This is a genomic window from Pseudomonas sp. Root562 (assembly GCF_001427125.1).
GTDB lineage: Bacteria > Pseudomonadota > Gammaproteobacteria > Pseudomonadales > Pseudomonadaceae > Aquipseudomonas.
This window is the reverse complement of the sequence record NZ_LMGK01000025.1, coordinates 404,834-462,504: the sequence shown is the minus strand read 5'-3', so window position 1 is coordinate 462,504 and position 57,671 is coordinate 404,834. Positions and strand designations below refer to the sequence as shown.

Here is a 57,671-nt window from a genome sequence, read left to right as displayed (position 1 = left end):
CCATCAAGGTTGTCGCCGTCGATCAGCATCACCACGTTCAGGCGCAGGCTGGTGATTTCGTTTTCCAGGTCGCCTTCGTTGAGGTCCGGCAGGGTGTCGAACTGCTTGCGAAAGCGTCGTCCGGTCTTTTGTTCCTGGCCGTCTTCAACGTAATTCAGGCCGAAGGGCTCTGGCAGTTTCAGCGCGGCGTAGACCTTCAGGTCGTTTCCCTTGAGCAGGTCTTTCAAGTCACGGGCCGCGGGCAGCGGATCATGCTGCGGCGCGTCGAACAGGCTGCCGTCGGGAAACACCAGCTTCAGCCGTTTGAGCTGCAAGGAACCGGTGGCGAGGGCTTCCTCGTCCACTTCCAGCAACTGCACGCCCCAGTGAAAGGGCGTATTGCGCAGCGTCGCCTGCGCCAGCTGATGCTGGTGGAACTCATCCTGATACTGGAAATGTTGTGGCAAAAGGAACATGCCTTCGGACCACATCACCCGGCTTTGCTTACTCATTGAGCGCCTTCCAAAAATGAATTCAATTTCGAGTCCAGCGCTTTTTGCGCGGAACTGGCCGCTTTGTCCTGGGCCTTTTCGATCACGACGTCCTGAACCCGTTCGGCCAGCGTCGGCTGGACCTGCTGGTCGGGCAGGGTGTAGGCCTTGGCGAGCTGCTCTTCGGTCTTGGGTTTGTTCAGCACGTCGACGCCGCTGACGGCGGACACCGTGTTGTTGTCCACCAGCACCCGCAGGCCATCGGAAGAGAACCAGATGCCGTCCTTGCGCAACGAATTGGCGTCAAACGCGACCTTCCAGCGGCTGTTTTCCTCCGAGCGGAAAAAAGCCGCGACGCCGACATAACCTGCGGCTTTGTTCAGTGGCCACTTGTCGACCTGACCCATACCCGGCAGCAAAGTGATTTCACGGTTCTCGATCAGGGTATTGCCGAGGGCTTTTTGCGGGTCGTCCCACAACGAATCCGCGTCAACCGATGAAAAGCGCTCCAGAGAAGTCAGCTGGTAGACCCGCAGCACCACCGAAAGCGGTTTGCCGGAGGCGTCGGGGTTGAGCTGGTTGCCGCCGTCGGACGTCAGGATGACTTTTTCGCTGTCATCGAACAGCATGTCGCCGGCCCACGTGTCGTCGACCCGCTTGCTGACCCGGTCGGTGACGCCACACGCCGTCAGCGCCAGCATCACCGCCACCGCCGTCAGGCATTTAGCCAATGCCGTTTTCGCGGGCTGCTTCCCTGTTTGTCTGTTATCCATGACCGCTACCTGTAAATGCTCGATCAGCACAGGCGATAGGCGAAGTCGCCGTCGCTGCCCAACTCGATGTTCAAACTCTGGATCGGTTTGTCCTGCGCCATGCGCTCCAGTACCCGCTGCGCGAGTTCCGGCATCAGGGTCTTGGACAAAATGTTGTCGATGTTGCGGGCGCCGCTGTCCACTTCCGTGCAGCGCGAGGCAATGGCTTTGACCAGCGCCTCGTCATAGCTCAGGACGGCCTGATGATTGCGCTCGAAGCGCTGGCGAATGCGCTCCAGCTTGAGCGCGACGATGCGCTCCAGAATCGCGTCCTTGACCGGGTAGTACGGGACGATGGTCAGGCGGCCGAGGAAGGCTGGCTTGAATACCTGATTCAGCTCGTCACGCAGCCCTTCGACGATGGCTTCGGGCGTCGGTTGCGGCTGGGCATTGAGGCACCACTGCATGATGCGGTCGGTGCCGGTGTTGGACGTGAGGATGATCACGGTATTGCGGAAGTTGATCTCGCGACCCTCACCGTCATCCAGCACGCCTTTGTCGAACACCTGGAAAAACAGTTCGAGCACGTCCGGGTGGGCCTTTTCCACTTCATCGAGCAGCACCACGCTGTACGGCTTGCGCCGCACGGCTTCGGTCAACACACCACCCTCGCCATAACCGACATAACCCGGCGGCGAGCCCTTGAGGCTGGAAACCGTGTGGGCTTCCTGGTACTCGGACATATTGATAGTGATGACGTTACGCTCACCGCCGTACAAGGTATCCGCCAGCGCCATTGCGGTTTCGGTCTTGCCGACGCCGCTCGGGCCGAGCAACAGGAACACGCCGATCGGTTTGTTCGGGTCTTCCATGCGGGCGCGGGAAATCTTGATGCGCTTGCCGATTTCATGCAGCGCGTGGTCTTGTCCGAGTACCCGCTCAGCCAGCAGTGCAGGCAGGCGCTGCACGGTTTCGATTTCGTCGCGCAGCATCTTGCCCAGGGGAATGCCGGTCCAGCCGGAAATCACTTCACCGATCGTGCCGCCATCCACCAGGGCATGCACCAGCGGTTGCTCGCCCTGGACGCTGGCCAGTTCGGCGCGTACGGCGGCAATCTCAATGGCATCGGGTGATTGATTCTCGGGGTGGCTGAGGGCACCGAGTTGCTCCACCAGTTGCAGCTCGCGTTGCCATTGTTGTTCGAGGGCGTCGCGGGTCTGCTGCTCACTCTGCAACTCGGCATTGAGGGCGGTCAGGCGTCGGGCGTGGTCGCTGCCTTTGGCGGCTTCCTGCTCCAGGACCGAAATTTCCGCCTGCAAGTTGTCGATCTGACGCTTGCAGTCTTCCAGCGGTCCCGGCTGCGCCGATTGCCCCAAGGCAACCCGTGCGCAAGCGGTGTCCAGCACACTGACGGCTTTGTCCGGCAACTGGCGCCCGGTGATGTAGCGATTGGACAGGCGCACGGCCTGCACCAGTGCTTCGTCCATCACCGTGACGTTGTGGTGCTCCTGCATCTTCGCCAGCAAGCCGCGCAGCATGTGGATCGCCTTGTCTTCGTCCGGCTCTTCGACCTTCACCACCTGGAAACGGCGGGCGAGGGCGGCATCCTTCTCGAAGTACTTCTTGTACTCGGCCCAGGTGGTCGCCGCGATGGTGCGCAGTTCGCCGCGAGCCAGGGCTGGCTTGAGCAGGTTGGCGGCATCGTTCTGCCCGGCCTGACCGCCCGAACCGATCAGGGTGTGGGCTTCGTCGATGAACAGAATGATCGGATGCAGGCTGCGCTTGGTTTCTTCGATGACCGACTTGAGGCGGTTTTCGAACTCGCCTTTCACGCCGGCTCCGGCCTGCAACAAGCCCAGGTCGAGGGTGTGGATGGCAACGCCTTTGAGTACCGACGGCACGTCACCTTGAATGATGCGCAGCGCCAGGCCTTCGACCACGGCGGTTTTGCCGACGCCGGCTTCACCGGTCAGGATCGGATTGTTCTGGCGGCGGCGGGTCAGGATGTCGACCATCTGCCGCACTTCGAACTCCCGGCCCAGCACCGGGTCGATCCGGCCTTCGCGAGCGCTTTGCGTGAGATTGATGGTGTACTGATCGAGGGCCGGCGTCTTGCCGTTGCCTTTAACCGGGCTGCTGCTCACACCGCCAGTGGTGTCCAGTGGTTTGGCCTGTTGCGACTCGGCGCTGCCTTCTACCAACGCGTTGAGATTCACGCGCAGATCGTCGGCGTTGATCTTCTCCAGCTCGGCCGCACCCGCGATCACCACCCGGCGCAGCTCGTCGTCATCGAGCAAGGCCTGCAGCAGATGACCGGTGCGGATCTGTGCCTGGCCGAACTCGATGGACGCCAGGACCCACGCCTGCTCGATCATGCGAGTCAGGTGCGGGGACAGTGCCGGGGTGCGAGAATTGCCTTTTTTGAAAGTCCCCAGTGCCGTCACCAATTGCGCCTGCAAGCGCTCGGGCACCACATCGTAATGACGCAGGATCGCCGGCAGGTCGTTATCGCTGCTGTCGAGCAACTGCAACAACAGATGCTCGACTTCAACGTCGTAGTGGTGTTCCGACAGACAAAGCGCTGCGGCGCTTTCGGTGGCGGTGCGGCTGGTGTCGTTCAGCTTGGCGAACAGGGACTTCAGGTTCACAGGGAGACCCCATCAAAAGGAATGTGGAAGAGCGCGCAACGGGAGGGTTCCACGTCGACGCCTGGTCGTTTGAGCCAGCCGAGCCGGCCCAGCGAGACGTTGCCCTGGCGACCGAGGCGGGCGACGGGTACGGCTTGGGTCTTGAGCTTGGGCGCCAGTTGGAAGTCGAGTTCCGCACCGACATAGAAACGCACCAGTTCGAGCAATTTCTGGTAGTCGACGGCGCCTGGCTGCAAGCGTTGATAGTCGGCCAGTTCCAGTGGTGCGGTTTCGATGCGCACGCACGACTGGTAATCCCAGACCCGGTTACCGGCGACCGCGCTTTGCCCTAGCACGGCGTTCTTGCGGCCCAGTTGCGTGCATTGGCTGGCATCGAGCTTCAGCCAGCGACCGGCGAACGGCTTGACCTTGAACGGCAGCGAAAAATAGAAGCTGAGCATCACTTCCAGGTTCAACGCATTGCGTGGTTTCTGGGCGAACAGGCCGGAGAAATAGCTGAACAGTTCGCGGCGCAGGGGCGAGCCTTGTTTGTCGAATTTCTGTTTCTGCGCCTCCGGGCCGAAGCCCACCAGGTTGAGCAGATAGCGGTCGAAATCCGAGCTGCCGTTGCGTTCGTACTCGATGTAAAACTTGTACTTTTGCCAGGCCTCGTAAAACAGCGTGGTCATGCGGTGCGAAAAGATGTCGAGGAAGGCGTGCGCTGCATCATCCCGATACTGGATGTGTCGCTCGATCAACAGCTCGGTGTATGGGCGCGGCAACACACCCGACGGCCCCACCAGTCCCATGAAGGTGACTTGCACCTCGGACAGCGGCAGGCCAGCCACGGACACCTTGCCTTCGCGCTCAAACTGCAAGTCGCTGACTTCACTGGCCGGGAAGTTGAGCGACAGCTGCGAGCGAAAACGCAAAGGGTCTTCGTGCGGACGGGTTTGCAGGTCCATGCGCCCGGTTCTGCTGTAATGCAGGCGAAGCAAGCGCACCAATTGGAAAAACTCGAATCGGTGCGGCTCAGCCCGTGCCTGGTCAATCAGACCAGAGGTTGATCGCCGGTTCGCGGTGGCCATTGGACGACTCTCTTTTCGCGCTGCAAGGTGCGAAGGGTTAATTGGGTAAAACTGTTCATGGAGCAGTACTGACCAAAGAAGTGGTCGAGCACCATGCCGAACAAAAACACACCGCTGCCGGTGTATTGGCTTTCATCGAAATTGAGGGTGATACCGACACCGCGCACGAAGTTCGGCCGTGGGTGACCGATGCGTGCAACGACCGGTTCGCTGCTCACCGAGACGATGCCGTTGATCTGTTTGCGGATCGCCGACACGTTGCGGTAGTTGTAGAGCGACAGCAGCTCCAGCAGCACTTCGCGGCCACGGGACACCAGTGACATGTGGTTCAGCGACAGGTGCGAAATCAGTCGCCAGATCACCCCGTTGCCCAGCGGTACACGGGCAGTGGCGGTGGGTTTGCGCAGGCAGCGGATGTCCTTGATCACCGAGTTGCCGGGGATATTGAAATCGCCGCGCTCGCCACCGAAAGGCAGCATCAGGGGCAAGTCGCGGTTGCTGCAGGTCAGGCGGATGCTCAACGTATCGTTATTGGCCTCCAGCAAACCCAATTCGCGATCCACCACCCGGATAAACACGTTCGAGCCATCGCGCTGGCCGGACTGCACCGCGCGGCGCCGGGCAATCCAGAAACTTTGGCCGGGACCTTGATCGCCACGGGGTTCGAAAAACGGATGGCAAGTGCCAACCTGATCGATACCGCCGACCTTGCGCACGCGCCGTACGCGATCAATCGACACCACTTCGGCCGAGCTTTGCAGGCGCACATCCGGCGTCACCGCGTACTCGTGCTGAGCGTGGGTCAACTTGATTGGCTCGGCCTGCTGGCGAAACAGGTTGATGATCGGCGTGCAGTTGAGCTTGAAGTTATTGCGCCCGATATTTTGCGTCAGACGCGCCAGGCGATCGCTGAGGTCGTAGTCGGAAAAGTAGAAGTTGACCTCGACTTTCTCGATCTCCTTGCCCGCCAGAATGCGCGCGAACCCAGACAGGTCGAAGAACATGAACTTGTCGGGGAAGGTGAAGTATTCGTGCAGCAAGCGATAACCGAGGAACGAGCGCTCCGAGTAATCCACCAACCCTTCGTCCAGACCGTAACCGACAGCTTTCAGCGCGTTGGCCGGCAAGACCACCTCGCGGCTGCGCCCCTGATCCTCGAAGCTCAACGTGGCCTTGGCCAGGTTGTTGAACAGCAGCTCGTACAGTTGCAGCATCAACGTGCTTTCGCCGTCGAGGAAAAACCGCAGGCTGTCGAGTTCCATCTTGCCGAACATCACATCGGAGGTCGCTGTCAGGCCGATGCGCAAGCGGGCGACCAGGTCGGCGCTGTGGCCGTTGAATGCCGAGCGCTCCATCTCGATGAACGACGCCTGCTGCACGGCTATTGGCCACAGCTCGACCGGGTAGCAGGTGCGGAATTTACACACCACGCCATCGATCGGGTTGGCACTGAGCTCGGTATGCCGGGGCACACGGAACGCTTCGGTGACCTTTTCCTGTTTGCCCAGGTTGAACTCGACGATCGACATCGACGGGGTAGGGCGCAGGTAATGCGGGTACAGCACTTCGAGAAACGATTCGACGATTTCCGGCAGCTCATCGTCGAGTTTTTTGTGCACCCGCGCAGAGAGAAACGAGAACGCTTCGATCAAGCGCTCGGTGTGCGGGTCTTCGCAGTTATCGCCCTCGATGAGCAACCGCGAAGCGATTTTCGGATACTGGCTCGCAAACTCCTGGCCCAAAAAGCGCAGGTGCGACAGTTCCTTTTCGTAATAGGGCAGCAGATCGTCGAGCATCAGTTGAGGTTCTGCACTTTGTATTCCTGGGTGTTGACCTGCAGCACCGCGTCGAAGGACACCTGACGGGTGATGTCTTGCAGGCGCAGGACCGCGTCCACGCGAAAGGTCAGCATGCGTTGGCCGGTCTGTTGTGCGAGCAACTGGACTTTTACGCTGCGAAAGCGCCGGTCGCCGACCGTGATCGCCTTCTCCAGCTGCCGCTGGATCAACAGGCGATCTTTCGGATCAAGCACGCTGCGACTGGTGAAGTCCGGCATGCCGTAGTCGAGGATGGTGCCGCCCAGATTGACGAAACCGTCCAGCTCGCTGGCGACCAGGGACTGGCGAGTGTTGACCAGAATCTCCAGGTCGCGAACGATGCTGGCCTTGTAATCGGCCAGCGAACACAAGCGTTGCGATGACGCTTCGATGGACTGATGCGGACGATCGTCCAGCAATCGGTCCAGCAGTGATGGCAACAGCTTGTGTTGACTCGTCATATCGCCTTCCTGGCAAAGTGTTCGATCAGCCGCGGGTCGATTGCGGCAATTCAGCAACCAGACGCAACGATGCAGTCAGTTCGTCCAGTTGATAGTGCGGGCGCAGGTACGTCACAGCCTTGTAGACGCCCGGCTTGCCCGGCACCTCGAACACTTCGGCACGCGCTTCGCGCAACGGGAACTTGGCCTTGGCTTCCTGGCTCGCGGTGTCGTCCAGCAACACGTAGCTGGAAAGCCACTTGTTGAGGAACAGTTCGACGTCCTTGCGCGAGGCGAAGCTGCCGATCTTGTCGCGCATGATCGCCTTCATGTAATGCGCGATGCGCGAAGTGGCGAAGATGTACTGCAATTGCGCGGAAAGCCGGGCGTTGGCGTTGGCGATATCGGTGTTGTACTGCTTCTGTTTCTGCGCCGACTGGGTGCCGAAGAACGCGGCGTAGTCGGTGCCTTTGCAGTGCACCAGCGGAATGAAACCGAGGTCCGACAGCTCTTTCTCGCGGCGGTCGGTGATGGCGATCTCGGTGGGGCACTTGAGGGCGATTTCACCGTCATCGGTCTTGAATGTGTGGGTCGGCAAACCTTCAACCAGACCACCACCCTCGACACCACGAATTGCCACGCACCAGCCGTAACGGGAGAACGCATCGGTGACCCGAGTGCCCAGTGCGTAGGCGGCGTTCATCCACAGGTACTTGTTGTGGTCGCGTCCGTCGACGCTTTCGACGAAGTTGAATTCCTCGACCGGAGTGGTATCCGGGCCATACGGCAGGCGACCGAGCACGTGGGGCAGGGTCAGGCCGACATAGCGCGAGTCTTCGGAGGCGCGGAACGACTTCCACTTGGCGTATTCGACGGTGTCGAAAATCTTCGCCAGATCCCGTGGGCCGGACATGTCGGTAAACGAATCCCAGCCGAACAGCTCAGGCGAGGCTGCCGAGATGAAAGGCGCGTGGGCGGCTGCGGCGACGTGGGAAATCTCTTCGAGCAGGTACATGTCTTCCGGGCTGCGGTTGAACTCGTAGTCACCCAGCAGCATGCCGAACGGTGCACCACCGAAGGTGCCGTACTCTTCTTCGTAGATCTTCTTGAACAGCGCGCTCTGGTCGAATTCGGAAGCGGCCTTGAGATCGCGCACCAGGTCTTTCTTCGACGCGTTGAGCAAGTGAATCTTCAGCGTGGTGCTGGTTTCGGTCTGGTCGACCTGATACTTCAGGCCGCGCCAGGACGCTTCCAGCTGCTGGAATTCACTCGCGTGCATGATCTCGTTCATCTGCTCGGAAAGCATCGCGTCGATCTCGGCGATACGCGCATCGAGCACGGCGATCAGGTCCTTGCTCGGCGTCATTTCGCCTTCAAGGATCTGGTTGACCAACTCGCCAATCAGGTCGCGGGTTCGGGTGCGCTCGGTCTCGGAGCGGGCCACGCGGCTTTGCGAAATGATGCTGTCGAGCAGCGAGGATTGCGCGGTGAAGTTTTCCACTTCAACCAGTTCGCTGTCCTGTTGAGTCACGGTTTGCTTGTCGTTCATCGTCAGGCTCCTACGCTTTGCCGTCGGTGGCTGGAACGGCGGCTTCGCGACCGAATTCCTTGCCCAGGGTTTTCAACTTCTCGGTGTTCTGCAGCACGTCCATCAACAGCTCTTCGAGCTTGTCGTTACCGCCCATCTTGTTGCGCAGGTCCGCCAGCTTGTTGCGCACGTCCAGCAGCTTGCGCAGCGGCTCGACCTGCTTGACCACGTTCTGCGGTTCGAAATCTTCAAGGGCGTTGAAGTTGAGCTCGACGCCCAGTTGTGTACCGTTTTTCGCCAGCGTGTTGTCGACGCGGTAGGTCAGGCGCGGCTTGATGCCCTTGAGCACACCGTTGAAATTGTCGCGGTCGATGAAAATGAACTTGCGGTCCTTGAGTTTCGGCAGCGGCTCCAGCGGGTTGCCGGAGAAATCGCCCAGCACACCGACGACAAAGGGCAGCTCTTTCTTTTCCTGAGCGTCACCGATATCCACGTCATAGGTGATATGGACCCGAGGCGCGCGGACGCGGTCGAGTTTGTGCTGGGTACTTTCCTTCTTCGCCATCGTGATCTCCTGTGCGAACAATTCGCTGCAAGTCGTGTGCGTGTCGGTTCAATGGGTGGCCGAGCGCGTTACATTCCTTCGATCGTCAGCAGCAGGCGCTGACGGATTTCATCGTTCATGTCCATGATGTTTTCAAAGCCCACCAACTCTTCGAAGCTGGTGTTGCCGGCGATCTGGGTGCTGCTGCGGATCACGGCCTCGTCGGGCAACTGCGAGCGAACCGGCGAGCTGATCACGCAGAAGGGCAGGTCGCCGAATTCCTTCAAGCGTTCGAACGTGACGGGAAAGCGCAAGCCTTCGAGCAGGCGGCTGATGCCGGGCGACTTGCTCAGGCAGTAGAACAGCACCAGGTAATGCACCACGAAGCGGTACAACTCGGCGCTGCTGCGATTGGGGTCTTTGATGATGGCGCGGAAACGGGCCAGGTCGAACGAACTGAAGCCGACCACCCAGCGCACGGGGCTGGTGATGCGAATGCTTTGACCGTTTGCGCTCAGCACCTTGTCGTACTCCAGCGCAAACAATTGCGGGGTGGTACTGAGCAGGTTGAGGGGGACTTCGAGCTCATTGACCAGATGGAACGGAGCGGCCGAGCCGATGCGGTCGTAGAGCTCCTTGAGCTCCTTGAAATGGTGCTGGGTCTCGCGCCCGCTGCTGCGTTGCGCACCCTGCAGGTACTCACCGAAAAACGTCTGCGGACGAATCAGCAAAGCCAGGGTCGCCAGATAATCCGCGGCCTGCGCCTTCAGCGCATCGGAAATGGCCCGGGTCTGGCTTCGCAGCTTGATCAATGCTTCAACATCAAAAAACGCTTGAGTCATCGGTACATCGTCCTTGAACACTCCACGCCTCCCTGGCTTAAAAAAACCGGTGCATGTCGAGTGGTTTGATTTCCCATGGACATCCGTCCACGAGAGGTAATTGCTGATGTCGGTCATCAAAAAAACACACTGCCGGAACCAACCGGGAGTGTGATGCTGGCATATGGATATTGAGTTGCCAGTAACGCCGTGTATGGCAACACGTCGTATCGAAAAGTTCATTCGGCGGCGGATTTTTTCTCGTTTTTGTTACACACCGCAATGATGCCTTCTTGCCACTATTTGCTGGATGTGTCTGTCAGACAGTTCCGAAAGCCAGTCAATTCAATGGTTTCAGAGGGGTTGTGGATCCAATTTTTAATCGAAAATATTTTAAAAAAGGTGAAGCGGTTCAGCTGATGTGATTAGTTTGACGCTTTGCCGTGTCCAATGAATAAGCGATTCTGAAGCGAGATTGTCGTGCCAGCATTTCGGCGAGTAGTCCCTTGGCAAAAAATACCGGCTTGACACTGTGTATTACATGGGTGTTTCCTTTCGCACGTGCTCGGATCGCTCCTGAAAAGTGTGACGTAGTTCAATTTTCTTAGATTCTTACGGCACTTTCCGACAGGGCGTTAGTCGCAGCGTAATTCAGGAAGTCGGGCGCAACTGCAGTTTTTTATTGAGCGTTAGTACGAATGAGCATGGCTCATGAAGTGTTAGTCAGTTGTTGTAGCGCGTAGCTGGTTCTGCCGAAAGTCTTTTTCGGGAAGGCGGTAACAGGAGAAGGAACATGGATGAAAGATTTTTACCTTGCACAGTGGCTAATCCTCGTGGAACGCGCTCACAAGCTGGATTGATTGGCGGCGGTAGTCTTCCGTTTCCCAGCGAGCTTGCCTCGCGGGCTATTCCTGCACCACCAAATTTTGCCGGTTACTACGCGACCAGTGATTACAACGCGGCGATGTTTCTTGCCCATGAACTGGCTTCGCCCGAATTGGAAATGTCGCCGAGTGAGGCGCAAGAGTCCTTGCAGTTACTGCGCTCGTTAATCAGGAATTTGTCTTCGGCGAAGGACGTTTCCGTCGAAGCGCTGCAAGAATTACAGAAAACCGCAGCGGCCATCCCGGAGATAGGCTCTTTGTTGTTTTCTCCAGCCAACTTGCCTGGCACGTTGGTCAGTGCAGGCACCAGCGTAGCTGCATTTTCCAAGTCGAAGTCGGTTGTAGACTTGCTGGATCTCTCCGCGGCCGACAAGAAAAAACTGATCAAGTGGGCCAATAGTCGGGGCACAGCGAACTCGATCTCGGCTAAGAAAGCCTTCAAAGGCAGGATAAAACTGATTCGGGTTGCAGGGCAGTTGCACTTCGAGGTGCCGATTACTGCTCAGGCACAAAGTTACAAGGTGCTCGGTCGGGTTGGAGGGCAAGTTGCTAATCTTCCGGCTTATGGAACAAAAACTGCACTGAGTAAGCGTGCAATGTTGCATGCCGGAGGAGCGGCAGGCGGACTAAAATTCATGACGGGTAATACGGTGGGTGTGGCGCTAGCCATTGGGCCGCAGGCTTATCTGGATTATACAAGTTCGACTTCAATGGAAGAGTTTTATAGGGAGTCTGCATATAGCCAGCCTACTAACGTAGCGGCGTTCGCCAGTGGTGTATTAGTGAGTTTTTTTATGGGGTCTTCGCTGGTTGCAGCTCCATTGGTAATAGTGTTGTTGGTTGGTTGGGGTGCTGGTCTGGCAGTTCAATATTATATGGGTAAGTCCGGCGCTGATAAAAAGATTGGTGGTTCAATAAATAAGTTGATTGATCATGCTTTTTGATCCTGCTGTAGATACGGTGAAAACTGGTCCGTGGGTTGTTTTTCTTATGGTTGTGTTTTTTGGTATGTTTGGTCCGCCAGGAGTGCCATATTATTGGTCTATATATTGTGTTGTAGTGGTTTTTTTCTTGCTCATAACTCTTTTTTTGGTTGGGGCTTGTGAGCGATATGTGTTTTTTGTTGTGATGATATTTTTCACTGGTGTCGGCATAATGGGTTTTTTGTTTTCTAGTGTTTTGTATTTGGTTGTCTCGGATTTTTTTGGAGAGGGGAGTTTTAAATCGATCGCTATTGGACTGTCGCCCTTGATTTTGATTTCTTTGGCGGTAGCGATTGCTGCTTATGGTAGAAGTCATTTATCAAGCTTTAGACTTGAAGGCAATAAAGTGGCTTTTAAGGTCGAGAGCCGAGAGAAGTATAGTGCAGGTTTTCTGGCAGGGCTTCTTACTCTAACAGGGGGGGGAGTGTTGAAATTAATAGGTTCATTAAATGGTGGTGCGCTTGGGGTTTTAGTCGGTACATCTGGTTGTATAGCTTTAATACTTTACTGTCGGCATACAATCCAAGGTCTTCGCGCGCTGCGACTCCGGGAGCATACAATGCCTACTCCGTACACCTTCATGAGAATCGATGAAATACGCGAAGCCCGCAGTCGTTGGTGGTTGGGGAGATTATTTAAATGGTTGCTTTCTTCGCGTCAGTCTCATGATTGATTCGCAAAATTTAAAGAAGGGTGGGTGGATTGTCTTTTTTTCTGCTGCTCTATTTGGTGCCTTTGGTCCCTCAAATTTGAGCTATTTCTGGTGGGTATATCTATTTTTTATAGTTGCACTGCTAGGTTTTGTTTTGTACGTAATTTATAGCTGTGAACGATTTGTGTTGTATCTGTCGTCACTGTTTTTGCTGGTGGTCGGTATCTTTACTTACCTAGCCTGTACGGTGGCATATCTATCTGCTTCGAGAGTCTTAGGTGGGAACAGTTTGCTTGCTGCACTGGTGGGCTTGTCACCAGCGCTAACAGTGTTTTTAACGGTTGCCACAATACTCTATGGGAAGACGGTTTTTTTTCCTTTCGAGTGCAAAGGGAATAGAGTTGCCGCGCGGGGTAAGGGGCAGAGCAATAAAAGTCATAGTGTTGGATTGGTAGTGGGTGCGGCTGTGCTCACAAGCGGAATATTTTTCAAGTCAGTTGATGCGCAGACAAGCAATGTACTAGCAGTCGTAATCTGCACTGGATGTTCAATAGCTATTTCGATTTTGTCACGTCACAGTATTCGAGGTCTGCGCACGCTTCACATCCAAGAACGAAATATGCCTGCACCCTATACCTTCATGGAAATTGACGAAATACGTGAAGCTCGCAGGCGCTGGTGGTTGAGTAGGTTGTTTAAGTGGTTAACTTCCCTGCGTTCTTCGACGTGATGTGGCGCGGAGTCGAGTGAAATGGTCATGATTGATGCAAAGAATATAAAAAAACAAATTTTTCTAATGTTTATTGGAGTGGCCTTTTTTGGTGCTTTTGGACCCTCAAACTTGAAGTATTTTTGGTGGTGGTATTTTTTTATTGTTGTGGTTGGTTTTGGTTTTAGCCTATATCTAATTTATTGCTGTGAGAGATATATTTTGTTATTGGCGACGGTGTTGTCAGTTGCGATATGTATTTTTCCTTATATTGCTGGTAGTCTGGCGTACTTGATTGTCTCAGATTATTTTGACAAGGGAGATCCTAGATCTGTAGCTATTGGGATAGCACCGATCACTATAGTGCTTATGATGTTTTTGGTGATTCTTTATAGTAAGGCATCGTTCTTTCCTTTCGAATGCGTAGGCAATAGAGTCGCGCCTCGACCTAAAAGAATTGTGAATTCCAGGAATTATAACCTTGGATTAATTTCCGGTGTATCGACGCTCACAGGCAGTATGTTTCTAAAGTCGGTGGGTGCAGAAACGGGCGGCATGTTTGTGGTGGTAGCCTGCACGGTGCTTTCTGTAATTCTTCTTTTCTACGTACGTCATGGCATCCGCGGTCTCCGCACCCTCCGTATCCGTGAGCGCAAAATGCCCACCCCCTACACCTTCATGCAAATCGACGAAATACGCGAAGCCCGCAGCCGCTGGTGGCTGGGTAGGTTATTCAAATGGTTGGGTTCCCTGCGCCAGTCGACAGGTTCCTGACGATCAGAACGTTAATGCGGTGGTTGCCCGAATATTGATTCCAGGAGTTGCACATGACAATGGACCTTTCATCCCTGTTTACCGCACAGAACCGGCGCCTGTTCAAACTGACCATGCCGCTCAAAAGTGGTCAGGAGCTCTTGCTTGAGTCTTTCACCGGACACGAAGGCCTGTCGATGGAGTTTGGTTTCCATTTGGACCTTCTGTCCGATGATGCCAGCGTAAAACTCAAATCCGCCATGGGGCAGTCGGCGACGATAGAGATCGAACTGGCGACTGGCGCAAGTCGTTACATCAACGGGCATGTACTGCGTTTTGGCAGTAATGGCAGCGACGGTGGGATGTGTCGGTATTTCGCGCTGATTGGCTCCTGGCTCAGTTTGCTTGAACAGCGGTTCGACTCGCAGATATTCCAGGACCAAACCGTCGAACAAGTGATCACCCAAGTGTTCAGTCGTTATGAAGGGCTGGCCAAGTTCGAATTTCGTATCAACCGTACGCTCAAACCCCATAGCTATATCACTCAGTATCGGGAAAGTGATCGGCATTTCGTCATGCGCCTGCTGGAGCACGAAGGGCTGTTCTATTACTACGAACATGCTGCCGACAGTCACACGCTGATCATCATGGATGATTCAACCCAGTTGCCTGCGCTGCCAGAGCAGCCACAAGTGCGATTTCACACGGCGTCCATCACAGAGTCGGCGGATTCAATCACTCACTGGAATGCGGTAAGGGAATTGCAGTCGAGCAAGATAGCGGTCCAGACGTTCGATTACCGTCAGCCTCGAAACCGCCTGCCGGTCAGCATGAACAGTCTCAATCAGCAGGGCGATGTACCGGCCTACGAGATTTACGATTTCATGGGCCAGTACACCCATGCAAACTATGACGATGGCGAAGTGTTGGTGCGCAATCGTATCGAGGCTTTGGAGCTCAGGGGCAAGGGATTTTCGGGAAGGAGCAATTGCCGTGCGATGCGCCCGGGCTATACGTTCGAACTCACGCAGCATTACGAACACGATAATGGCTCAGTCGAGGATCGACAATTCTTGCTGACGTGCATCGAGCACTGGGGCAGTAATAATTACCTGTCCGGCGGGCAGGCGGGTTATGCCAACAAGTTTGATTGCGTACGCAAGAAAATCAAGTTCCGACCGCAGCTCGACACGCTGACGCCAACGATTTCCGGCCCGCAAACCGCCATTGTTGTCGGCCCACCTGGCGAGGAAATCTATACCGATGAACTGGGCCGGGTGAAAGTACAGTTTCACTGGGACCGCTACGGCGAGTTCAACGACAAGAGTTCCTGCTGGGTCCGTGTCGCACAGTCCGGCGCCAGTGGCGGTTTCGGCAGTGTCTTGATCCCTCGGGTCGGCGACGAGGTAGTCGTGTCTTTCCTTGATGGAGACCCCGACCGCCCGCTGGTCATGGGCAGTCTCTACAACAGCCAGAACACACCGCCTTGGTCGCTGCCGGCGAACAAGACCCAGAGTGGTTTTTTGACCCGGTCAATGAAAGGTGACGGCGGTACGGCGAACTTCTTCCGCTTCGAAGACAAGGCCGGTGCCGAGCAGATCATCATGCATGCCGAGCGCAACATGGACACCGAGATCGAGGTCGACGAGACCCACAGTGTCGGCAGCAACCGCACGATCACGGTCGGTGGCACGCACACTGAAACGATCAAGAAAGACACGGTGATGAATGTCCAGGAAGGCTCGCTGACGATTCAGGTCGATAACCAGTTCATCCAGGTCAACGCCAAGCAACACATCATTCTTCAGGTGGGGGAGAGCAGCATCATTCTCACGCCGGACGGCATCGAGATCAAAGGCAAGACGATCAACACGGTCAGTACCGGCACGACCCAGATCACCGGTTCCGAGGTCAGGGTCAATGACTGAGGTAGCGGCGCGATGATCAGAACCAGCCTCTACGATCGCATTTCCGAAAAGCGTATTGCGCAAGAGGAAGCTGAACGGCTCGCCCAGCAGAACGCGGTCCCCGTCCAGCCTGAGCCCGAGCCGGAACCCGCGCCTGTGGTGGCGCTGAAAGACACGCCCAGCAGCTTCAGTTTCGCGGGATTCAATCTGGCATTTCCGACGGGTTTTCAATTCCGCGAGATCCAGACCACTGTCGAGCACGAAGGCGAACCGGTCAGCCTGACGATCAAGCGACGTGATGTGCAACAGGGGCAGACCCTGGAGCAACTGTTCGATGCCTCGGTGCAGGCGTTTCGCAAGGAACACCCGGACGTGCGCATCATTCGCCAGCGCGATGTCATCGTGGCCGGTAGTACGGCGAAGTCGGCGGATCTGCATTTCAAGAGCGGCCATGCCGATCGACACGCGCGCCTGGTGGGTGCGCTTGTGCCGGTCGTTGGACGTGAAGATATGCAATGGCTGAGTATCGGTTGCGAGATTGATCCGGCAAGACCCGCGCTCAGTCTCTGGCTGGTTGATTTTGACGGCATGCTCGATGACCTCGCGGCCAGCTGAAATACCCTTTTTTTGAATTCAGGAATTTACATCACATGGATTATGAGTTGCAGGAAGGCAGCATTGCGTTGCCACAGGGTTTCCAGGATCGAACCGTAAACATGTTTGTGCTGGGGGCAAGCATTCCCGCACCATTGAGCATCACCATTTCCCGCGATACTTTGCTGCCCGGCGAGGCGCTCAAAGCCTACGTCGAACGTCAGATCAAGATGCTCGCGTCCAAGCTGCGCGGCTATACGCTACTGGGCAAAAAAGCCGTAGCGCTGTCGACTTCGGCGCCGATCGACGGCGTGCAGATCGATGCGTATTACATGACCGATGGCCGACCGTTCTACCAGCGTCAGGCAGCGTTTCTGATTTCACCGGGACGCGCGATAATCTTTTCCACTACCGCCCAGGCTGATTTCAGCAGTGAGCAGAACCAGAACTGGGTGGACCTGCTGGCGAGCTTTCAGCCTCGCCTGCCGGGCGACTCCGTGACCGACTCCAGCGCTCAGGAGTAACGGTCATGTTCGAAGCCGCAAGGTTTGGTGATGAACTGTCGCACACCAGTGCATTGGGCGGGTTTCTCATCGGCGCAGCACTTGGCATAGCGTTGATCGCTACGGTGGCGATCGCGACGTTTACCTGTGGGTTTGGCGTGGCATTGTTGGCAGGTTTACTGGCAGGCGTCGGAGGTAGCCTGCTCACCGCGGCCGGAGAAAAGATAGGCAGTATGTTTTCTTCACCCGCGGGGACCATTGTCACCGCGTCGCCCAACGTCTTCATCAACAGCCGCAAGGCAGCCCATGTGGAGAAAAGCACCGGCGCCTGCGATAAGCATCCAGGCCCGGTGAAGGTCGCCGAAGGTTCAACCAACGTCTTCATCAACGGTACGGCGGCTGCTCGCAAGGGCGACAAGTTGACCTGCGGTGCTACCCTCTCCAGCGGTTCGGACAATGTTTTCATCGGTGGCGGAACCTACCGCTACCTGCCGGTGGACGATGAAATTCCCGGGTGGCTGCGGACCACGGTCGACATTCTGATGGCGGTTGCCGGCGCGGCGGGCGGTATCGCCCAATTGATCAAGGCCGGGACCCAGGCTGGCATGAAAGCCGTCATGCCCTGCGTCCTGAAATTCACCGCCGGATTTGTCGCCGGTGAGGTGGCGTCGCGTTACGTCGTGGGCCCTGCCATCGAGCGCGCGGTGGGTGGCTTGATCGGCAACCCGGTCGACGCGACTACCGGCCGCAAGGTCATCACCGACGAAACCGACTTCAGCCTGCCGGGCCTGATGCCTATTCAATGGTCGCGGTTCTATGCAAGCGACCTGGGTGTCGACAGCGTACTTGGCAAAGGATGGGTCCTGCCCTGGGAGCAGAGCCTGCGTCGCAGTGGCGCTTTTGTCTATCTCACCGACAATCAGGGGCGCAGCGTTCCGTTCGTGGACGTGCAGCCAGGGGAGCGCATCTACAACCCCCATGAGCAGGTGCATCTGGTCCGCACCGAAGGTGGGCACTACCTACTGCAAACCCTCGACAACACCTTTTTTTACTTCGGCGAAGTCGAAGACGACAACATCCCCGTGGCGCTGCAACGCATTGAAAATGCCCTGGGCCATTTCCTGCATTTCACTCGCACCGCTGAAGGTACGCTCACCGACATCAGCGCCACTGGTGGCGTGCGGGTGCACCTGCATTACGACAACCCGCTGGGTCGCCTCACCGATGTCAGGCGTGTAGTCGCCAACGAGGCCGTTGAAACGCTGGTGCAGTACCGTTACGACAAGCACGGCCAGCTCAATGAAGTGATCAATCGCAACGGTGATTCAGTACGCCGTTTCAGCTATGCCGACGGTGTGATGGTCAGTCACAGCAATGCCCTCGGCCTGACCTGCAACTACCGCTGGGAACACATCGATGGCCAGCGGCGCGTGGTGGAGCACTGGACCAGCGATGGCGAACGTTACCTGTTCCGTTACGACAGACAGGCCCGTATTACGTGGGTCACCGATGTGCTCGGGCGCGAAGCCGAGCTTCATTACAACGCCGATCATCGCGTCACCGCCAGCCGCGACTTCGGCGGCGAACACTACGCCATCGATATCGATGACAGCGGCAACATGACTGGCCTGACACTGCCGGATGGCAACAGACTCACGCTCAAGTACGACGAATACTCACGCCTGCTTGAAGAGAGCGACCCGCTCGGGCGCACGATCAAATACCGCTATCACCACCTGACCCCGCTGATCACCCAGGTGGACTACCCCGACGGCAGCACATGGCAGGCCCGCTACGACGACAAAGGCAACCTCATCGCCGAAGTCGACGCCCTCGGCCACACCACCGAATACCTGAACGGCGACGATGGCCTGCCACACACCATCATCGACGCGACCCACAAGTCCAAATACCTGTGGTGGAACACCCTGGCCCAGGTCGAGCGCTTCCAGGATTGCTCGGGTAAAACCACCACATACCGCTTCGACGAGCGCCAGCACCTGGTCGCCGTNCCTGTGGTGGAACACCCTGGCCCAGGTCGAGCGCTTCCAGGATTGCTCGGGTAAAACCACCACATACCGCTTCGACGAGCGCCAGCACCTGGTCGCCGTCACCGACGCGCTGGGTCAGACCACCACGCTGGAACGCAAACCCGACGGCGAAGTGCTGCGCATCCATCACCCGGACGGCAGCGGCGAATCGTTCACCTACAACGCCCTCGGCCAGGTGCTGACGCACACCGACGGCAAAGGCCAGACCACGCGTCTGCTACGCACCGCCCGGGGACTGCCGAGCAGCCGCCAGGACGCCAAGGGCCAGCGCATCCGCTACGAATACGACGCGGCGATTCGCCTGACCGCGTTGATCAACGAAAACAACGCGGCGTACCAGTTCGCCTACGATGCGTCCGACCGGCTGATCGAAGAAAAACGSATCGACAACCTGACCCGGCGCTTCAGCTACAACCTGGGCGGGCATCTGACCCAGGTCGACGAAACCGGCTACGGCGAACGCGGCGAGCGGCCACAACGCCGCACCGAATTCGAGCGCGACAGCATTNCTTATCCTTACTCGGGCTAAATGGATGGGTGCGATGCGTCCGACCGGCTGATCGAAGAAAAACGSATCGACAACCTGACCCGGCGCTTCAGCTACAACCTGGGCGGGCATCTGACCCAGGTCGACGAAACCGGCTACGGCGAACGCGGCGAGCGGCCACAACGCCGCACCGAATTCGAGCGCGACAGCATTGGCCGGCTGCTGGCCAARCTCAATGCCGACGCGAGGCAGGATTATGCGTATGACGACGGCGATCGCCTGCTGTCGATCCAACGTTTGCCGACCGCGCAGGGCAAGCAACTCGGCGTCAGCGAAGAAACCCTCGAATTCTCCTACGACCTGCTCGGGCGGCTGATCCAGGAGACCACGGCACAAGGCGCCTTGTCCTACGAATACGACCCACTGAGCAACCTCACTACGCTGATGTTGCCNACCGGCCAACACCTCAATCACCTGTACTACGGCAGTGGCCACCTGCACCAACTCAACCTCGACGGCCAGCTCATCAGCGACATCGAGCGCGACGACCTGCACCGCGAAGTCCTGCGCACCCAGGGCGCGCTCACCAGTTGCTTTGGCTACGACGCCATGGGCCGCAAAGCCTGGCAATTCGCCTCTACCTTGCCGGCAGAAAAGCTCTCGCAAATTCACAATCCAGGCATCCAACCTGCGCTGTTGGTCGAACACGCCTACAACCCGATCCACCGCCGTCACCAGTACGACCCGGCTGGCGAGTTGACCCGCACCCTCGACAAACTGCGYGGCGAGATCAAGTACGAATAYGAAGCCAACGGCCAACTGCACAGCCGCGACACCGGCCAGTTGCTCGACAGCGAAGAATTCCGCTAATTCACAATCCAGGCATCCAACCTGCGCTGTTGGTCGAACACGCCTACAACCCGATCCACCGCCGTCACCAGTACGACCCGGCTGGCGAGTTGACCCGTACCCTCGACAAACTGCGCGGCGAGATCAAGTACGAATACGAAGCCAACGGCCAGTTGCACAGCCGTGACACGGGCCAACTGATCGACAGCGAAGAGTTCCGCTACGACGCCGCGGCGAACCGGCTGAACTTCAACACCAGCCAATTCGACCACGTCAAGGACAACCGTCTCAAGCGCTGGCGAGATCAGGAATATGCCTACGATGCGTGGGGCAACCTGATTGAGAAACGCAGCGGGATGGGCACGCTGCAGACGTTTGTTTATGACTGTGAGAATCGGCTGGTTGCGCGAGGAAACGCCGGGGCAGAGCAGCCTGTACATTTACGAGCCGGGTAGTTATGCGCCGTTGGCGCGGGTGGATCAGGCCGAGGGTGAGGAACAGAAGCTTTACTACTTCCACACCGACCAGATCGGTACGCCGCTGGAGATGACTGACGCGGACGGGAGCCTTGTCTGGCAGGCGACGTACAAGGCGTGGGGCTCGGTTGAAAAGCTGACGGTCAATGCCGTCGAGCAGAACCTGCGGTTTCAGGGGCAGTATTTCGACGACGAGACGGGGCTGCACTACAACACGTTTCGGTATTACGATCACCTGCGGTTTCAGGGGCAGTATTTCGACGACGAGACGGGGCTGCACTACAACACGTTTCGGTATTACGATCCGGAGGTGGGGCGGTTTGTTACGCAGGATCCGATTTCTTTATCAGGAGGCATGAATTTTTACTCTTATGCGCCAAGCCCTAATAACTGGGTCGATCCGTTGGGTTGGTGCTCTACGAAATTGGGTAACAACATGGGAGCAAGCGCCGGGGATGGAATGGCAAATCACCATTTGATACCCGAAGAGCTAATAAAAAGCACTCAGTTCAAAAATATGTTTGGTAGGCTGAAAAAAATTGGTTGGGATCCGGATGGGGCGTCCAATGGGATTTTTCTACCTGGATCAAAAGATCTAGCCAAAACTACTGGCATGCCGGGGCACTGGTCGAATCACGGTCAGTACACTGAAGCTGTAAAAAACAAGTTGGTGAAACTTAACAATAACCTAAATAGCTTGACCAGATATAGATCTGGCGCTTGGTGTGAAAAATGTTCAAGCGTGGGCTTCTCAGGGTCTAGAAGGCGGGCTATTTAAACTTGATGCCATAACTGGTCGGTTACTTTAGAGGTGGAAAAATGAAGGGTTTATATATCATTGGTTATGAGCCGGATGGTGAGGGGGCGCCATACTTTTTTGATTTGAGTTGGACTCCCGATTTGCCAACCTTTCATTATCCCTCCGAAAATCCAGCGCAAGGTGCTTTGAGTGCCTGCTATCAAGCAATGGCTGATACTCCCCAATTGACGGCAGATTGGTTGCCAGATCATTTTTTGGCGTCCGAAAATTTTTGGCTGTCTGCGATGCTTTCGAGTGCAAGTACGTTAGCAGGCCAGTTGAACTTTTTACTCAGGGTATGGCTAAGCAAGATAAGTCATATTTTTTCTTCGCTGTTGTCGAAAGACTGAGAGCTATGGATCTGGATAGTTCCTCTTTTGTGCTGGATAGTAATGTGAAGTCAGGCGCTCTCGATTTGAGTAGTTCAAATTATGAGCGTATTGATAAGCTTGTTGTTTTAGATAGTGTTGAGTCTGATTTGTTCTATTTTGAAGAAATTCATGAGGTTGTATGCTCTGCTCGCTTCTTTAATGAATGTGTTGATAAACAAATCGATGGTCTTACCTTTAAAAAGATAGATGATGATTATCGGTACGCACCGTGGGATGATTTTTAGTTAGGCGATGCCGAATGTATGATGGTCAGAATCGGTTGTCTCGGGCCGAGACATTGGTTAATAGCAGGCTGGAAAGTACCGGTTAGTATCGGTACACCGGACAACTGATCGACAACGAAGAGTTCCGCTACGACGCCGCGGCGAACCGGCTGAACTTCAACACCAGCCAGTTCGACCACGTCAAAGACAACCGTCTCAAGCGCTGGCGAGATCAGGAATATGCCTACGATGCGTGGGGCAACCTGATTGAGAAACGCAGCGGGATGAACCGGCTGCAGACGTTCACGTATGACTGCGAAAACCGCCTCGTCAAAGCTGAGACGATGGTCAACGGCAAGCTGGAAAGTACCGGTGCATATCGGTACGACAGCCTTGGGCNATTGAGAAACGCAGCGGGATGAACCGGCTGCAGACGTTCACGTATGACTGCGAAAACCGCCTCGTCAAAGCTGAGACGATGGTCAACGGCAAGCTGGAAAGTACCGGTGCGTATCGTTACGACAGCCTTGGGCGGCGGGTTGCCAAGGTGTCAGAGGTCGATGGCGTCACCGAGCAGAAGCATTTCCTGTGGCAAGGCTTGCGCATGTTGCGCGAGGAAACGCCGGGGCAGAGCAGCCTGTAGGTGAAGCGCAGCAGCTTTACTACTTCCATACCGACCAGATTGGTACGCCGCTGGAGATGACTGACGCGGACGGGAGCATTGTCTGGCAGGCGACGTACAAGGCTTGGGGAGCGGTTGAGAAGCTGACGGTCAATGAAGTCGAGCAGAACCTGCGGTTTCAGGGGCAGTATTTCGACGATGAGACGGGGCTGCACTACAACACGTTTCGGTATTACGATCCGGAGGTGGGGCGGTTTGTTACGCAGGATCCGATTGGGTTGTTGGGTGGGTTTAATCTTTACCGATATGCTGCCAACTCTACCGGATGGATAGACCCTTTCGGGTTGACCGGATATTTCTCACCGTCTACATTCACAGCACCTTCCGGGAGCGTCCATACGGTTTATCAGCAAGTTATCGATTGGGATCTGCCTGTGAATACTCGAAATGGCGTCAGAACTAACCTCGATTTGGCGTCGGAAGGGAAGAGTCCGTTCGTGGTAAAGAATGGTAGTTACTCACAACTTAATTTACACCATTCGAAACAAGATGGCTTGGGTTCTCTGTTCGAGCTGTCTGCTGATACCCACCAAAAATTTGGTAAAACTAATGCCCTTCATCCTCATCTGCCTGGTCAACACCCGATTAATCCTGTAGACAGAGACTTGTTCAATGGAGATCGAGAGGCTTATTGGAAGGGGCGAGCGCAATCGGAAATTAATAATCGAAACTCTGGGCGTTCTAGAGGATCTGTAAGTTGCGGGTGAATATATGATTTCGAAAAAAATAATGGATTATTGTAAGCAGCAAGGCTGGTGGTATGATGACGTCAGCGCTGACTATGAAATAGAGTTAAAGAAAATAAATGTTGATGCGTCTAGCGATTTCGGTCAGTTTTATCTTCATGTTGAGGATGGGCCGACTTTTATGAGTCGCGGCAAAGAGATATATCAAATTTGTTGGTTTTCCAAAAATACTAACTTTGATTTGGCGCTGAAACGAACCCATGAAACGCTTGGAGTACCTTTAGAGTACCTTCCGTTGGATAGCTTTGAGGGTGAGAGTGGGTTTTTTTATAATAAGCTAACTGGCGAAGTGGTTGAACTTTCTCTTGGTGATTCATTGGTTGATTTCAAGCTGGGGAAGCTCAAGCCCCAGTGGGCAAGTTTTAACGAGTTCTTGGAGAGTTTTTTTGAGTTAAATTGAAGGGAGTTGTACTCATCAGTTTTTCGTCGGCAGGAGGTTGTGGATGAAAAGCATAGCGAAAATTGAAATATTCGAGCCCGGGATCGTTATTTTTGATCCAGTTGTATTGAATGATTTTGTTCTAAGTAATGGGGTAGATACTGGTAATTTATTCGAGCTTTTTTTGAGTGACGAAACAATTGGGTTAAGTGTAGTGGGAAAGGGAGTGATTTTTCCTATCTATCAGATTCCGGAGATGGAATATAGTATTTTTCTAAAGGGAATAGATCAAACTTTTCCATTACTTGAGTTCTTCCCTTGGAGACTCCTTTCCAGGAGAGGCCAAAACTTCGGAGCGCACATATTGAACGATGTTCGAAGAGTATTTAAATTAAATCGAAGGAGGTTGTACTAAAAAATCTATTAATGGATTAACACAAAGCAGTTGAAATAACCATAACGCTTTGTTTGAAAATAAACTACTAGGGAAGTACATTCCATGCAGCAATCATCTATACCCGCTCCATCAGTAACAGGTCAGCTAATCTCCACCTTCCGGCATGCCCAAGGCTTTCCGGTTTTCATGCTGTTGTTTGGAATTGTCATGTTGTGCCTGGCAGGATTTGTGTTGTATCTGGGCACCATACTGCCGGCGGCCAGTTCCGGGGCGAACACCAGCCGTGGTTCCAGTCCACAGTTGCTGATCTATTCTGTCAGTGGCTTGCTAGTCGTCATTTCCGCGGTCCTGTTCGGACTATATGTTTGGCAGAAAAAACTGCGTGGGACCCATTATGAGGTTTATGAGCACGGCATTGTTGCTCTCACGGGGAAGCAGCAACAATACACGGCGTTTTCTGAAATAGAAGACCTCTACCTGTTCGCCTCCGGGCAAGCTGCATTCACTGGGCTGATTACTAATCTGGCGTACCGGCGCAGCGCGAGTGAGCCATTTCATCGGGTTATCGAATCGCTCAAAGGGTTTCAGGATTTTCAGCAATTGGTGCGCGAACTACATGTCCGAGAACGACTGCCGGTTGTGATGAACATGCTTGATTCTAACGCTCCGGTAACTTTCAAATATGTGCCTACCGGACAGGTCTGGCGCAAACGCATTGCCGGCGATTTCCTGAATGTGGACACCCAGACAATTGTTGTGGCACGCGACTTTCTGAAAGTTGAAGGGCGTCAGGTAGCAACGTCGACGCTATCCTCAGTCGATTTGAATACCTGGAGTGAGAAGGTCACCCTTACGGACGATACGGGGAGTGAGATGCTCTCAACGGTGTGCACCGGCATCATGAGTCACGACCTATTTCTCACCACGCTGGATGTGCTGCAGGATGAGCAGCGCATAAGCAACGGTAAAGCCGAGCCAAGCCTGGCTTGAGGAATACTGAATGCCGACCGGCATAACTGTCGGTCGTGCCCCTCGCCAGTAGACAAAACAGCACATCTCAGATTTAGTTTATATTCCTTAAAAGAATAACTAGATAATTATATATTCCTTTTGTTGTCGTCGCAGGCAGTGCACTTTGAGTGCCTGCCCATCCATGCGGAAGGGCTCGACATCAGACAGGAAGCCTCATCATGACCATCAAAGCGATCAACGTGCGTAACCAGTTCAAGGGTGTCATCAAGGAGATCCTCGTAGGCGAAGTGGTCTCTGAAATCGACGTTCAGACGGCGTCCGGCATTGTCACTTCCGTGATTACCACCCGTTCGGTGCGTGACCTTGAATTGAAGGTCGGCAGCGAAGTCATTGCCTTCGTGAAATCCACCGAAGTCTCGATTGCCAAACTCTGAGCCCGGTCTCAAGTCATTTGCGCAGGCGCGCGTGAGTAGCGAGTGACTTGGCGCGTTCCTTTTATTCATTCCTGAGGTTTTCATGGTGAGTCGTTTCAAGCATTCGGCGTTGACGTTGTTGGCGGCATCCGTAGCGGCGGTGGGTGTATTGCTCAGCCCGGGTGCGCAGGCTGAAGGCAAGATCAGCATTGCCCAGCAGTTCGGCATCGGTTACCTGATTCTGGATGTGGTGCGCGACCAGCAGCTTATCGAGAAGCAGGGCAAGGCGCAGGGCCTGGATATTGTGGTCGACTGGAACAGTATTTCCGGTGCCACGGCGATGAATGAGGCGTTGTTGGCCGGTGCGCTGGACGTTGTATCAGCAGGTGTGCCACCGATGCTGACGATCTGGGATCGGACCAAGGGCAAGCAGAACGTCAAGGCGATTGCGTCGCTGGGTTCAATGCCCAATTACCTGCTGACCAATAATCCGCAGGTGAAGAACCTCAAGGATTTCACTGAAAAGGACCGGATCGCAGTGCCGGCCGCGGGTGTCGGGTTCCAGTCGCGCACGTTGCAGATCGAAACGGCCAAGGTGTTTGGCGATGAGCATTACAAGAAGTTCGACGATATCTCTATCAGCCTCGCGCACCCGGATGCGACGTCAGCACTGATCGCGGGCGGCTCGGAAATCACCTCTCATTTTTCCAGTCCGCCGTTCCAGTATCAGGCATTGCAAAGTCCCAACGTGCACAAGGTGCTGAGTTCCTACGACGTGCTGGGTGGCCAGGCTACGTTCAACGTGCTTTACACCACTGAAAAATTCCACGACGAAAACCCGAAAACCTACAAGGCGTTCTACGACGCATTGGCCGAGGCGGAACAAATCATCAAGGCCGACAAGTCGGCGGCGGCCGCGACTTACATTCGGGTTGAGCAATCGAAATTGCCGCTGCCACTGGTTGAGAAAATCGTCAACGATCCCGAGATCGACTTCACGATTACGCCGCAGCGCACGGCGGTCTATGCCGAGAAACTGCAGGCGTTGGGTGTGCTGAAAAACAAGGCGGACAGCTGGAAAGACTACTTCTTTGAAGAAGCCCACGGTGGTGCGGGAAGCTGAGTGGCTGTGGGGTCAGCGGGAAATCAGTCCGTGATCGAGGGCGTATTTGACCAGCGCCGCAGGCTTGTCGATGTTGAGTTTGCGGCGAATGCTCAGCCGATGGGTTTCCACCGTGCGCACGCTGATGTCCAGTTCCCGGGCCATTTCCTTGTTGTTCAAACCCTGGGCCATTTTGGCGAGCACCTGGCTTTCCCTCGGCGTCAGCTCGTTGTCGGTGTTCTTGTCGGCGATCAAGCGCTGGGCGATTTCGGCGCTGTAGAAGGTTCCGCCGCTGGTGATGGCTTCGATGGCGGCGATGATTTCCCGGGACGGCGCGTTCTTCAGCACATAGCCACTGGCGCCGGAGCGCACTGACTCACTGACGTATTCGTAGTTGTTGTACATGCTCAGCACCAGCACCTTGAGCGACGGATACTGGCTGCGCAACACGCGGGTCAGCTCCAGGCCGTTCATGTCGGGCAGGCTGATGTCGACCAACAGCAAGTCCGGCCGGCAGCGGCCGACCATTTCGATGGCCTGTGCGCCGTTTTCCGCCTCGCCAACCAATTCCAGGGGCGACATGACGGCCAGTAGCGCCTTGATGCCGTCGCGGACCAGGGAGTGATCGTCGACCAGGGCGACGCGGATAGGGGAGGGCAGGTTCATGCGAGGCTCACTTTTGTTTTGAGGGGCATCAGCGTTTGCCGGTGGGCAGTTGCATCGGCAGCAGGACATCCAATTCGCTGCGTCCCGAGGTCGAGATCAGTTCGAAGCGCCCACCAAAATGTTCGACGCGTTCACGGATGTTGCGCAGGCCGATGCCGGTGTGACGGCGTTCGACCTGAGCGACGTTGAAACCTACGCCGTCGTCGACCACGGTCAACCGAACGGATTGTTCACAGCCGCGCAGGGTAATGGCAACGTTTTTTGCCCCGGCATGACGTTCGATATTGGTCAGGCCTTCCTGCACGATGCGAAACAGCGCGACGTCGGCGCCATCCACCAATTGGCAGTCGAACTCATTGTCGTCGTAGCTCACCGTGAGACCACTGCGTTGCGCGAACTCAGCGGCCAGTTGGCCGATTGCGGCGGACAGGCCAAGCGTATCGAGCAAGGATGAACGCAGGTCGTGGGACAGGCTGCGCACCTCGCCAATCGCCTCGCCCAATCGTTCAGTGGCGTTTCTTAACGTGCCCAGGCCTTTGTCGTGCGCCTGAGCGTTCTCCAGCAGATGGCTGGCCAGTTCGAACTGAAACTTGATCGAAACCAGCACCTGACTGATGCCGTCGTGCAGCTCGCGGGACACCCGTGAGCGCTCTTCCTCCTGGAGGCTGACGATGCGCTGGGTCAGGCGCTGCAATTTCTTGTCCGCCAGACGGTGTTCACTGACATTGAGCGTCATGCCCGTGGCGAACACGAATAGCACCGCAACGAGGGCGACCACGGCGATCGCCATCATGGTCTTGCGAATGCCCATGGCCACTTCGTCGCGCGCCTGTTGAGTGGCACGCTCGACGTCTTCGAGGTAGATGCCGGTGCCGAGCATCCAGCCCCAGCGATCGAGCATCACGACGTAGGCAAGTTTGTCGGTCACTTGACCCGAGGAAGGTTTGTTCCAGGCATAGCGTTGAAAGCCTTCACCCGATTGCGCGCTTTTGAGCAAGGCCTGGATGACGGGCAGGCCATGGGGGTCTTTCATGTCCCACAGGTATTTGCCGACCAGCTCCGACTGCCGCGCGTGCATCAGGCTGCGGCCCTCGTGGTCGTAGACGAAGAAGTAGCCGTTGATGCCAAAGCTGAGCTTGCGCAGCTCTTCGAGCACTTTTTGCTGGGCCTGGGCGTCACCGTGGCCGTCATCGTAAAGCGGCTCGATGAGGCTTTTCGCCATTTCCACGTAGTTTTTCAGTTCGGCGCGTTTGCTGGCCAGAATGCTGTCTTCGATCAACTGAGCCTGTTGATCACCCAGTTGCCGGTTCAGGGAAATCACCAGCGCGCAGATGACGGCAATGGCCAGCACCAGCGGCAGAATCCCGAGGGCGACGATCTTGTGTTTGAGTTGCATGCTGACTCCTGCGCGCGAAGGCTCGGGATCATATGCCAAACATACGCCTGGCCAGTAGCGTTGCAGGACGGAATGACTGATGGCCCAAGTCCTGTAGGAGCAAGCTTCGCTCCTGCAGGGGGTTGCATCAGCATGTTCTACGTAGAACTACGTAGAGGCCGCGTACGTAGTAACGCGGATTTATTTGTGGACGGCATGCGCGGATATTGGGCCAGCTCCGCACAGCGGACACAATTATAAAAATTACCGCCGCAGTTCACTGGCTGTGGCAGGAGACACGCTATGCCCCGTCTGGCTAAACACCTTGCCTGGTTTGCCGTGGCTGTCCTGGGAGCGATTGCGCTGAGTGTCGTGGCCTTGCGCCGCGGCGAAGCGATCAACGCCCTGTGGATCGTAGTCGCAGCCGTTGCCATCTATCTCGTTGCTTACCGCTATTACGGTCTGTTCATCGCCAACAAAGTGATGCAACTGGACCCCAATCGCGCCACTCCCGCCGTACTCAATAACGATGGTCTGGACTATGTGCCGACCAATAAACACGTGCTTTTTGGTCACCACTTCGCGGCGATTGCCGGCGCGGGGCCGCTGGTCGGTCCGGTGTTGGCGGCGCAGATGGGCTATCTGCCCGGCACGCTGTGGCTGATCGCCGGCGTGGTGCTGGCCGGTGCCGTTCAGGACTTCATGGTCCTGTTCATGTCCACCCGCCGCAACGGTCGCTCTCTGGGTGACATGGTCCGAGAGGAAATGGGCCGCATCCCCGGCACCATCGCGCTGTTCGGCTGCTTCCTGATCATGATCATCATCCTCGCCGTGTTGGCGCTGATCGTGGTCAAAGCCCTGGCCGAGAGCCCGTGGGGCATTTTCACGGTGATGGCGACCATCCCGATCGCGATGTTCATGGGCATTTACATGCGCTACATCCGCCCGGGCCGCATCGGTGAGATCTCGATCATCGGCGTGCTGTTGCTGCTGGGTTCGATCTGGCTTGGTGGCGAGATCGCCGCTGACCCGGTGTGGGCCAAGGCCTTTACCTTCACGGGAATCCAGATCACCTGGATGCTGATCGGCTACGGTTTTGTCGCGGCAGTGTTGCCGGTATGGCTGATCCTGGCGCCGCGCGACTACCTGTCGACCTTCCTGAAAATCGGCACCATCGTTGCCCTGGCCATCGGTATTCTGGTGACCATGCCGGAGCTGAGAATGCCGGCGCTGACCCAGTTCGTCGACGGTACCGGTCCAGTGTGGAAGGGCGGTCTGTTCCCGTTCCTGTTCATTACCATCGCCTGTGGCGCGGTATCCGGCTTCCACTCGTTGATTGCTTCCGGCACCACGCCGAAGCTGCTGGCCAGTGAAGGTCATGCCCGCTACATCGGCTACGGCGGCATGCTGATGGAGTCCTTCGTGGCAATCATGGCCATGGTCGCCGCTTCGGTGATCGATCCGGGTGTGTACTTCGCGATGAACAGCCCGGCCGCCGTCGTCGGCGCCGATGCTGTAACCGTCGCGCAAACCATCAGCAGTTGGGGCTTTGCAATCACCCCGGAAGCGCTGCAAGCGGTGGCCCATGACATCGGTGAAACCACCATCCTGGCCCGTGCCGGCGGTGCACCAACCCTGGCCGTCGGTATCGCGCAGATCCTGCACAGCGTGCTGCCGGGTGAAAACACCATGGCGTTCTGGTACCACTTCGCGATCCTGTTCGAGGCGCTGTTCATCCTCACGGCGGTAGACGCCGGTACCCGTGCCGGTCGTTTCATGCTGCAAGACTTGCTCGGCTCGTTCGTTCCGGCCCTCAAACGTACCGAATCCTGGACCGCCAACCTGGTTGCAACTGCCGGTTGCGTGGCGATGTGGGGTTATCTGCTGTATCAAGGCGTGATCGACCCGCTGGGTGGCATCAACACCTTGTGGCCGTTGTTCGGTATTTCCAACCAGATGCTGGCCGGTATTGCGCTGATGCTCGGCACCGTGGTGCTGATCAAGATGAAGCGCCAGCGTTACGTCTGGGTCACGTTGCTGCCAGCCGTTTGGCTGCTGATCTGCACCACGACGGCGGGCTTCATCAAGTTGTTCGACGCTAACCCGGCAGTCGGCTTCCTGGCCTTGGCCAAGAAGTACAGCGATGCCTTGGCCAACGGTCAGGTATTGGCGCCAGCGAAAAGCATCGACCAGATGCAGCACGTGATCTTCAACGCCTACACCAATGCAACGCTGACCGCGCTGTTCCTGTTCGTGGTGTTCAGCATCCTGTTCTTTGCGCTCAAGGTCGGCGTTGCCGCCTGGGGTACCAAAGAGCGCACGGATAAAGAAGCGCCGTATCAAGCGCTGCCGGATGCCTGATCATGTTCAATGACCTGAGTCGTCTCGGCAAATACCTCGGTCAGGCCGCGCGCCTGATGGTGGGCATGCCCGACTACGATAACTACGTCGAGCACATGCAAACCAAGCACCCGGACCAGCCGTTGATGGACTACGAGGCGTTCTTCCGCGAACGCCAGGAGGCCCGTTACGGGAGCAAGGCTGGACCGAAGTGTTGTTGAGTGAATAAAAAAACCGGCCTGAACAGGCCGGTTTTTTTATGCGCAATTCTGTAACGCCAGCGGATCACGCCGCCAGGCGAGCCGAGGCATGGTCACTGTGTGTAACCTGAACCTCGGTATTTCGTTCGCGGGGCGCCAAGTCCCGCCGTTGTTGTGCCTGCATTGCCCGATCAGCCAGTTTGGCCTTGTGGATCAGGCGACAGAATACGAAGGCGGTGGCGATTGACAGCAATGGCCAGTAGATGAACAGCGCTTTCATGGACATGGCGTTTCCTCATGCTGCCGATGTTTTTGGTGACTACCGAGTGTGTATGGCAGTGGTGTAATGTCATTGTGACATCTTTTCATGAAAAAGACTGTTCATTTCTTGTGTATCGGCATGAATAGTCGCTAGGAATGGCCATTTCAAAGTCACTTCCAAACCAAAGCGGGATAGCCGTTTGCCAGGGGTATCGGTATGCTCTGCGCGTCGTCTGAATGCCATCGATTAATAACTACAGTGATGCCATGAGCCAATCAGAATCGCGTGCGAATGTTCTAGCGCTTTATCCGGAAGACTCCCGCGAGGCCGCAGCGTTGCTCAAGCAAGCCGTGCCCCTGATGGTTCGCCACAACATTCCGCCCAATCCTGTGCATTACGCGCTCTGGTACACCTATAGCAAGGGGCTGGATCCGGAGCTCAACCGGCACCTGGACAGGGTTGTGCGGGACTTCGACGGTTGCCCGCCAGAATCCGCCACCCGGCTGTTTCGCGAATACATCATTCGTGACGAGCTGGAAGACGCCCGCGCCGAGCAGCACCAGGTCATCAGTCTGGTCGACGGGATGGAGCGCGACATTTCGCGTAGCGTGCAGGGCAGTCAGAACTTCCAGAACCGCTTGGGGCAGTGCCTTGAAATGCTCGACGAACCGGTCAGCGACCGCTTGCCGGGCATTCTCAATGAGCTGCAGCAGAGCACCCGCGTGATGCAAAGCCAGCAGGAGCACTTCCTCGGCCAGTTGCAGTCGGCGCAAAACGAAATCAAGACCCTGCGCGACAAACTGGAGCGCGCCCAACGGGCCGCCACCGTCGATGGTCTGACCGAACTGCTCAATCGCACGGCGTTTACCCGTTTGCTGCAGCAGGCACTGGGCAAGGCCTCCCGGGCGGTGGCGCTGGTCATGCTCGACATCGACCATTTCAAGCAATTCAACGATCAGTACGGTCACCCATTGGGCGACCGCGTGTTGCAGCATGTCGGGCAAGTGTTGCGCGGCGCGCTGCCCGCCAATGCATTCGCAGGACGTTACGGCGGCGAGGAGTTCTGTGTCGTGCTCGAGGGCTGCGCCGATCTGGCCGCCGCCCATGCCTTCGCCGAACACCTGCGCCTGAAAGTGCAATCCCTGCGGATCAAGGCGCGTGGCACCGATACTGTGCTGGACACGATCACCGCGTCTTTCGGTGTCGCCTTCGCACAGCCCGACGACAATCTTGAAAGCCTGGTGACCCGCGCCGATGACGGACTGTATGAAGCCAAGCGCAACGGTCGCAATCAGGTGCATGCCTTGCAGAAAAGCCCGGCATAGTCTTGCGGTTGCGTCGCGCCGGATTTCTGTTTACTGACCGTCCACGCTGCGCGGCACGCCGAAGGGGTTGCTGTCACGCAAGACCTCGGGCAGTAGCGCGTCAGGGAAGCCCTGATAGGACAACGGACGCAAAAAACGCTCGATCGAGGTCATGCCCACCGAGGTGAAACGGCTGTCTGACGATGCCGGAAACGGTCCGCCGTGAATGGTGGCGTACGACACCTCCTGCGGATGGGCGAAAGCGTTGACCACGATTCGCCCGGTACGACGCTCGAGGATCGGCAGCAATCGCCGGGCCAGTTCAAAGTCTTCTTCCTCCAAATGCATTGCCGCGCTGAGTTGGCCGCGCAGTGCAAGCGCTACCGCGAGCATTTGCGCCTGATCCTTGACCTTCACCAACAACGCTGCCGGACCGAACACTTCGTGTGCCAGGGCCGATTCGCTGAGGAAGCGATCGCCGTCCACTTCAAGCAAGGCCGACTGGCCATCCAGGTCTGCCGCCGCCGCCGTGCCTTCAGCGACAGGTTGAGCGCCAGCGTTTTGCAGGTGGTCCAGACCGCGGAGGTAGGACGCGTGAATGCCCGGCGTCAGCATCGGACGCGCTGGTGCGTCAGCCACACGTTTGATCATGGCGGCACGCATGGCTTCGAACCCGGCGCCTTCGATGGCAATCAGGATCGCCGGCTTGAGGCAGGCTTGCCCGACGTTGACCAGCATGCGCTCGACAAATCCGTCACCGATCTGCGCGCCGCGCACGGCCAAGGCCTGGGGCAGGATGAACGTCGGGTTGACGCTGGTCATCTCGGTAAACACCGGGATGGGCTCAGGGCGTAGCTGTGCGCGGCGGTACAGCGCCATGCCACCCTGTTCCGAACCGGTGAAGGTCACGGCCTTGATCAATGGATGGTCGACCAGCGCCTCGCCGATGGCATTTCCGCCGCCACGCACCATGGAGAACACGCCTTCGGGCAAACCGCTGTCCTGCACGGCTTTGCGAATGGCCAACGCTTGAATCTCCGAGGCACCAGGATGCGCGTTGTGCGCCTTGACGATCACCGTCGCGCCGGCCGCGAGCGCTGAAGCAGTATCGCCACCGGCTACCGAGTAGCTGATGGGAAAGTTGCTCGCACCAAAAATGGCCACCGGGCCGATGGCGATTTTCTGCAGGCGATGATCCATGCGCGGCCTTGGCTGGCGATCAGGCTGCGCCGGATCGATGGCCAGTTGCAGGAAGCGACCTTTGCGCACCACTTCGGCGAACTGACGGAACTGGGTGGCAGCCTTCGCCGCTTCGCCCTGGAGTTGCGCCTCGGGCAGGCCGGTTTCCAGTGCGGCCCGCGCCGCCAAGGGCTGGGCGAGCGCATCGAGGTTAGCGGCGATGCGCTCGAGGAACGCCGCGCGTTCAGTCAGTGAAGTATGGCTGTAGTGGTCGAACGCTTCGTCGGCCAGATTGGCCGCCATGTCCACTTCGTTGACGCCACCGAAGGCGAAGTCCGGCTCGATGAGCAGATTGGTCGCTGGGTTGAGCGCTTTCATGGTCCCGGCACTGGCGGGGACTTCGCTGGCGCCGATCAACAGGTTTCCGGTCAGTTTCATGTTTGGCTCACGGCTTGAGGGTGGCGATCAGTTGCTCGGTCGTCACAATCGAATGGGCATACGTCGGGCCATTCAGTTCATGGGCGGCGTGCATCATTTCCGGTTTGAAGGCAGCAGTGGCATCGCGCACCAGGGTGACGTGATAGCCGAGTTCCTGGGCGTAACGGGCAGTGGCCTCAATGCAGGTGTTGGCGAGGAGGCCGACGATGATCACGTGAGTGATGCCTTTCTGTTTGAGCCGAAAATCCAGGTCGGTATTGGCAAAACCGCTGGAACCCCAATGCTCCTGGACGATGATGTCGCCTTCCTGCGGCGCGAAATCGGGATGCCATTCGCCACCCCATTCGCCACGTGCGAAGTGATGCATGTGCTGGATCTTGCATTGGGTGGGGCTGGGGTGATCCCAGTTTTCGTAGTCGCCGTGTTCCCAGCGACGGTGCGGTACGATGACCACCGGAATGTCGAGGGCGCGGACGGTGCGGTCGAGGCTGCGCAGGTTATCGAGCAAGCCGACCTGCTTGGCGATGGGCTCGAGCAAGGGGAAGATCTTGCCGCCTTCGGACAGGAAATCATTGTAGGGGTCGACCAGCAGGTAAGCGGTCCGATCAAGCGGGTAGGCTGCGTTGGACATGACAGATACTCCAGGAATTTAGACTGACCCATGCCATGGGATTGCCTTGGCATGTTGTTAGTATGATAATCATAGTAACTAGGAAAGAGGCAAGCCCGTATGGCGGTAAAGAAGAATAGTCCTGAAACGTTGTGCCCGATTGCACGGGCCGAGGACATCGTCGGCGATCGCTGGACCGTGCTGGTTTTGCGCGAGTTGTTCATGCGCAATCATCGTTATGACGAGATTCAAGTGCAGACGGGCGGCACGCCGCAGATGGTCGCGGCGCGTCTTAAAAGCCTGGAGGCTGACGGGATGGTTGAGCGCCGCGCCTACAGCGAGCGGCCGCCGCGCTACGAGTACCACCTCACTGCCAAGGGCGAGGCGTTTTACTCGGTGGTCCTGGCGTTGCGTGCCTGGGGCGAGACCTGGTGCAAATCCCCGGACGAGGGGCTGGCCGTGCGTCATATCCACCGGGTCTGCGGCCAGCCTGCGGGACTCGGGCCGTTGTGTGCCCATTGCGGCGAGTTGCTGAGTCGTGAAACGCTGATCAGCGAGCCCGCGCCAGCCTACATCGAAGAACGCGCTGCACGGCGCGACGCTTTCAAGGGCAAGCGCGGGACGGTGGTCGATAAACTCGAACAGTGAGGCGCAGGTGGCATGAGGCCGCTAACGCCGACTATTCGTTCGAGTAATAGTGACCATCATTGATCACAAGTTCTGTTGCCTGCAGCAAACAGTGAAAATTGCGCCCAACTCAAACGCTTTTAACGGAACCGGCGCGATGAAGATTTTAACTCCACTGGCCCTTGTCGCATTTGTGCTGTTGTCGGGTTGTGCCTCCACGCCAAACGACCCGACGCTGACATTGCAGACGAAAAAAGCACCTGAAGAATACGCAGAGTGCGTTCTGCCAAAACTGCATGAAGGTGCACTGCACACCACCGTTTCGGAAACTCAGCGCAGTTACCGAATCGTGGTCTCGAGCAAGGTGGCTGCCGACGACGTTCTCGAGGCCTACAAAGGCAAAGTGTTCCTGTACGAGCGCGCTTTGCTGGCGTCGACGTTCGGTCCTTCCCGGCTTGAACGCGCTGCCCAGGAATGTCTGTGAGGCACCGCTAGCAGGTACGCTCCCGCCGGGGATCAGGTTCGCGCCGCTGTGCTGCTGCGCAACGTCAACTCAAATGGCAACACCACATGCCGCTGTGCCAGCGGTTTTTTCTCGATCAGCGCGATCAACATTTCGACGGCTGTCCGGCCGAACATTTCCGCCGGTTGGGCGATGGTCGTCAGCGGCGGGTCGCAGTAAGCCGCGAAAGGGATATCGTCGAACCCCACCAACGAAACATCCTCTGGCACGCGCAGGCCTTGTTGCTTGATGTGCTTGAGCGCACCGATGGCCATCTCGTCATTTTCGCAAAACAACGCCGTGGGACGATCGGCCAGTTTCAGCATCGCTGCCGCGCCGTCATAGCCGGCTTTGAGGCTGAAATCACCGTGGCAGATCAAGGCAGGATCGGAGGCAATGCCCGCCTGATCCAAGGCAGCCTGATAACCCGCCACGCGATCGCGGGTCAGCGGGCTGCTTTTCGGGCCTTTGATCAGGCCGATGCGGCGGTGGCCGAGTGCGATCAAATGTTCAGTCATGGCCTTGGCGGCGGCGCGGTTGTCGAGGCTGATCGTTGGATGGCGACCGCCCTGGATGACTTCGCAGGCGTTGACGATGGGCGGCAGTTCGGCGTTGGGGAAGGGCGCCTCGAACGGGTCGTAGGCACGCAGCTGGATCACGCCATCGGCCTGGTGGTTGTACACCAGTTCGGCGAATTCCCGTTCGATTTCCTCCCGCCCCTGGGTGTCGCACAGTAGCAAACGATAGTTTGCGGCCTGAGCAGCCTGTTGCGCACCGCTGATGACCCGGGCGAAGAAGGTGTTGGCGATGGCCGGCACCAGAATCACCAGATTGCCGGTCCTGCGCGAACGAAACTGCACCGCCATCAGGTTCGGACGGTAACCGGCCTGTTCCACGGCGGCATTGACCTTGTCGCGGGTTTCGGGGAGCACGCGCTCGGGCGACTTCAGTGTGCGGGACACCGTGGCCACCGAGACACCGGCCAACCGGGCTACTTCGCGGATATTGGACAAGACCACCTCGTTTTCAAACAGCGCGGCCGGCGAGCTTACCGCAGGTCGGTCATGGGCTGAAATGTTCGTAAAGTTTTAACCGGGGTTTGACAGGTCACTGAACTGAGCCTAAATTTCCGCCACGATGTAACCGGTTACATCATGGCCGGTTTCCAGTCCAGATAGAGAAAAAATGCAATGACCGCTGTCGTGCCAAAAATAAGAATGGGATTTGTCGGCGGTGGCGAAGGTGCCTTCATCGCCAAGGCCCACCGTCAGGCCGCCGGGCTCGATGGGCGCTTTGAACTGGTGTGTGGCGCGTTCAGCCGCGACGCCGAAAACAATCAAGGCACCGGCGCAGCGCTGGGCTTGGCGGCGTCACGCTGCTACAGCGACTGGCGCCAAATGCTCGAAGCCGAACGTGCCTTGCCAATGGAACAACGCATGGAACTGGTGGTGATCGTCACCCCCAATCATCTGCACGCGCCGGTTGCCAGCGAGGCGCTGAGCGCGGGGTTTCATGTATTCAGTGAAAAACCCGCAGCGTTGAATCTGGCCGAACTGCTCACCCTCAAAACGGTGGTCGAGCGCAGCGATCGTTTGTACGGCCTGGCCCACACTTATCTGGGTTATCCCATGGTCTGGCAAGCGCGGGACATGGTGCGCAGTGGTGTGATCGGCGCCGTGCGGAAAGTGATTGTCGAGTATCCCCAAGGCTGGCTGAGCCTGGACGTCGCCGGGCAGGGCAACAAGCAGGCCGCCTGGCGTGATCTGCCTGAGCAGTCCGGTTTGGGTGGATGCATCGGTGATATCGGCACCCACGCGTTTTCCCTGGCCGAATTTGTCGCGGATCAACCCATTGAGCAGCTGTGCGCAATGCTGGGTATCCATATTGACGGCCGACAGTTGGACGACGATGCCTCGATGCTGTTCAAGATGGCCGATGGCGCCAGTGGCGTGCTGATTGCCAGCCAGGTCTGCGCGGGCGAAGAGAACCCGTTGAAGATCCGTGTCTACGGCGACAAGGGCGGGTTGGAGTGGCGGCAGGAGGAACCGGCCAGCCTGATCCACCGAGCACTCGATCAGCCGTTGCGCATCCTGCGTTCCGGGGTCGGCCAGGCGTGGTTGTGCGCAGCCGCCAGCCAGCGCATGCGCCTGCCCGCTGGCCATCCCGAAGGCTATCTCGAAGCCATGGCCAATCTGTACAGCGATTTTGCCAATGCGATTCGAGGTGAGGTTGCCGGGCATGACGCGCCGGGCGTGCCCGGTATCGACGTCGGCCTGCGTGGCATGGCGTTCATTGAAACCGTCATCGCCAACCATCGCGGCGACGCCAAGTGGACCGAACTGGTCTGTACCCCATGACGCTGGAGACCTCCATGACCGACCTTTCTCAATCTTCATCCGGCATGCGCGGCCCGGGGATTTTCCTTGCGCAGTTCATGTCCGCCGAGGCCCCGTTCGATACCTTGGCCAACATCGCCCGATGGGCGGCCTCCCAGGGTTACAAAGGCATTCAGTTGCCGACGTTGGGGACGCAGTTCATCGACCTCGCACGCGCTGCCGAAAGCCAGAGCTACTGCGACGAATTGAAAGCCGTGTGCGCCGACGCGGGTGTCGAAATCAGTGAGCTGTCGACCCATCTGCAAGGGCAATTGGTGGCAGTGCATCCGGCGTTCGATACGCTGTTCGATGATTTCGCGCCACAGCATTTGCGTGGGCAGCCCGAGGCGCGCACTGCATGGGCCATCGACCAGTTGAAACTGGCCGCGCGCGCCAGTCAACGTCTGGGCTTGAAGGCTCACGCGACGTTTTCCGGTGCGTTGCTGTGGCCATACATGTACCCGTGGCCACAGCGTCCGGCCGGTTTGGTCGAGCAAGGTTTCGCCGAACTGGCCAAGCGCTGGCTGCCGATCCTCGACTGCTTCGAAGCCGCCGGGGTCGACCTGTGCTACGAAATCCACCCCGGCGAAGACCTGCATGACGGCGCTTCGTTCGAGCGTTTTCTCGAGGCGGTCGATCACCATCCCCGCGCCGCCATCCTCTACGACCCGAGCCATCTGTTGCTGCAGCAAATGGATTACCTGGGGTTCATCGACCGCTACCACGAGCGCATCCGCATGTTCCACGTCAAGGACGCCGAGTTCCGCCCCGATGCCCGTTCGGGTGTCTATGGCGGTTATCAAGGCTGGGTCGAGCGGCCGGGGCGCTTCCGCTCGTTGGGCGACGGCCAGATCGATTTCAGATCGATCTTCAGCAAATTGACCCAATACGACTTCGACGGTTGGGCCGTGCTGGAGTGGGAATGCTGCCTGAAGGATTCCGCGCAGGGTGCCGCTGAAGGTGCAGCGTTCATCGAGCGACACATGATCACCAGGACGCGCAAAGCCTTCGACGACTTCGCCGGGGTGTCTGCTGATGAGCGTTTCAATCGGCGTTTGCTGGGGTTGCCCGACGCCTGATGCAGGTCCCTTGCTGGTAAAAAACAACAATAAGACGGTGACTGTTATGACGTTGATGACCGCGCGACTGAGCGCAATGATGTTCCTGCAGTTCTTTATCTGGGGTGGCTGGTTCGTCACCCTCGGTACATTCCTTGCCAGCAATCTGGGCGCCAGTGGCGGGCAGATCGGAATGGCGTTTTCGACCCAGTCCTGGGGCGCGATCATCGCGCCTTTTGTGATCGGCCTGATTGCCGACCGTTTCTTCAATGCCGAGCGCATCCTCGCGGTGTTGCACCTGGTCGGCGCGGTATTGCTCTATCAGCTGTATCAAGCGTCTGACTTCAGCACGTTCTACCCGTTTGTGCTGGCCTACATGATGATTTACATGCCGACCCTGGCGCTGGTGAACTCGGTGGCTTTCCGCCAGATGAGCGACCCGGCCCTGGAGTTTTCGCGCATTCGCGTGTGGGGCACAATCGGCTGGATCGTCGCCGGTGTGGTGATCAGTTTTGTGTTCGCCTGGGACTCGCAAGCGGCGATTTCGTCTGGCGGGTTGCGCAATACGTTCTTGATGTCGGCGATCGCTTCGCTGCTGTTGGGGCTCTACAGCTTCACCTTGCCGCGTACCGCGCCATTGCAGCCAGAAGCGGGGCGTGTCGGCCTCAAGCAAATGCTCGGGCTGGACGCGCTGGGTTTGCTCAAGGATCGCAGCTACCTGGTATTTTTCATCGCCTCGATCCTGATCTGCATTCCACTGGCGTTTTACTACCAGAACGCCAACCCGTTCCTGGCGGAAATCGGCGTGACCAATCCCACGGCGAAAATGGCCATCGGGCAAGTCTCCGAAGTGTTGTTCATGCTGCTTCTGCCGCTGTTCATCCATCGCTTCGGGATCAAGCTCGCGCTGTTGGTGGGCATGCTGGCGTGGGCCTTGCGCTATCTGCTGTTTGCCTACGGCAATAACGGCGACCTGGCCTTCATGCTGTTCACCGGCATCGCTTTGCACGGCATCTGTTACGACTTCTTCTTCGTTTCGGGCCAGATCTACACCGACGCCAAGGCCTCGGAACGTTTCAGGAGTTCGGCCCAAGGCTTGATTACGTTGGCGACTTACGGTCTGGGCATGCTGATCGGTTTCTGGGTGGCGGGGCAGGTGACCGATCACTACGCCACGACAGCGGGCGGCCATGACTGGAAGCACATCTGGTTGTTCCCGGCAGGTTTTGCATTGGTGATCTTTTTCTTCTTCTCCCTGGCGTTCAAAGGCCGGGAGGCTGTGGAGGTGCAAACTTCGGTTTGATGATCACCTGCCAGCGCACATTCGCCGTCCGCCTGCGCGCGGGCGGTGTCGGCAACGAATTCGCCAGCGGTCTCTCCCGCTCAGCGGCCATGACTGAAAAGCACAAGACTTGCAGCTGAAAAGCCGGATAATGGCCGCCATTCGTTTAGCTCGTATTCTGGTAATCCCGCATGGAAATCAAGGTCAACTTTCTCGACAACCTTCGACTTGAAGCCAAGTTCGATGACTTCACCGTGGTTGCCGACCAACCCATCCGCTACAAGGGCGATGGTTCGGCACCGGGTCCATTCGATTACTTCCTGGCTTCGTCGGCGTTGTGTGCGGCTTACTTTGTGAAGTTGTACTGCCAGACCCGCAACATTCCCACCGACAATATCCGCCTGTCCCAGAACAATATTGTCGACCCGGAAAACCGCTACAACCAGATCTTCAAGATTCAGGTCGAGTTGCCGGCCGACATCTCCGACAAGGACCGCCAGGGCATTTTGCGCTCCATCGACCGTTGCACGGTGAAGAAGGTGGTGCAAGCCGGGCCAGAGTTCGTGATTGAAGAAGTGGAGAACCTGGACGCCGATGCCCAGGCGTTGTTGATGCCTGCTTCCATGTCGGAGGCGGGCACCTACATCGTCGGCAAGGACCTGCCGCTGGAGCAAACCATCGCCAACATGTCGGGCATTCTGGCCGGCCTGGGGATGAAGATCGAAATCGCTTCGTGGCGCAATATCGTGCCCAATGTGTGGTCGTTGCATATCCGCGATGCGCACTCGCCGATGTGTTTTACCAACGGCAAGGGCGCGACCAAGGAAGGCGCATTGGCGTCGGCGTTGGGCGAATTCATCGAGCGCTTGAACTGCAATTTCTTCTACAACGACCAGTTCTGGGGAGAAGAACTCGCCAACGCGGCGTTTGTGCATTACCCGGACGAGCGCTGGTTTCAGCCTGGCCCTAAAGATGAACTGCCGAGCGAGATTCTCGACGACTATTGCCTGAAGATCTACAACCGCGATGGCGAGTTGCGTGGTTCGCACCTGTACGACACCAACTCGGGCAATGAAGAACGTGGCATCGTTTCGCTGCCGTTTGTACGTCAGTCGGACGGCGAAGTGGTGTATTTCCCGTCCAACCTGATCGAAAACCTGTACCTGAGCAACGGCATGAGTGCCGGCAACACCTTGGCCGAGGCGCAGGTGCAGTGCCTGTCGGAAATCTTCGAGCGCGCGGTCAAGCGCGAAATCATCGAAGGCGAGTTTGCCCTGCCGGACGTGCCTGCCGAGGTGCTGGCGAAGTACCCGGGGATCCTCGCTGGCATTCAGGCGCTGGAAGAGCAGGGCTTCCCGGTGCTGGTCAAGGATGCGTCACTGGGTGGCGAATTCCCGGTGATGTGCGTCACCTTGATGAACCCGCGCACCGGCGGCGTGTTCGCTTCGTTCGGCGCGCACCCGAGCCTGGAAGTAGCGCTGGAACGCAGCCTGACGGAACTGCTGCAGGGCCGCAGCTTCGAAGGCCTGAACGATTTGCCCCAGCCGACGTTTGAAGGCCATGCGGTGACTGAGCCGAACAACTTTGTCGAGCACTTCATCGATTCCAGCGGTGTGGTGTCGTGGCGTTTCTTTAGTGCCCAGTCGGACTACGAATTTGTGGAGTGGGACTTCTCGGGCCAGGGTGAAAACTCCAATGCCGAGGAGGCCGCAACACTGTTCGGCATTCTCGAAAACATGGGCAAGCAAGCGTATATGGCGGTGTATGAGCACATCGGTGCAACTGCCTGCCGCATTCTGGTACCGGACTACTCGGAAATTTATCCGCTCGACGATCTGATTTGGGACAACACCAACAAAGCCCTGTTCTTCCGTGCCGACATTCTGAACCTGCACAGCCTCGACAAGGCCGGCCTGAAATCACTGGTCAAGCGACTGGAAGACAGCGAGCTGGATGACTACACCGATATCACCACGCTGATCGGTATCGAATTCGACGACAACACCGCCTGGGGCCAGTTGACGATTCTGGAGTTGAAACTGCTGATTTATCTCGCTCTGCAGAAATACGAAGAAGCGAAAGAAGCGGTGGAAATGTTCCTGCAATACAACGACAACACGGTCGAGCGCGGCTTGTTCTACCAGGCCGTGAACGTGGTGCTGGAGATGAAGCTGGACGAAGACCTGGAACTGGAAGACTACGAAGCCAACTTCCGCCGCATGTTCGGCAACGAGCGGATGGACGCGGCCATCGGTTCGGTAGAGAGCACCGTGCGCTTCTATGGCTTGACGCCGACGAGCATGAAACTCGAAGGCCTCGACCGGCACCAGCGGCTGATCGACAGCTATAAAAAACTCCATGCAGCGCGGGCCAATATGACGGCTTTGTCCAACTGACAAAAAGCAGGACTGCTGCGCCAATCCTTGTAGGAGCCAGCCTGCTGGCGATGGGCCTGAAGACAGCGCGTTCATTCAGGCAGAGCGCGTCATCGTTGACGACCATCGCGGGCAAGCCCGCTCCCACAGGGGATCTACTGTGGTCGAAAATCCCGATCACACCGGGATCCACTGTGGGAGCTGGCTTGCCAGCGATGGCGCCGGCACATTCAGCACTTCTGTGACTGATACCCTGCTTTCGTCGGAACGCCGCCAGGAGCGAGCCCGCTCTCACAAGGCTTGGGAGCCGAGCACAAAATCTTCCGCCAGCCCCAAAAGCTGTAGGAGCATGGCTTGCCCGCGATGGCTGCCTGGCTGCCAGCCCATCTCTGCCAGATGTTCCCAAATCCTCGCGATCTTCCAGACGAGGCGCGTCTTCGTTGATGCCCATCGCGAGCAGGCTCGCTCCTGCAGCAGCATCGGCTTTTTACATTCAGCCCTCGCTTGCTGAAAACATTCGCGCCAGCTGTCGCTGTTCGAACACCTCACTGACGAAGTCGATGAACACTCTTGTCTTGGCTGGCATCAGGGCGCGAGTGGCGAAGTACATCGAAATGGTTCCCGCGTCGGCGTACCAATCCGGTAGCAGTCGCACCAGGTCGCCGCGCTCGATCCAGCTCAGCACATCCGGGACTGCGAGGAAGCAGACGCCCAACCCCAGCAATGCGGCCTCGCGCATCGCCGCCGGGTCGTTGACGACAATGGTCTCCTTGAGACGGGCGGTCATTTCTGCGCCTTGCTTGTCGCGCAGGGTCCACTGCCTGACACGACCGGTGCGGCCGGAGCGCATTACGATTCCATTCAAGTCTTCGAGTGCGCCTGGATGGGGGGGTGAGGTTTTTCCACGCATGTATTGCGGTGATGCAACCGCGATGACATGAGCCGCAGAAAGTCGGCGCGAGATGACGCCTTGAGCCAGTTCAAAGCCTGCACCAATGGCCACGTCAAACCCCTCGGCGATCAGGTCTACCTGCCTGTTCTCGAAATGCCATTCCGGGCGAACCAACGGATACCGGGCCAAAAACTCTGGTAGCAGTGGCAGAACGTGGCTGATGCCAAAGGTGGGGGGCATGCTCACTTTCAACAGCCCGGCGGGCTCACCGTGGTCCGCGGCAATCGAGCTGATGGCGTTTTGCAACGCGTCCAGGTTGCCGCCAATGCTTGTCAGAAAATGCTCTCCGGCTTCGGTCAGCGTCAGCTTGCGTGTCGAACGATGAAACAATCTCACACCGATGTTTCGCTCGAGCATCGCCACATTGCGACTGACGGCGGCGGGGGTCAGCGCGAGTTGGCGTGCGGTAGCGGAGAAGCTGCCGGACTCTGCACTACGGACGAAACATTCGAGATTGGCCAGGGTTTCCATGGGTCACCTGATACTAATACTTGAAAATGATGCTAATCATTGCACGCTAATCAATTCATCTTCAGCAAGCCATGATGATTTCACCCTAACTCAAGAGTGAAATGTTCATGACGACCCAAACACTCCCGCTTGCTGGAAAAGTCGCCTTGGTGACCGGTGGTTCCCGTTCGATTGGCGCTGCGATTGCCAAGCGTCTTGCCGCTGACGGCGCACGGGTTGCGCTAACCTACAGTGCCTCGCCTGCTAAGGCTGAAGAAGTCGTAAAGGCCATTAACGCTGATGGTGGACGCGCCATTGCCATTTTCGCTGATGCCGGCGAGCCCGCTGCCGTGCGTGCAGCCGTTGCGCAAACCGTAGAAGCATTGGGTGGTATCGACATTCTGGTGAACAACGCCGGCCTTGCGCTCGGTGGTCCGATCGAGGACATCGAGTTTGAAACCTACCAGCGCATGATCGCCGTCAATGTCACTGGCGTTTTTATCGCCACTCAGGAAGCAGTTCGCTACATGAAAGACGGCGGCCGGATTATCCACATCGGCTCATCCATGACCCGTTATGCCGCGTTCCCTACGGCATCCCTCTACACCCTGACCAAAGGCGCAATCAGCGGTTTCAATCGCAGCCTCGTGCGTGATCTGGGACCTAAAGGCATCACGGTCAACACCGTTCACCCAGGCCCGACAGACACCGACATGAACCCGGATGGCGGCCCGGTGAGCGACATCGTGAAACCTGGCATCGCGGTGGGGCGCTACGGTCAATCCCACGAAATTGCCAGTGTTGTCGCTTTCCTCGCAGGGCCTGAAGCCTCCTTCGTCACTGGCGCAGACATCGTCGCGGACGGTGGTTTCACGGCCTGATCCAGCTCTTCATTGAACAGCCGCAATCCAGTCGTGCGCAGGATCTGCGGCTGCTTTTGTAAGGGAAATCTTTACCCGGGTTGGAGATTTCCCCCCTTCGGATGCTGTTCGTCTTAATACCGCTGCGGTGATGACTGACTTACCTTGCACAGACAAGAGGCGTGTCGTCGCAGCGGACCTTTCCATGAGTCCGCCTGGCGTTTTACCCATAACAACAAGAGGCCTGGCAATGCTCGATTCAAACGTCCCGTACATCTCCCCTGCAAACCGCCGGTATGTGACAGGCATCTGCCGGTAACTGCTTCTGGCGACTTTTAGTTTGACACTGCTCCTATAAATACAGTGCCCCGAGCACATACAGATGTGGAGATGTTAGATGCATCAGGTAAAGCAATCTTGCCGCGGGCTCGGTATGGCCGGCGTGCTGGGGATGATCTGTGCGCCTTTGGCGGCACAGGCCGATGTCATTGATGACAGTCATTTCAAAGTGGATACCCGTAACTTCTACTTGCACCGTAACTACACCAATCACAATGCCGCGGATTCCGAAGTGCACAGTTGGTCGCAGGGCTTCGATGCGCAATTCACTTCCGGTTACACCGACACGGCGCTGGCCATCGGCCTCGATGTGGATGCGCAATACGCCCTGCGCCTGGATTCGTCTGGCAACGACGGTTCGCTGCCCTACAGTGTGAGCGACCAGCAGACGGCCGGTGACTACAGTCGCGCCGGTGCAACCTTGAAAATGCGCTACAGCAAGACCGAGTTGAAGGTGGGTGACCTTCGCCCGCAATTGCCGGTGGCGTTCGATGACCCCAGTCGGCAGTTGGACACCATCTATCAAGGGGCCGTGGTTGAGTCCAGGGAGATCGACAAGTTGACGCTGACCGGAGGCCGTTTCTGGTCTGCGGTGACACGTGAGTCATCCAACCACGAGAAACTGTACAAGTACGGCTCCACCGATAACCTCGACAGTGACGGCCTGGATTTCGGCGGCGCCACTTACGACATCAGCAAAAACCTGCAAGCCAGTTACTTCTATGGCGTGTTGCACGATATTTATCAGCAACACTACTTCGGCCTGATGCATATGGCTGATCTGGGCAACGGCTACAAACTGAAAACCGACTTGCGCTACTTCAATAACAATGAAGATGGCAGTGCGCTGAACGGTGAAATCGACAACCGTTCCTATGGTGCACTGTTCAGTTTGCTCAAGGGCGCGCACATGTTTGGCGTCAGTTACCAGCGCATGCTCGGTGACAGCGTGTTCCCGACGATGAACGGCTATATCCCGCAACCCTACCTCGTGCACTGGTCGTCGCTGGGCTTTGTGCGTCCGGACGAAAAGTCCTGGTCGGCGCGCTACAGCTATGACTTTGCCGGAATGGGCATGCCGGGCTTGAAGTTCTTCACTCGCTACACCAAGGGCACCAACTGGGACCGTGGTGGCAACCTCAGCGACAACGAAGAAAGCGAGCGTTTCCTGGGACTCAACTACGTGGTGCAGAGCGGCGCGCTGCAAGGCCTGGCACTGGATTTGCGTAACATCGATGTGAAGCAGAAATACGGCTACGACTACAACGAATTCCGTGTCGCCACGACCTACACCTGGAAGTTCTGGTAAACCCGGTTCACCCAGAGATTGACCCTATAACAATAAGAGGACTGACCATGATCGAACCCCTCATCCTTTACATCTGCCCCGCAACTTCCCAGTCGCTGCGCCGTGCAGCGTCACCCGGTGCGCTGCGCGCATGAGCGGATTCCAAAAGGAGCAAACACTAGTGAATATCCAGGTCGATAACGCGGTCCTGCAGCAGAAGAAGACTTACCTTTACGAGTGGTACGTGGTCGGCTTGTGCATGATCGCCTACATCTTTTCATTTGTGGATCGGCAGATCCTGGCGTTGATGATCGAACCGATCAAAGCCGATCTGCAAATCAGCGACACCCAGTTCAGCTTGCTGCACGGGTTGGCGTTTTCATTGTTCTACGCGTTCATGGGCATGCCCATTGCTTATCTGGCTGACCGCTTCTCGCGGCCGAAAATCATCGCCATTGGCGTGGTGTTCTGGAGCCTGGCGACGGCCGCCTGCGGCCTGAGCAAGAATTTTCTGCACATGTTTCTCGCGCGTATCGGCGTGGGTGTCGGCGAAGCTGCGCTATCGCCTTCGGCATACTCGATGTTCAGCGACATGTTCCCCAAGGAGAAGCTCGGCCGCGCAGTGGGTATCTACTCGATCGGCTCGTTCGTTGGTGGCGGCCTGGCCTTCCTGGTCGGCGGCTATGTGATCGCGATGCTCAAGGACATGAACACCATCGAGGTGGCCTTTCTCGGCGCGATGAAAGCCTGGCAGTTGGCGTTCTTCATTGTCGGTCTGCCCGGCATCCTGGTCGGCCTGCTGATCTGGCTCACCGTGCGCGACCCGGCGCGCAAAGGCCTGCAGGTCGATGCGCAGGGGCGGGCAAAGAAGGTCGCGCTGAGCGATGGCTTGCGTTTCCTCGGGCGCCACCGTGCAACGTTCACCTGCCATTACCTGGGCTTTTCGTTCTACGCCATGGTGCTGTTCTGCATGATGAGCTGGAGCCCGGCGTTGTACATCCGCAAGTTCGGTCTGTCGCCCATGGAGGCGGGCTACATGCTCGGCACCGTACTGTTGCTGGCCAACACCGCCGGCGTGCTGTTCGGCGGATGGCTCACCGACTATCTGGCCAAGAAGGGGCACCAGGACGCCGCCATGCGCACCGGCGTCATCGGCGCCCTCGGCATGGCGGTACCGGCCGTGCTGTTCCCGCAAGTCGATCAACTGTGGCTGTCGGTCGCGCTGTTGGTGCCGGCGATGTTCTTCGCCTCGTTCCCGATGCCGGCGTCCACGGCGGCCATGCAGATCCTCGCACCGAATCAGGTGCGGGCACAGGTCTCGGCAGTTTTCCTGCTGATCAGCAATCTGTTGGGGTTGGGTTTGGGCACTACGCTGGTGGCTCTGTTGACCGACCGCTACTTCGGTTCGCCGGCGGCGGTGGGTTCGTCGATGTCCTTGGTCATCGCCGGCGCGTCGGCGTTGACCGTGCTTCTGCTGTGGCGTGGTTGCCGTCGATTCCGTGAAAGCTATGCCCGGGAATATCCGGCTCACGCGTGATCGGTCATAGTCCATGATCGGCGCCTCGGCCTCGCTCCTTTCGACGGGAGCGGGGCCTTGGCGCTCCAGGTCAGGAGGATCCTCGATGTTGAATGACGTACACCTGCTGGAACGGCACAGCCTGCTCAGCTCGGCCGATTACCGTGAGATCAAGGACAAGGTCAGCCACTACCTGTGCCCGCACAGCTTCAATGTGCTGCGTGACGCGCCGATCCAGACCCGGCTCAACGGCGTGTTCTTCGGTGATTCGGCGCTGCTCGACTTGCGCTATGGCGCGCCGGTGGAAATCACCATCGGCGACATTGCCGATCAATACCTGTTTCGCATTACCTTGCAGGGCCATTGCGAAGTGGCCCACGGCCGGCGCAGCGCGGCGATGCAGTCGGGCTACCTGAGCGTGTCCTCGCCGTTCGCGCAAAGCCGCATCGTCACCGATGGGCAATGCCGCAACCTGATCCTGCGCATCGACCGAGATGCCCTGGAGACCCAACTGCAACGCTTGCTCGGCCGCAGCCTGCGGCAGCCGGTGATCTTCGATGTCAGCGTCGACCCGCTGGGCGCCGGCGTCGTCAGTCTCTATCACACGCTGGACTACATCTGCCGGCTCTACGGCGATGGCGTGGACGGTTCGCGCCTCGCCAGCGGGCTGTCCGAATACCTGATGCAATTGCTGCTGACACAGTTACCGCACAACTACTCCGCGGACCTTTTGCTCGACCAGCGTGCGCCGCTGCCGCATCACGTGAAGAAGGCCCGGGACTACATCGAGGCGCACCTCGATGCACCGATCAGCCTGGCCACCCTGAGCGAGCTGTGTGGCGTTTCGGTGCGCACCTTGCAAAACGGCTTCAGGCAGTTTCTGCAGCAAGCGCCGGTGGAGTACATCCGTGACCGGCGCCTGGCGGTGATCCATGAATCGCTGAAGCAGGGCCGGGACGGTGAAACCGTCACCGATATCCTGTTGCGCCACGGCATCAACAGTTTCGGGCACTTTTCCACGGCCTATCGGCATCGCTACGGCTGCTTGCCGTCGGACACCCTGCGGCGACGCAAGCATTGAGACTTCTGCGCAATCCGTAACGCGGCTGCGCAATCGGGTAAGTGCGCGGCAGCCCGGCTCGATAGCATCGAGTCACTTACAAGAGGAGTGACTCGATGAATATTACGGTGCTGGGTGGTGGACATGGCTGTTACGCCGCTGCTGTTGAAATGGCTGAAAAGGGACATCAAACCCGCCTGTGGCGTCGTGACAGCGCCGCGCTCAAGGAATTGCAGGGCATTGGCAGCCTGACCATCAAGGACTATCGGGGCACTCGCCAGTTATCCGTGGGAAAGCAGGGCGACAAGCTGTCGTTGACCGATGACCTGGCCGAAGCCCTGGGCGATGCGCAACTGGTGATTATTCCGCTGCCGTCGACCTCCCACGAAGACCTGGCCAAACATGTAGCGCCACACCTGCACGACGGTCAGGTGGTGTTTTTGCCACCGGGCACGTTCGGCAGCTACGTGTTCGCCAAGGCCATGGCCGAAGCGGGCAACCAAAGCAAAGTCGCCTTCGCCGAAACCGGTACGCTGCCGTACCTGGTGCGCAAGCATGGCGCCAGTGACCTGGTGATCAGTGGCTACGCCACGCGCCTGCCGACCGGCGTATTCCCGAGCAATCTGTCCGGGCATGCCTTCGCGGTATTGCGTGAGGCCTACCCGAGCGTGGAGCCGATCGAAGACGCCCTCAGCGGCGCGTTGATGAACGCCGGTCCCATCATCCACCCGCCGTTGATCATGATGAACGCCGGTCCTCTGGAGCACTTCGAAGCCTGGGACATTCACAACGAAGGCACCCAACCGTCGATTCGCCGCGTGACCAACCAGCTCGACGCCGAACGCATGGCCGTACGCGAAGCCCTGACTTATGGCGCGCCGCATTTCCCCTTGGCCGACCACTACAACACCCACGAAGGCGACGAGTGGATGTACGGTCGCGGCGCCCACGGCAAGCTGACCGACAGCTGCGACTGGCGCGAAGACATCGACCTGCAGAAACACCGCTACATGCTCGAAGACACTCGCCTGGGCCTGTCTTTCCTGGTGTCCGTGGGGCGCTGGGCCGGTGTGCCGACCCCGGTGGCGCGGGGCTTGCTGAGCATTGCCTCGGTGGTTGCCGAGCGTGATCTTTACGCCGAGGGCCGCACCCTGGAAAATCTCGGTCTGGCCAAGCTTGACCGGGTGCAAATGACCGAACTGCTGACCAAGGGTTTTAACTGATGAACGCCCCGTTGCCGCATGTCAGCGTGGTCGGTGCCGGGCGGATGGGCGAGGGCATTGCCCTGGCGTTCATTCATGCGGGCCTGCCGGTCACCCTCATCGATATCAAGGATCGCGCCGAGGCAGAGCGTCACGTTTACTTCGAGCGTGTACGCAACAATATCCGCGGGGAACTGCAAACGCTGGTACGCCTGGGCGTGCTCCAACCGGAGCAGGCGGACATCGCGCTTTGCCGATTGAAGTTGCAATGCCGGTCCGGGGCCGCAGCGACATTGCGCCTGTGCGACCTGGTGTTCGAAGCCGTGCCGGAAGTCATCGCGGTCAAGCAGCAGACCTTCGCCTGGGTCAGCGAGCATGTTCCGGCGTCGGCCATCATCGCGTCTACGACCTCGACCTTTCTGGTCACCGAGTTGAGCGAAATGGTCTGTCAGCCACAACGCTTTGTGAACGCGCACTGGTTGAACCCGGCCTACTTGATGCCGCTGGTGGAAGTCAGCCGCAGCGCAGCGACCTGCCCGCAGATGGTCGAACGCCTGCTGCAATTGCTCAAGCGCATTGGCAAGGTGCCCGTGGTGTGCAATCCGGTGGCCGGCTACATCGTGCCGCGCATCCAGGCGCTGGCGATGAACGAAGCTGCACGGATGGTGGAAGAGGGCGTGGCCAGCGCAGAGGATATCGACACCGCAGTGCGTGTCGGTTTTGGCTTGCGCTTCTCGGTACTCGGGCTGTTGGAGTTCATCGACTGGGGCGGCGGCGATATTCTCTACTATGCCTCGCGTTATCTGAGCGGGGCGCTGGCACCGCGTTTCGAGTCGCCACAGGTGATCGCCGACAACATGCAAAACGGCCGCAATGGCTTGCGCGATGGTCAGGGTTTCTATGATTACCGAGACCTCGACGTGGACGCCTACAAGCAACAGCGACTCGGCGATTTCGTTCGCAAGCTGGCGTTGTCGGGGTTGACACCGGCATTCGACGGCGCCTTGAAGCAGGGTTGAGCATCAGGGCCGGCAGCCCGGCCCTGACCGCTACGGTTTCTTCGGCGGGACGGTAAAATTCACCGTCGTACTGGTCAGGACCCTGTGCGTCGGATCGGCGACCTCGAGCAGAACCTTGTGAGGCCCGGGCGTAAGCCCAACCAGAATGATCGGGTCTTCACTGGTGTGCGCCCATGTACCTTTCCAGTCGTCGACGGTCACGTGCAGATGACTCAGCCGAGGCGATACATCAGCCGCCGCTTTACCAAAGACCGGCATAATCCTGGCGTGCGCCGCTCGATACTGGATGATCACAACACCACGTGCGAGCGGCTCGGCAAGCGGGGGGTAGGCAATCAGTTCGGGTGCTGTTTCGGATTCCAGGGGCAGAATCGCCGGCGGCGGGTTGGTATCTGCTGGCGTTTGTGCGCACGCGGCTGTGCAAAAGAACCCGGCAAAAGCCAGGGCTATCAGGTTTTCTTGAGCGAGGAACATGGTGGTTACTCCCGCGAGATGTTTTCCAAATTAAAGTTGGCTTCCCCCAAAACTCCCCAGCTGACTGTCATCGATGGATAGTTTGACTTCGCTTTGCAACAACGCCAAGGCCCGGTCAAAGTCAAAGCGTTCAAGCTCATGCGCCACCCGGCTCAGGCGCTTGGCCAGTGCGACATCGAGCGCCAACCGACGGATCTCCTCGAGCGCTTCAAAGGCGGCGGTGTCGCTCTCAGCCAATAATTGCCCGAGCCGAGTGAGCTGCTGCTTGAGCTCCGTTGAGGGTTGAGACGCCTGCTGCGCAATCGGTGGACTGGCTGCGCCAAGACGAGCAAGCGCGTTCAACACCGGCATCAAGCATTGTTGCACCTCAGCCAAATGGCTCTGCACGACACTACTCGTTTCGCCAGCCCGGCAGGCTTGCTCCAACTGCGCAGCGGTCTGCGCTAAAGCCTTGGCCCCAATGTTGCCGGCGCAACCGCGCAGGGTATGAGCCGCGCGCATGGCCGCGGCCGGATCGGTGTCGGCGAGGGCTGCCTGGAACTGCTCGACAAAGCTGATCTGGGCTGCATGGAATGTGCGCAATAGCCGCAGGTAAAGGGCGCGCTTGCCTGAACAGGCGGCTAATCCTGCGACCTGATCGATACCTTCAAGCTCAGCGGGCAACTGTTCGGATGTTTCGGGATCGTTCACCTCCTGCTCCCGGCCTCGACGACCGCGCCTTGGTTTGATCCAGCCGGCCAACGTGGCGAACATGGCCTCGACGTCCAATGGCTTGGTCAGGTGGTCATTCATGCCGCAGGCGAGGGCGCGTTCGCGGTCTCCGGTCATGGCGTCGGCGGTCATGGCGATGATCGGTAGTGCGGCCAGGTGCGACTGCTGACGAATCCGGCGGGTCGCGGTATAGCCGTCCATTACCGGCATCTGGCAGTCCATCAGCACACCGTCGAAATCGCTGTCGCGTGCCAGCAGATCAAGTGCCTGTTGACCATCAAAAGCCAGTTCCAGCGTTATGCCGGCCTCTTGCAACAAGTCGCACGCCAGCTCCCGGTTCAGCTCATTGTCCTCCACCAACAGCAGCCGCGCGCCTTTCAAGCGTGCGATATTGTCAGCGCTCTGCTCGCTGCGTTCACTGGCGCGTGTGCCGGTTTGCGGCAGTTTGCCGAACACGCTGCCTATGGCTTCGAGCAAGGTGGAGGGAGTGACCGGTTTGGTCAGTACCACCGGCAGTTGCACGTGCTCGCGCCTGGCCTGTTCAAGCAACTCCTCGCGGTCGAGTGCCGTGACCATGATGACTGACGGTGTACGCGCCAGATTGGCCGAACGCATCTGGCGGACCGTCTCGACGCCATCCATGCCCGGCATCCGCCAGTCCATCAGAACGACATCGAAGGGCAACGAATTCTTCTCGGCCTGCGCCAGCATGCGCAGGGCCATGCGACCACTTTCGGCGACGTCCACTTCGACACCGAAGCTGTGCGCCATGCCCGAAAGAATCTCCCGGGCACTGGCGTTGTCATCGACCACCAACACGCGGATACCCAGCAATTCATCGGCGGTGAACATCCGTCGCGCAGGGGCATTTGCCTGTACGCCCAGACGTACGCAAAAGTGAAACGTCGAACCGCTGCCCAGTGCGCTCTCGACCCAGATACGTCCCTCCATCATTTCCACCAGACGCTTGGAAATCGCCAGGCCCAGGCCTGTGCCGCCGTACTTGCGCGTTGTAGAACTGTCGGCCTGCATGAACGACTGAAAAATTCGCTGGCATTGCTCTTCGCTCATGCCGATACCGGTGTCGCGCACCCAGAAGTGCAGTTCGACCTTGCCCTCGGCAGTTCCCAGGCGCTCGATGCCCAACACAATTTCACCCTGTTCAGTGAACTTCGTCGCGTTGTTGCCCAGGTTGGCCAGGACTTGGCCGAGGCGCAACGGGTCGCCAATCAGCGCGGTCGGCAAATCGGCGACCGTGCTGTAGAGCAGCTCCAGGCCTTTGTCCTCGGCCTTCAGGCCCACCACGTTGGTGAAGTTCTCCAGCACGTCTTCGAGGCGGAATGGAATGAGTTCCAGGTCCATCCTGCCAGCCTCGATCTTGGAGAAATCGAGGATGTCGTTGATGATCCCCAGCAGGCTTTCCGCCGAGCGATGCACCTTCACAATGTAGTTGCGTTGCCGGTTGTCCAGATCGGTGCGCAGGGCCAGATGACTCATGCCGATAATGGCGTTCATCGGTGTGCGGATCTCATGGCTCATGTTGGCGAGGAATTCACTCTTGGCCCGTGTCGCCTCTTCGGCGATTTCCCGGGCGTGCTGCACATGTGCCTCGGCGGCCTTGCGATCGGTGATGTCGTAATACCAACTGGCGCTGATGCGGCGCTCACCCAGCGTCAAAGGAACAGCCGAGAGCAAGACCTCGAAACGTTCTCCTCCATCGCGCTGCAGACTGGCCTCGAAGTTCAAAACCGCGCCCCTGGCGGCGGCGTCCAGGAAGCGCCCGCGTGCTTGCGCATCGCACCAGAACTGACTTTCATCCATTTCGCCCAATTGCTCGCGGTCGACGCCAAACAGGCCCTCCAGCTCCGGGTTGCAGTAACTCAGGCGCCCCTCATCGTCACGGATCAGCATGGCCACCGGGCTGCTGTCCAATACCGCACGCAACTGCGTTTCGCTGGACTTGAGCGCCGCTTGCATTTGCCGACGCTCGCTGACATCGCGAACCGAAGCGCATATGCACGTGCCACGACCTTCCAGCAGCGGCAAGTGCGACAGGCCGATCTCTACGGAAAACAGGTTGCCGTCCTTGCGAAGGCCCATGAGATCCTCCAGCTTGGCGCCCATCTGCCGGGTGCTGCCATGGGCAATGAAGCCATCGCGCAAACTCACATGCCGCCCGCGTGCGGCTTCAGGCACCAGGCGCTCGATGGACTCGCCCACCAACTCGCCCGGGGCATAACCGAACAGCGTGTCCAATTGCGGATTGGTCATCAGGATTGCGCCTTCGGCATTGATGACGATCATGCCGTCCGGCGCGGCCTCGAGGATCGCCCGATACCAGGCCTTGGTGGCGCGCAAGGCGCTCTGTTGCTTTTCCAGTTCCTGCGATTGCAGCTCCAGGCGCAAGGCCTGCTCACCCATTTCATCAGCCTGGCGACGAGTTTCGATCAACAAGGATTGCACCGCCAGATTACGTTCCATCACCGCCATGGCACCGGCGAGGCGCGGCATGGCCTCCTGTAATAACGCCTGTTCACGAGGCCCCAGCGGTTGATGACCTGCCAGTTCGAGCACGCCGAGCAAACGTTCACCGCGTAATACCGGCTGAACCAGCAGATAGCTGGCCGGCACTTCACCCAACTGCGAATGCAAGCGTCCCAGCGACTGGCCAAGTCCCTGCAATTCACGCGGCGCCCGATCCAGCGCGCATTGCCCCAACAGGCCGGCTCCCATCATCACCGTCGGCGCCGGCGGGTAATCAGGATCGGTCGCGTAGCTGCCAATCAGTTGCAGGCTTTCATCCTGCTCTTGCACGCTATAGAGCACGCCCCGGCATACACCCAACATGCTCGCCATATGCCGCAAAAAGACCTGTGTCAGCTCGCGTGGCGTTTCCGCTTGCGGCAAATCGGCCTGCAACTGCTCGGTTTGCGCCTTGACCCAGCGTTGGCGCTCCAATTGTTGCGACTCGGTTTGCAGCGTCGCGATGGCACGCGCCAGATCCCCCGTTTCATTTTGCAGATCGGTGTGGGGGATCGTCCCATCCAGGTGGCCGGCGGTCAGTTCGTCTACGGCGGCGCGAACCTGGTAGAGAGGCAGGCGAATCGAGCGGCTGATCAACCAACCCATCAACCACGCCAGTGCCAGGCCACCGAACAGCAACACATAAGTGAGCCGGGTACTGCGCCCGGCGGATTCGGCGATCTGTTTGGCCGTGTCATGAATGGAGGCCTGTTTGACGCTCGCCACTTGTTTGAGCAAGTCGTCTGCGCGCTCATCCAGGCTTTGGAACACGACACTATTGATCAGTCGAGTGGCTTGCACTTGATCCCCGGCACTCGCCAGTTCCAGTGCGGTCTCACCGTCGTGCAGTAAACGCTTCAGCAAAATCTCGAATGTGGCGAACCGCTCCTGGTTCTCCTGGCGCCAGAGGGTCGGTTGGATTTGCAGCAGCGCTTCTTGCAGATGTTGCCGAGACTCGCGAAATTGCGTGACGCCCTTGCTACGAACAACTTCATTGCCGCCATCGACGGCATGCTGCAATCCCTGTACGAGATGCGGCATCAGCACTCTCGCTTCCTGCAGCGGTTCGATGCCCGCCAACTCTTGCCGGTACAGCCTCTGCATATCGGCTTTCAACAAGTCTTGGGCACGCAGGCTTTGCACGCCGAGTATCAGAACCAGCGCCCCTAATGTCCCGAAGCCGAGGATCAATTTGATGCGAAGCGGCAGACGTTCCAGCAGCGCGAGCACTCTGGTCATGGCAATTCCCGTTAATGAAAAACCGACGTGTTCACCGCTCAGGGCTTTTGCGAAAGGCGTTGCAGGTCGGCCAGCCTGGTCATGTCCTGATCGCTGTCCGTAAACCGCTCGGCAATGGCATGGAACTGCTCGGCATTGGCAAGGAAGGCATCGCACACGTCAGGATCGAAGTGGCTCGCGCGCCCCTGACGAATGATCTCCACGGCCTGCTCGTGCGGCATTCCGGCCTTGTATACACGACGACTGATCAACGCGTCATAAACGTCCGCCACCGCCATCAACCGGGCACTGACTGGAATTTCTTCGCCGACCAATCCCTGCGGATAGCCGCTGCCGTCCCACTTTTCCTGGTGGCTGTAGGCGATTTCCTTGGCCACGCGCAGAAAGTCCACTGAAAGCCCCAACTGGTCCTCGGCACGCTGAAT

The 57,671-nt window shown here is 57.8% G+C and carries 48 protein-coding genes and 7 pseudogenes (2 of these 55 running past the window's edge); 36 read left to right on the top strand and 19 right to left on the bottom strand.

The window, feature by feature from the left end; translation table 11 throughout:
• The 9 genes from tssK to ASD60_RS25680 form a co-directional block, all read right to left on the bottom strand.
• On the bottom strand, window positions 1-491 hold the 5' portion of the coding sequence (tssK, locus tag ASD60_RS25720) for a type VI secretion system baseplate subunit TssK (protein ID WP_007978722.1). The gene continues 853 nt to the left of window position 1, outside the view; 491 of the gene's 1,344 nt are visible here — the first part of the coding sequence; the start codon lies at window positions 489-491; its stop codon lies beyond the left edge, outside the window.
• On the bottom strand, window positions 488-1,243 hold the full coding sequence (gene tssJ / locus ASD60_RS25715; RefSeq protein ID WP_056856676.1) for a type VI secretion system lipoprotein TssJ: 756 nt from the start codon (window positions 1,241-1,243) through the stop codon (window positions 488-490). Before tssJ ends, tssK begins: the two co-directional genes overlap by 4 nt.
• 23 nt (window positions 1,244-1,266) lie before the next feature.
• Window positions 1,267-3,870: a type VI secretion system ATPase TssH gene (gene tssH / locus ASD60_RS25710; RefSeq protein WP_056856675.1), complete on the bottom strand. Its 2,604-nt coding sequence runs from the start codon at window positions 3,868-3,870 to the stop codon at window positions 1,267-1,269.
• Entirely contained in the window at window positions 3,867-4,937 is a 1,071-nt protein-coding gene (tssG, locus tag ASD60_RS25705) for a type VI secretion system baseplate subunit TssG (RefSeq protein ID WP_056856674.1), read from the bottom strand. The genes tssH and tssG overlap by 4 nt, the downstream gene beginning before the upstream one ends.
• Complete coding sequence (gene tssF / locus ASD60_RS25700) at window positions 4,901-6,733, bottom strand: type VI secretion system baseplate subunit TssF (protein ID WP_056856673.1); 1,833 nt, start codon at window positions 6,731-6,733, stop codon at window positions 4,901-4,903. The genes tssG and tssF overlap by 37 nt, the downstream gene beginning before the upstream one ends.
• A complete protein-coding gene (gene tssE, locus ASD60_RS25695) occupies window positions 6,733-7,215 on the bottom strand; it encodes a type VI secretion system baseplate subunit TssE (protein ID WP_056856672.1) in 483 nt (160 codons plus the stop codon). Before tssE ends, tssF begins: the two co-directional genes overlap by 1 nt.
• 25 nt (window positions 7,216-7,240) lie before the next feature.
• The gene (gene tssC, locus ASD60_RS25690) at window positions 7,241-8,743 is read right to left on the bottom strand and encodes a type VI secretion system contractile sheath large subunit (RefSeq protein ID WP_056856671.1); all 1,503 of its coding nucleotides are present in this window, start codon (window positions 8,741-8,743) and stop codon (window positions 7,241-7,243) included.
• 10 nt (window positions 8,744-8,753) lie between these two features.
• Window positions 8,754-9,287, bottom strand: coding sequence for a type VI secretion system contractile sheath small subunit (gene tssB, locus ASD60_RS25685; protein ID WP_056856670.1), 534 nt, complete (start codon window positions 9,285-9,287; stop codon window positions 8,754-8,756).
• A gap of 68 nt (window positions 9,288-9,355) precedes the next feature.
• Entirely contained in the window at window positions 9,356-10,108 is a 753-nt protein-coding gene (locus ASD60_RS25680) for a hypothetical protein (RefSeq protein WP_056856909.1), read from the bottom strand.
• A gap of 772 nt (window positions 10,109-10,880) precedes the next feature.
• On the opposite strand from ASD60_RS25680, the gene ASD60_RS25675 reads away from it, so the two are divergent.
• The 21 genes and pseudogenes from ASD60_RS25675 to ASD60_RS25600 all read left to right on the top strand — a co-directional run bounded on the left by ASD60_RS25675 (window position 10,881) and on the right by ASD60_RS25600 (window position 27,041).
• Window positions 10,881-11,915, top strand: a complete 1,035-nt coding sequence (locus tag ASD60_RS25675) for a hypothetical protein (protein ID WP_056856669.1) — start codon at window positions 10,881-10,883, stop codon at window positions 11,913-11,915.
• The gene (locus tag ASD60_RS29015; protein WP_130904589.1) at window positions 11,905-12,627 is read left to right on the top strand and encodes a hypothetical protein; all 723 of its coding nucleotides are present in this window, start codon (window positions 11,905-11,907) and stop codon (window positions 12,625-12,627) included. The genes ASD60_RS25675 and ASD60_RS29015 overlap by 11 nt, the downstream gene beginning before the upstream one ends.
• Window positions 12,545-13,336, top strand: a complete 792-nt coding sequence (locus tag ASD60_RS29010; RefSeq protein ID WP_162250587.1) for a hypothetical protein — start codon at window positions 12,545-12,547, stop codon at window positions 13,334-13,336. The genes ASD60_RS29015 and ASD60_RS29010 overlap by 83 nt, the downstream gene beginning before the upstream one ends.
• Before the next feature lie 21 nt (window positions 13,337-13,357).
• Entirely contained in the window at window positions 13,358-14,089 is a 732-nt protein-coding gene (locus tag ASD60_RS25670) for a hypothetical protein (RefSeq protein ID WP_056856668.1), read from the top strand.
• Window positions 14,090-14,142: 53 nt separating this feature from the next.
• Window positions 14,143-15,996 (top strand): type VI secretion system Vgr family protein, encoded by a 1,854-nt coding sequence (locus tag ASD60_RS25665; protein ID WP_056856667.1) that lies wholly within the window; start codon window positions 14,143-14,145, stop codon window positions 15,994-15,996.
• Between the two features lie 12 nt (window positions 15,997-16,008).
• Window positions 16,009-16,590 (top strand): DcrB-related protein, encoded by a 582-nt coding sequence (locus ASD60_RS25660; protein WP_056856666.1) that lies wholly within the window; start codon window positions 16,009-16,011, stop codon window positions 16,588-16,590.
• Between the two features lie 35 nt (window positions 16,591-16,625).
• On the top strand, window positions 16,626-17,093 hold the full coding sequence (locus ASD60_RS25655) for a DcrB-related protein (RefSeq protein ID WP_056856665.1): 468 nt from the start codon (window positions 16,626-16,628) through the stop codon (window positions 17,091-17,093).
• Between the two features lie 5 nt (window positions 17,094-17,098).
• Window positions 17,099-19,083 (top strand): annotated as a pseudogene (locus tag ASD60_RS25650) (DUF6531 domain-containing protein); the annotation flags it as partial.
• A 1-nt stretch (window position 19,084) separates the two neighbouring features.
• Window positions 19,085-19,631, top strand: a pseudogene (locus ASD60_RS29585) (type IV secretion protein Rhs); the annotation flags it as partial.
• Window positions 19,632-19,664: 33 nt separating this feature from the next.
• Window positions 19,665-20,062 (top strand): annotated as a pseudogene (locus ASD60_RS29580) (type IV secretion protein Rhs); the annotation flags it as partial.
• 1 nt (window position 20,063) lies between these two features.
• Window positions 20,064-20,477: pseudogene (locus tag ASD60_RS29575) on the top strand (type IV secretion protein Rhs); the annotation flags it as partial.
• A 161-nt stretch (window positions 20,478-20,638) separates the two neighbouring features.
• Window positions 20,639-21,713: pseudogene (locus ASD60_RS29255) on the top strand (RHS repeat-associated core domain-containing protein); the annotation flags it as partial.
• Between the two features lie 41 nt (window positions 21,714-21,754).
• Window positions 21,755-22,084: a hypothetical protein gene (locus ASD60_RS29570; RefSeq protein ID WP_236708512.1), complete on the top strand. Its 330-nt coding sequence runs from the start codon at window positions 21,755-21,757 to the stop codon at window positions 22,082-22,084.
• Between the two features lie 5 nt (window positions 22,085-22,089).
• Window positions 22,090-22,350 (top strand): hypothetical protein, encoded by a 261-nt coding sequence (locus tag ASD60_RS29565; protein ID WP_236708511.1) that lies wholly within the window; start codon window positions 22,090-22,092, stop codon window positions 22,348-22,350.
• A gap of 89 nt (window positions 22,351-22,439) precedes the next feature.
• A pseudogene (locus tag ASD60_RS29970) lies at window positions 22,440-22,728 on the top strand (hypothetical protein); the annotation flags it as partial.
• A 1-nt stretch (window position 22,729) separates the two neighbouring features.
• Window positions 22,730-23,301 (top strand): annotated as a pseudogene (locus tag ASD60_RS29555) (RHS repeat domain-containing protein); the annotation flags it as partial.
• Window positions 23,302-23,385: 84 nt separating this feature from the next.
• On the top strand, window positions 23,386-23,718 hold the full coding sequence (locus ASD60_RS29220) for an HNH/ENDO VII family nuclease (RefSeq protein WP_236708517.1): 333 nt from the start codon (window positions 23,386-23,388) through the stop codon (window positions 23,716-23,718).
• 4 nt (window positions 23,719-23,722) lie between these two features.
• Window positions 23,723-24,157: a hypothetical protein gene (locus ASD60_RS25620; RefSeq protein WP_056856662.1), complete on the top strand. Its 435-nt coding sequence runs from the start codon at window positions 23,723-23,725 to the stop codon at window positions 24,155-24,157.
• Between the two features lie 478 nt (window positions 24,158-24,635).
• Window positions 24,636-25,523: a hypothetical protein gene (locus ASD60_RS25610; protein WP_056856661.1), complete on the top strand. Its 888-nt coding sequence runs from the start codon at window positions 24,636-24,638 to the stop codon at window positions 25,521-25,523.
• A 200-nt stretch (window positions 25,524-25,723) separates the two neighbouring features.
• A complete protein-coding gene (locus ASD60_RS25605; protein WP_056856660.1) occupies window positions 25,724-25,939 on the top strand; it encodes a TOBE domain-containing protein in 216 nt (71 codons plus the stop codon).
• 82 nt (window positions 25,940-26,021) lie between these two features.
• Window positions 26,022-27,041 (top strand): ABC transporter substrate-binding protein, encoded by a 1,020-nt coding sequence (locus tag ASD60_RS25600; RefSeq protein ID WP_056856659.1) that lies wholly within the window; start codon window positions 26,022-26,024, stop codon window positions 27,039-27,041.
• 12 nt (window positions 27,042-27,053) lie between these two features.
• Here ASD60_RS25600 and ASD60_RS25595 read toward each other — a convergent pair whose 3' ends face one another.
• Together ASD60_RS25595 and ASD60_RS25590 are read right to left on the bottom strand one after the other, a co-directional pair.
• Window positions 27,054-27,686 (bottom strand): response regulator, encoded by a 633-nt coding sequence (locus ASD60_RS25595; RefSeq protein WP_056856658.1) that lies wholly within the window; start codon window positions 27,684-27,686, stop codon window positions 27,054-27,056.
• A gap of 28 nt (window positions 27,687-27,714) precedes the next feature.
• A complete protein-coding gene (locus tag ASD60_RS25590) occupies window positions 27,715-29,082 on the bottom strand; it encodes a cache domain-containing protein (RefSeq protein ID WP_056856657.1) in 1,368 nt (455 codons plus the stop codon).
• A gap of 282 nt (window positions 29,083-29,364) precedes the next feature.
• Between ASD60_RS25590 and ASD60_RS25585 the strand changes: the two genes are divergently transcribed.
• Together ASD60_RS25585 and ASD60_RS25580 are read left to right on the top strand one after the other, a co-directional pair.
• Window positions 29,365-31,422, top strand: a complete 2,058-nt coding sequence (locus ASD60_RS25585; RefSeq protein ID WP_056856656.1) for a carbon starvation CstA family protein — start codon at window positions 29,365-29,367, stop codon at window positions 31,420-31,422.
• 2 nt (window positions 31,423-31,424) lie between these two features.
• Complete coding sequence (locus tag ASD60_RS25580; protein WP_056856655.1) at window positions 31,425-31,622, top strand: YbdD/YjiX family protein; 198 nt, start codon at window positions 31,425-31,427, stop codon at window positions 31,620-31,622.
• 64 nt (window positions 31,623-31,686) lie between these two features.
• Here ASD60_RS25580 and ASD60_RS25575 read toward each other — a convergent pair whose 3' ends face one another.
• Entirely contained in the window at window positions 31,687-31,887 is a 201-nt protein-coding gene (locus ASD60_RS25575; protein ID WP_056856654.1) for a hypothetical protein, read from the bottom strand.
• 242 nt (window positions 31,888-32,129) lie between these two features.
• On the opposite strand from ASD60_RS25575, the gene ASD60_RS25570 reads away from it, so the two are divergent.
• Window positions 32,130-33,188 (top strand): GGDEF domain-containing protein, encoded by a 1,059-nt coding sequence (locus tag ASD60_RS25570; RefSeq protein ID WP_177336607.1) that lies wholly within the window; start codon window positions 32,130-32,132, stop codon window positions 33,186-33,188.
• Window positions 33,189-33,218: 30 nt separating this feature from the next.
• Here ASD60_RS25570 and ASD60_RS25565 read toward each other — a convergent pair whose 3' ends face one another.
• Together ASD60_RS25565 and ASD60_RS25560 are read right to left on the bottom strand one after the other, a co-directional pair.
• A complete protein-coding gene (locus ASD60_RS25565) occupies window positions 33,219-34,784 on the bottom strand; it encodes an aldehyde dehydrogenase (NADP(+)) (protein WP_056856652.1) in 1,566 nt (521 codons plus the stop codon).
• Between the two features lie 7 nt (window positions 34,785-34,791).
• Complete coding sequence (locus tag ASD60_RS25560) at window positions 34,792-35,415, bottom strand: isochorismatase family cysteine hydrolase (protein ID WP_056856651.1); 624 nt, start codon at window positions 35,413-35,415, stop codon at window positions 34,792-34,794.
• Window positions 35,416-35,514: 99 nt separating this feature from the next.
• Here ASD60_RS25560 and ASD60_RS25555 point away from each other — a divergent pair, with 99 nt between their 5' ends.
• Window positions 35,515-36,042, top strand: a complete 528-nt coding sequence (locus ASD60_RS25555) for a winged helix-turn-helix transcriptional regulator (RefSeq protein ID WP_056856650.1) — start codon at window positions 35,515-35,517, stop codon at window positions 36,040-36,042.
• A 136-nt stretch (window positions 36,043-36,178) separates the two neighbouring features.
• Window positions 36,179-36,505 carry a hypothetical protein gene (locus ASD60_RS25550; RefSeq protein ID WP_056856908.1) on the top strand — a complete coding sequence of 109 codons (327 nt, stop codon included), beginning with the start codon at window positions 36,179-36,181 and terminating at the stop codon, window positions 36,503-36,505.
• 32 nt (window positions 36,506-36,537) lie between these two features.
• Here the strand turns inward: ASD60_RS25550 and ASD60_RS25545 are convergent, their stop codons facing one another.
• Window positions 36,538-37,536 (bottom strand): LacI family DNA-binding transcriptional regulator, encoded by a 999-nt coding sequence (locus ASD60_RS25545; RefSeq protein ID WP_056856649.1) that lies wholly within the window; start codon window positions 37,534-37,536, stop codon window positions 36,538-36,540.
• A 177-nt stretch (window positions 37,537-37,713) separates the two neighbouring features.
• Here ASD60_RS25545 and ASD60_RS25540 point away from each other — a divergent pair, with 177 nt between their 5' ends.
• The 4 genes from ASD60_RS25540 (at window position 37,714) to ASD60_RS25525 (ending at window position 43,634) form a co-directional block, all read left to right on the top strand.
• Window positions 37,714-38,880, top strand: coding sequence for a Gfo/Idh/MocA family protein (locus ASD60_RS25540; RefSeq protein ID WP_056856648.1), 1,167 nt, complete (start codon window positions 37,714-37,716; stop codon window positions 38,878-38,880).
• Between the two features lie 44 nt (window positions 38,881-38,924).
• Window positions 38,925-39,977, top strand: coding sequence for a sugar phosphate isomerase/epimerase family protein (locus ASD60_RS25535; protein ID WP_131107174.1), 1,053 nt, complete (start codon window positions 38,925-38,927; stop codon window positions 39,975-39,977).
• A gap of 46 nt (window positions 39,978-40,023) precedes the next feature.
• Window positions 40,024-41,259 (top strand): nucleoside permease, encoded by a 1,236-nt coding sequence (locus tag ASD60_RS25530; protein ID WP_056856646.1) that lies wholly within the window; start codon window positions 40,024-40,026, stop codon window positions 41,257-41,259.
• Between the two features lie 170 nt (window positions 41,260-41,429).
• Window positions 41,430-43,634: an OsmC domain/YcaO domain-containing protein gene (locus ASD60_RS25525; RefSeq protein WP_056856645.1), complete on the top strand. Its 2,205-nt coding sequence runs from the start codon at window positions 41,430-41,432 to the stop codon at window positions 43,632-43,634.
• Window positions 43,635-44,106: 472 nt separating this feature from the next.
• Here the strand turns inward: ASD60_RS25525 and ASD60_RS25515 are convergent, their stop codons facing one another.
• Window positions 44,107-45,036 (bottom strand): LysR family transcriptional regulator, encoded by a 930-nt coding sequence (locus ASD60_RS25515; RefSeq protein WP_056856643.1) that lies wholly within the window; start codon window positions 45,034-45,036, stop codon window positions 44,107-44,109.
• A gap of 107 nt (window positions 45,037-45,143) precedes the next feature.
• On the opposite strand from ASD60_RS25515, the gene ASD60_RS25510 reads away from it, so the two are divergent.
• From ASD60_RS25510 to ASD60_RS25485, 6 genes are all read left to right on the top strand, one after another.
• Window positions 45,144-45,896 carry a 3-oxoacyl-ACP reductase family protein gene (locus tag ASD60_RS25510; RefSeq protein ID WP_056856907.1) on the top strand — a complete coding sequence of 251 codons (753 nt, stop codon included), beginning with the start codon at window positions 45,144-45,146 and terminating at the stop codon, window positions 45,894-45,896.
• 376 nt (window positions 45,897-46,272) lie between these two features.
• Window positions 46,273-47,523, top strand: coding sequence for an OprD family outer membrane porin (locus ASD60_RS25505; protein ID WP_056856642.1), 1,251 nt, complete (start codon window positions 46,273-46,275; stop codon window positions 47,521-47,523).
• 160 nt (window positions 47,524-47,683) lie between these two features.
• On the top strand, window positions 47,684-49,039 hold the full coding sequence (locus ASD60_RS25500; RefSeq protein ID WP_056856641.1) for a spinster family MFS transporter: 1,356 nt from the start codon (window positions 47,684-47,686) through the stop codon (window positions 49,037-49,039).
• Between the two features lie 85 nt (window positions 49,040-49,124).
• A complete protein-coding gene (locus ASD60_RS25495) occupies window positions 49,125-50,099 on the top strand; it encodes an AraC family transcriptional regulator (RefSeq protein WP_056856640.1) in 975 nt (324 codons plus the stop codon).
• Window positions 50,100-50,194: 95 nt separating this feature from the next.
• Window positions 50,195-51,301, top strand: a complete 1,107-nt coding sequence (locus ASD60_RS25490) for an NAD/NADP-dependent octopine/nopaline dehydrogenase family protein (protein WP_056856639.1) — start codon at window positions 50,195-50,197, stop codon at window positions 51,299-51,301.
• Window positions 51,301-52,299 (top strand): 3-hydroxybutyryl-CoA dehydrogenase, encoded by a 999-nt coding sequence (locus ASD60_RS25485; protein WP_056856638.1) that lies wholly within the window; start codon window positions 51,301-51,303, stop codon window positions 52,297-52,299. The genes ASD60_RS25490 and ASD60_RS25485 overlap by 1 nt, the downstream gene beginning before the upstream one ends.
• Window positions 52,300-52,329: 30 nt before the next feature.
• On the opposite strand, the gene ASD60_RS25480 is transcribed toward ASD60_RS25485, so the two are convergent.
• The 3 genes in view from ASD60_RS25480 to ASD60_RS25470 are tightly spaced (at most 38 nt apart) and all read right to left on the bottom strand, a layout consistent with a single transcriptional unit that may run on beyond the window.
• Entirely contained in the window at window positions 52,330-52,773 is a 444-nt protein-coding gene (locus ASD60_RS25480) for a DUF6130 family protein (protein WP_056856637.1), read from the bottom strand.
• A gap of 30 nt (window positions 52,774-52,803) precedes the next feature.
• Window positions 52,804-57,246 carry a response regulator gene (locus ASD60_RS25475; RefSeq protein WP_056856636.1) on the bottom strand — a complete coding sequence of 1,481 codons (4,443 nt, stop codon included), beginning with the start codon at window positions 57,244-57,246 and terminating at the stop codon, window positions 52,804-52,806.
• A gap of 38 nt (window positions 57,247-57,284) precedes the next feature.
• Window positions 57,285-57,671, bottom strand: the 3' portion of a protein-coding gene (locus ASD60_RS25470; protein ID WP_056856635.1) for a response regulator. Its footprint extends 768 nt past the window's final position; only the last 387 of its 1,155 coding nucleotides appear in the window; its start codon lies off the right edge, out of view; it ends in the stop codon at window positions 57,285-57,287.

Bases quoted from the DNA above. Each gene is read 5' to 3' on its own strand.
- tssJ (WP_056856676.1), bottom strand. From the start codon at position 1,243: ATGGATAACAGACAAACAGGGAAGCAGCCCGCGAAAACGGCATTGGCT.
- tssG (WP_056856674.1), bottom strand. From the start codon at position 4,937: ATGGCCACCGCGAACCGGCGATCAACCTCTGGTCTGATTGACCAGGCA.
- tssF (WP_056856673.1), bottom strand. From the start codon at position 6,733: ATGCTCGACGATCTGCTGCCCTATTACGAAAAGGAACTGTCGCACCTG.
- tssE (WP_056856672.1), bottom strand. From the start codon at position 7,215: ATGACGAGTCAACACAAGCTGTTGCCATCACTGCTGGACCGATTGCTG.
- tssC (WP_056856671.1), bottom strand. From the start codon at position 8,743: ATGAACGACAAGCAAACCGTGACTCAACAGGACAGCGAACTGGTTGAA.
- tssB (WP_056856670.1), bottom strand. From the start codon at position 9,287: ATGGCGAAGAAGGAAAGTACCCAGCACAAACTCGACCGCGTCCGCGCG.
- ASD60_RS25680 (WP_056856909.1), bottom strand. From the start codon at position 10,108: ATGACTCAAGCGTTTTTTGATGTTGAAGCATTGATCAAGCTGCGAAGC.
- ASD60_RS25675 (WP_056856669.1), top strand. From the start codon at position 10,881: ATGGATGAAAGATTTTTACCTTGCACAGTGGCTAATCCTCGTGGAACG.
- ASD60_RS29015 (WP_130904589.1), top strand. From the start codon at position 11,905: ATGCTTTTTGATCCTGCTGTAGATACGGTGAAAACTGGTCCGTGGGTT.
- ASD60_RS29010 (WP_162250587.1), top strand. From the start codon at position 12,545: ATGAAATACGCGAAGCCCGCAGTCGTTGGTGGTTGGGGAGATTATTTA.
- ASD60_RS25670 (WP_056856668.1), top strand. From the start codon at position 13,358: ATGGTCATGATTGATGCAAAGAATATAAAAAAACAAATTTTTCTAATG.
- ASD60_RS25665 (WP_056856667.1), top strand. From the start codon at position 14,143: ATGACAATGGACCTTTCATCCCTGTTTACCGCACAGAACCGGCGCCTG.
- ASD60_RS25660 (WP_056856666.1), top strand. From the start codon at position 16,009: ATGATCAGAACCAGCCTCTACGATCGCATTTCCGAAAAGCGTATTGCG.
- ASD60_RS25655 (WP_056856665.1), top strand. From the start codon at position 16,626: ATGGATTATGAGTTGCAGGAAGGCAGCATTGCGTTGCCACAGGGTTTC.
- ASD60_RS29570 (WP_236708512.1), top strand. From the start codon at position 21,755: ATGAAGGGTTTATATATCATTGGTTATGAGCCGGATGGTGAGGGGGCG.
- ASD60_RS29565 (WP_236708511.1), top strand. From the start codon at position 22,090: ATGGATCTGGATAGTTCCTCTTTTGTGCTGGATAGTAATGTGAAGTCA.
- ASD60_RS25620 (WP_056856662.1), top strand. From the start codon at position 23,723: ATGATTTCGAAAAAAATAATGGATTATTGTAAGCAGCAAGGCTGGTGG.
- ASD60_RS25610 (WP_056856661.1), top strand. From the start codon at position 24,636: ATGCAGCAATCATCTATACCCGCTCCATCAGTAACAGGTCAGCTAATC.
- ASD60_RS25605 (WP_056856660.1), top strand. From the start codon at position 25,724: ATGACCATCAAAGCGATCAACGTGCGTAACCAGTTCAAGGGTGTCATC.
- ASD60_RS25600 (WP_056856659.1), top strand. From the start codon at position 26,022: ATGGTGAGTCGTTTCAAGCATTCGGCGTTGACGTTGTTGGCGGCATCC.
- ASD60_RS25595 (WP_056856658.1), bottom strand. From the start codon at position 27,686: ATGAACCTGCCCTCCCCTATCCGCGTCGCCCTGGTCGACGATCACTCC.
- ASD60_RS25590 (WP_056856657.1), bottom strand. From the start codon at position 29,082: ATGCAACTCAAACACAAGATCGTCGCCCTCGGGATTCTGCCGCTGGTG.
- ASD60_RS25585 (WP_056856656.1), top strand. From the start codon at position 29,365: ATGCCCCGTCTGGCTAAACACCTTGCCTGGTTTGCCGTGGCTGTCCTG.
- ASD60_RS25580 (WP_056856655.1), top strand. From the start codon at position 31,425: ATGTTCAATGACCTGAGTCGTCTCGGCAAATACCTCGGTCAGGCCGCG.
- ASD60_RS25575 (WP_056856654.1), bottom strand. From the start codon at position 31,887: ATGTCCATGAAAGCGCTGTTCATCTACTGGCCATTGCTGTCAATCGCC.
- ASD60_RS25570 (WP_177336607.1), top strand. From the start codon at position 32,130: ATGAGCCAATCAGAATCGCGTGCGAATGTTCTAGCGCTTTATCCGGAA.
- ASD60_RS25565 (WP_056856652.1), bottom strand. From the start codon at position 34,784: ATGAAACTGACCGGAAACCTGTTGATCGGCGCCAGCGAAGTCCCCGCC.
- ASD60_RS25560 (WP_056856651.1), bottom strand. From the start codon at position 35,415: ATGTCCAACGCAGCCTACCCGCTTGATCGGACCGCTTACCTGCTGGTC.
- ASD60_RS25555 (WP_056856650.1), top strand. From the start codon at position 35,515: ATGGCGGTAAAGAAGAATAGTCCTGAAACGTTGTGCCCGATTGCACGG.
- ASD60_RS25550 (WP_056856908.1), top strand. From the start codon at position 36,179: ATGAAGATTTTAACTCCACTGGCCCTTGTCGCATTTGTGCTGTTGTCG.
- ASD60_RS25540 (WP_056856648.1), top strand. From the start codon at position 37,714: ATGACCGCTGTCGTGCCAAAAATAAGAATGGGATTTGTCGGCGGTGGC.
- ASD60_RS25535 (WP_131107174.1), top strand. From the start codon at position 38,925: ATGCGCGGCCCGGGGATTTTCCTTGCGCAGTTCATGTCCGCCGAGGCC.
- ASD60_RS25530 (WP_056856646.1), top strand. From the start codon at position 40,024: ATGACGTTGATGACCGCGCGACTGAGCGCAATGATGTTCCTGCAGTTC.
- ASD60_RS25525 (WP_056856645.1), top strand. From the start codon at position 41,430: ATGGAAATCAAGGTCAACTTTCTCGACAACCTTCGACTTGAAGCCAAG.
- ASD60_RS25515 (WP_056856643.1), bottom strand. From the start codon at position 45,036: ATGGAAACCCTGGCCAATCTCGAATGTTTCGTCCGTAGTGCAGAGTCC.
- ASD60_RS25510 (WP_056856907.1), top strand. From the start codon at position 45,144: ATGACGACCCAAACACTCCCGCTTGCTGGAAAAGTCGCCTTGGTGACC.
- ASD60_RS25505 (WP_056856642.1), top strand. From the start codon at position 46,273: ATGCATCAGGTAAAGCAATCTTGCCGCGGGCTCGGTATGGCCGGCGTG.
- ASD60_RS25495 (WP_056856640.1), top strand. From the start codon at position 49,125: ATGTTGAATGACGTACACCTGCTGGAACGGCACAGCCTGCTCAGCTCG.
- ASD60_RS25490 (WP_056856639.1), top strand. From the start codon at position 50,195: ATGAATATTACGGTGCTGGGTGGTGGACATGGCTGTTACGCCGCTGCT.
- ASD60_RS25485 (WP_056856638.1), top strand. From the start codon at position 51,301: ATGAACGCCCCGTTGCCGCATGTCAGCGTGGTCGGTGCCGGGCGGATG.
- ASD60_RS25480 (WP_056856637.1), bottom strand. From the start codon at position 52,773: ATGTTCCTCGCTCAAGAAAACCTGATAGCCCTGGCTTTTGCCGGGTTC.
- ASD60_RS25475 (WP_056856636.1), bottom strand. From the start codon at position 57,246: ATGACCAGAGTGCTCGCGCTGCTGGAACGTCTGCCGCTTCGCATCAAA.